Origin of the sequence: Lysinibacillus sp. NPDC059133, assembly GCF_042755925.1 — a bacterium.
GTDB lineage: Bacteria > Bacillota > Bacilli > Bacillales_A > Planococcaceae > Lysinibacillus.
The window spans coordinates 3,033-60,703 of record NZ_JBHZDH010000019.1; the positions used below are offsets into that span (position 1 = coordinate 3,033).

The 57,671-nt window shown below is 37.8% G+C and carries 45 protein-coding genes, 1 other RNA gene, 2 pseudogenes and 2 other annotated features (1 of these 50 only partly in view); of the genes and pseudogenes, 4 read left to right on the plus strand and 44 right to left on the minus strand.

Features of this window, described 5'->3' with window-relative positions; genetic code table 11:
- Window positions 1–848 precede the first annotated feature (848 nt).
- The 4 genes from ACFXN8_RS12215 to cymR all read right to left on the minus strand — a co-directional run bounded on the left by ACFXN8_RS12215 (window position 849) and on the right by cymR (window position 4,416).
- Window positions 849–1,508, minus strand: a complete 660-nt coding sequence (locus tag ACFXN8_RS12215; RefSeq protein ID WP_386845342.1) for a tetratricopeptide repeat protein — start codon at window positions 1,506–1,508, stop codon at window positions 849–851.
- A gap of 82 nt (window positions 1,509–1,590) precedes the next feature.
- Entirely contained in the window at window positions 1,591–2,715 is a 1,125-nt protein-coding gene (gene mnmA, locus ACFXN8_RS12220) for a tRNA 2-thiouridine(34) synthase MnmA (RefSeq protein ID WP_386845344.1), read from the minus strand.
- 56 nt (window positions 2,716–2,771) lie between these two features.
- Window positions 2,772–3,917, minus strand: coding sequence for a cysteine desulfurase family protein (locus ACFXN8_RS12225; protein ID WP_386845346.1), 1,146 nt, complete (start codon window positions 3,915–3,917; stop codon window positions 2,772–2,774).
- A 79-nt stretch (window positions 3,918–3,996) separates the two neighbouring features.
- The gene (gene cymR, locus ACFXN8_RS12230; RefSeq protein ID WP_053596201.1) at window positions 3,997–4,416 is read right to left on the minus strand and encodes a cysteine metabolism transcriptional regulator CymR; all 420 of its coding nucleotides are present in this window, start codon (window positions 4,414–4,416) and stop codon (window positions 3,997–3,999) included.
- Window positions 4,417–4,640: 224 nt separating this feature from the next.
- Here cymR and ACFXN8_RS12235 point away from each other — a divergent pair, with 224 nt between their 5' ends.
- Entirely contained in the window at window positions 4,641–5,930 is a 1,290-nt protein-coding gene (locus ACFXN8_RS12235) for a replication-associated recombination protein A (RefSeq protein ID WP_386845348.1), read from the plus strand.
- Window positions 5,931–6,069: 139 nt separating this feature from the next.
- On the opposite strand, the gene ACFXN8_RS12240 is transcribed toward ACFXN8_RS12235, so the two are convergent.
- From ACFXN8_RS12240 to ACFXN8_RS12260, 5 genes are all read right to left on the minus strand, one after another.
- Window positions 6,070–6,792 carry a hypothetical protein gene (locus tag ACFXN8_RS12240; RefSeq protein ID WP_386845350.1) on the minus strand — a complete coding sequence of 241 codons (723 nt, stop codon included), beginning with the start codon at window positions 6,790–6,792 and terminating at the stop codon, window positions 6,070–6,072.
- Window positions 6,793–7,267: 475 nt separating this feature from the next.
- Window positions 7,268–7,786: a hypothetical protein gene (locus ACFXN8_RS12245; protein ID WP_386845352.1), complete on the minus strand. Its 519-nt coding sequence runs from the start codon at window positions 7,784–7,786 to the stop codon at window positions 7,268–7,270.
- Window positions 7,787–8,002: 216 nt separating this feature from the next.
- Window positions 8,003–8,389 carry a hypothetical protein gene (locus ACFXN8_RS12250; protein WP_376073812.1) on the minus strand — a complete coding sequence of 129 codons (387 nt, stop codon included), beginning with the start codon at window positions 8,387–8,389 and terminating at the stop codon, window positions 8,003–8,005.
- Window positions 8,390–8,787: 398 nt separating this feature from the next.
- Window positions 8,788–9,549: a tRNA threonylcarbamoyladenosine dehydratase gene (locus ACFXN8_RS12255; RefSeq protein WP_376073814.1), complete on the minus strand. Its 762-nt coding sequence runs from the start codon at window positions 9,547–9,549 to the stop codon at window positions 8,788–8,790.
- Between the two features lie 179 nt (window positions 9,550–9,728).
- Window positions 9,729–10,607: a LysR family transcriptional regulator gene (locus ACFXN8_RS12260; RefSeq protein WP_386845355.1), complete on the minus strand. Its 879-nt coding sequence runs from the start codon at window positions 10,605–10,607 to the stop codon at window positions 9,729–9,731.
- A gap of 95 nt (window positions 10,608–10,702) precedes the next feature.
- Here ACFXN8_RS12260 and ACFXN8_RS12265 point away from each other — a divergent pair, with 95 nt between their 5' ends.
- Entirely contained in the window at window positions 10,703–11,863 is a 1,161-nt protein-coding gene (locus ACFXN8_RS12265; protein WP_386845357.1) for an MFS transporter, read from the plus strand.
- 81 nt (window positions 11,864–11,944) lie between these two features.
- Here ACFXN8_RS12265 and ACFXN8_RS12270 read toward each other — a convergent pair whose 3' ends face one another.
- The 14 genes from ACFXN8_RS12270 to hisS all read right to left on the minus strand — a co-directional run bounded on the left by ACFXN8_RS12270 (window position 11,945) and on the right by hisS (window position 26,475).
- Window positions 11,945–12,922, minus strand: coding sequence for an N-acetylglucosamine kinase (locus ACFXN8_RS12270; protein WP_386845359.1), 978 nt, complete (start codon window positions 12,920–12,922; stop codon window positions 11,945–11,947).
- Between the two features lie 152 nt (window positions 12,923–13,074).
- Window positions 13,075–14,157 (minus strand): DUF871 domain-containing protein, encoded by a 1,083-nt coding sequence (locus ACFXN8_RS12275; protein WP_386845361.1) that lies wholly within the window; start codon window positions 14,155–14,157, stop codon window positions 13,075–13,077.
- 26 nt (window positions 14,158–14,183) lie between these two features.
- Entirely contained in the window at window positions 14,184–15,512 is a 1,329-nt protein-coding gene (locus ACFXN8_RS12280; protein WP_376073819.1) for a PTS sugar transporter subunit IIC, read from the minus strand.
- Window positions 15,513–15,557: 45 nt separating this feature from the next.
- Entirely contained in the window at window positions 15,558–15,878 is a 321-nt protein-coding gene (locus ACFXN8_RS12285) for a PTS lactose/cellobiose transporter subunit IIA (protein WP_376073821.1), read from the minus strand.
- 13 nt (window positions 15,879–15,891) lie between these two features.
- Window positions 15,892–16,200, minus strand: a complete 309-nt coding sequence (locus ACFXN8_RS12290; RefSeq protein WP_323647521.1) for a PTS sugar transporter subunit IIB — start codon at window positions 16,198–16,200, stop codon at window positions 15,892–15,894.
- A gap of 289 nt (window positions 16,201–16,489) precedes the next feature.
- Complete coding sequence (locus tag ACFXN8_RS12295; protein ID WP_386845364.1) at window positions 16,490–17,665, minus strand: GNAT family N-acetyltransferase; 1,176 nt, start codon at window positions 17,663–17,665, stop codon at window positions 16,490–16,492.
- Window positions 17,666–17,735: 70 nt separating this feature from the next.
- Window positions 17,736–18,005, minus strand: a complete 270-nt coding sequence (locus ACFXN8_RS12300; protein ID WP_386845366.1) for an HPr family phosphocarrier protein — start codon at window positions 18,003–18,005, stop codon at window positions 17,736–17,738.
- A 17-nt stretch (window positions 18,006–18,022) separates the two neighbouring features.
- The gene (locus ACFXN8_RS12305) at window positions 18,023–18,742 is read right to left on the minus strand and encodes a sugar isomerase domain-containing protein (protein WP_483869457.1); all 720 of its coding nucleotides are present in this window, start codon (window positions 18,740–18,742) and stop codon (window positions 18,023–18,025) included.
- Between the two features lie 4 nt (window positions 18,743–18,746).
- Window positions 18,747–19,469: a GntR family transcriptional regulator gene (locus ACFXN8_RS12310; protein WP_376073854.1), complete on the minus strand. Its 723-nt coding sequence runs from the start codon at window positions 19,467–19,469 to the stop codon at window positions 18,747–18,749.
- 31 nt (window positions 19,470–19,500) lie between these two features.
- A complete protein-coding gene (nagA, locus tag ACFXN8_RS12315; RefSeq protein WP_386845370.1) occupies window positions 19,501–20,658 on the minus strand; it encodes an N-acetylglucosamine-6-phosphate deacetylase in 1,158 nt (385 codons plus the stop codon).
- Between the two features lie 340 nt (window positions 20,659–20,998).
- Complete coding sequence (locus tag ACFXN8_RS12320) at window positions 20,999–21,544, minus strand: GrpB family protein (RefSeq protein WP_386845372.1); 546 nt, start codon at window positions 21,542–21,544, stop codon at window positions 20,999–21,001.
- Window positions 21,545–22,777: 1,233 nt separating this feature from the next.
- Window positions 22,778–22,977: non-coding RNA, 6S RNA (gene ssrS, locus ACFXN8_RS12325), on the minus strand.
- Window positions 22,978–23,115: 138 nt separating this feature from the next.
- On the minus strand, window positions 23,116–24,885 hold the full coding sequence (gene aspS, locus ACFXN8_RS12330; protein WP_386845374.1) for an aspartate--tRNA ligase: 1,770 nt from the start codon (window positions 24,883–24,885) through the stop codon (window positions 23,116–23,118).
- A 324-nt stretch (window positions 24,886–25,209) separates the two neighbouring features.
- A complete protein-coding gene (gene hisS / locus ACFXN8_RS12335; protein ID WP_376073836.1) occupies window positions 25,210–26,475 on the minus strand; it encodes a histidine--tRNA ligase in 1,266 nt (421 codons plus the stop codon).
- 94 nt (window positions 26,476–26,569) lie between these two features.
- Window positions 26,570–26,811: a binding site (T-box leader), on the minus strand.
- Window positions 26,812–26,975: 164 nt separating this feature from the next.
- On the opposite strand from hisS, the gene ACFXN8_RS12340 reads away from it, so the two are divergent.
- Window positions 26,976–28,550 (plus strand): N-acetylmuramoyl-L-alanine amidase family protein, encoded by a 1,575-nt coding sequence (locus ACFXN8_RS12340; protein ID WP_386845376.1) that lies wholly within the window; start codon window positions 26,976–26,978, stop codon window positions 28,548–28,550.
- Between the two features lie 122 nt (window positions 28,551–28,672).
- On the opposite strand, the gene ACFXN8_RS12345 is transcribed toward ACFXN8_RS12340, so the two are convergent.
- The 19 genes and pseudogenes from ACFXN8_RS12345 to ACFXN8_RS12435 all read right to left on the minus strand — a co-directional run bounded on the left by ACFXN8_RS12345 (window position 28,673) and on the right by ACFXN8_RS12435 (window position 51,809).
- Window positions 28,673–28,891, minus strand: a complete 219-nt coding sequence (locus ACFXN8_RS12345; protein WP_386845378.1) for a DUF2642 domain-containing protein — start codon at window positions 28,889–28,891, stop codon at window positions 28,673–28,675.
- Window positions 28,892–28,961: 70 nt separating this feature from the next.
- Window positions 28,962–29,402: a D-aminoacyl-tRNA deacylase gene (gene dtd / locus ACFXN8_RS12350; RefSeq protein ID WP_386845380.1), complete on the minus strand. Its 441-nt coding sequence runs from the start codon at window positions 29,400–29,402 to the stop codon at window positions 28,962–28,964.
- 98 nt (window positions 29,403–29,500) lie between these two features.
- Complete coding sequence (locus tag ACFXN8_RS12355) at window positions 29,501–31,696, minus strand: RelA/SpoT family protein (RefSeq protein ID WP_376073842.1); 2,196 nt, start codon at window positions 31,694–31,696, stop codon at window positions 29,501–29,503.
- A gap of 214 nt (window positions 31,697–31,910) precedes the next feature.
- A complete protein-coding gene (locus tag ACFXN8_RS12360; protein ID WP_386845382.1) occupies window positions 31,911–32,819 on the minus strand; it encodes a pseudouridine-5'-phosphate glycosidase in 909 nt (302 codons plus the stop codon).
- A 4-nt stretch (window positions 32,820–32,823) separates the two neighbouring features.
- Complete coding sequence (locus ACFXN8_RS12365; protein ID WP_376073845.1) at window positions 32,824–33,915, minus strand: carbohydrate kinase; 1,092 nt, start codon at window positions 33,913–33,915, stop codon at window positions 32,824–32,826.
- Window positions 33,916–34,320: 405 nt separating this feature from the next.
- A pseudogene (locus ACFXN8_RS12370) lies at window positions 34,321–34,710 on the minus strand (LURP-one-related/scramblase family protein); the annotation flags it as partial.
- A 225-nt stretch (window positions 34,711–34,935) separates the two neighbouring features.
- The gene (locus ACFXN8_RS12375; RefSeq protein WP_386845385.1) at window positions 34,936–36,987 is read right to left on the minus strand and encodes a GAF domain-containing sensor histidine kinase; all 2,052 of its coding nucleotides are present in this window, start codon (window positions 36,985–36,987) and stop codon (window positions 34,936–34,938) included.
- A 1,511-nt stretch (window positions 36,988–38,498) separates the two neighbouring features.
- On the minus strand, window positions 38,499–39,191 hold the full coding sequence (locus ACFXN8_RS12380; RefSeq protein WP_386845387.1) for a zf-HC2 domain-containing protein: 693 nt from the start codon (window positions 39,189–39,191) through the stop codon (window positions 38,499–38,501).
- 2 nt (window positions 39,192–39,193) lie between these two features.
- Entirely contained in the window at window positions 39,194–39,673 is a 480-nt protein-coding gene (locus ACFXN8_RS12385) for an RNA polymerase sigma factor (protein WP_386845389.1), read from the minus strand.
- 325 nt (window positions 39,674–39,998) lie between these two features.
- Entirely contained in the window at window positions 39,999–40,511 is a 513-nt protein-coding gene (locus ACFXN8_RS12390; protein ID WP_386845391.1) for an adenine phosphoribosyltransferase, read from the minus strand.
- A 33-nt stretch (window positions 40,512–40,544) separates the two neighbouring features.
- Window positions 40,545–42,587, minus strand: a pseudogene (gene recJ / locus ACFXN8_RS12395) (single-stranded-DNA-specific exonuclease RecJ); the annotation flags it as partial.
- A 169-nt stretch (window positions 42,588–42,756) separates the two neighbouring features.
- Window positions 42,757–44,640 carry a group II intron reverse transcriptase/maturase gene (ltrA, locus tag ACFXN8_RS12400; protein ID WP_483869455.1) on the minus strand — a complete coding sequence of 628 codons (1,884 nt, stop codon included), beginning with the start codon at window positions 44,638–44,640 and terminating at the stop codon, window positions 42,757–42,759.
- Window positions 44,641–45,351: 711 nt separating this feature from the next.
- On the minus strand, window positions 45,352–45,642 hold the full coding sequence (locus ACFXN8_RS12405) for a single-stranded DNA-binding protein (protein ID WP_386845395.1): 291 nt from the start codon (window positions 45,640–45,642) through the stop codon (window positions 45,352–45,354).
- 364 nt (window positions 45,643–46,006) lie between these two features.
- Window positions 46,007–46,798 (minus strand): tryptophan synthase subunit alpha, encoded by a 792-nt coding sequence (gene trpA / locus ACFXN8_RS12410; RefSeq protein ID WP_386845397.1) that lies wholly within the window; start codon window positions 46,796–46,798, stop codon window positions 46,007–46,009.
- Window positions 46,798–48,006: a tryptophan synthase subunit beta gene (gene trpB / locus ACFXN8_RS12415; RefSeq protein ID WP_483869456.1), complete on the minus strand. Its 1,209-nt coding sequence runs from the start codon at window positions 48,004–48,006 to the stop codon at window positions 46,798–46,800. Before trpB ends, trpA begins: the two co-directional genes overlap by 1 nt.
- On the minus strand, window positions 48,006–48,620 hold the full coding sequence (locus tag ACFXN8_RS12420; RefSeq protein ID WP_386845399.1) for a phosphoribosylanthranilate isomerase: 615 nt from the start codon (window positions 48,618–48,620) through the stop codon (window positions 48,006–48,008). The genes trpB and ACFXN8_RS12420 overlap by 1 nt, the downstream gene beginning before the upstream one ends.
- Window positions 48,617–49,408, minus strand: a complete 792-nt coding sequence (gene trpC, locus ACFXN8_RS12425) for an indole-3-glycerol phosphate synthase TrpC (RefSeq protein WP_386845401.1) — start codon at window positions 49,406–49,408, stop codon at window positions 48,617–48,619. Before trpC ends, ACFXN8_RS12420 begins: the two co-directional genes overlap by 4 nt.
- Complete coding sequence (gene trpD / locus ACFXN8_RS12430) at window positions 49,405–50,436, minus strand: anthranilate phosphoribosyltransferase (RefSeq protein ID WP_386845403.1); 1,032 nt, start codon at window positions 50,434–50,436, stop codon at window positions 49,405–49,407. The genes trpC and trpD overlap by 4 nt, the downstream gene beginning before the upstream one ends.
- Complete coding sequence (locus ACFXN8_RS12435; protein WP_386845405.1) at window positions 50,436–51,809, minus strand: chorismate-binding protein; 1,374 nt, start codon at window positions 51,807–51,809, stop codon at window positions 50,436–50,438. Before ACFXN8_RS12435 ends, trpD begins: the two co-directional genes overlap by 1 nt.
- 618 nt (window positions 51,810–52,427) lie before the next feature.
- Window positions 52,428–52,688 (minus strand) — a binding site (T-box leader).
- 322 nt (window positions 52,689–53,010) lie between these two features.
- On the opposite strand from ACFXN8_RS12435, the gene ACFXN8_RS12440 reads away from it, so the two are divergent.
- Complete coding sequence (locus tag ACFXN8_RS12440) at window positions 53,011–54,699, plus strand: methyl-accepting chemotaxis protein (RefSeq protein WP_386845407.1); 1,689 nt, start codon at window positions 53,011–53,013, stop codon at window positions 54,697–54,699.
- 104 nt (window positions 54,700–54,803) lie between these two features.
- On the opposite strand, the gene secDF is transcribed toward ACFXN8_RS12440, so the two are convergent.
- Together secDF and ACFXN8_RS12450 are read right to left on the minus strand one after the other, a co-directional pair.
- Complete coding sequence (secDF, locus tag ACFXN8_RS12445) at window positions 54,804–57,071, minus strand: protein translocase subunit SecDF (RefSeq protein ID WP_386845409.1); 2,268 nt, start codon at window positions 57,069–57,071, stop codon at window positions 54,804–54,806.
- A 349-nt stretch (window positions 57,072–57,420) separates the two neighbouring features.
- Window positions 57,421–57,671, minus strand: the 3' portion of a protein-coding gene (locus tag ACFXN8_RS12450; RefSeq protein WP_376074743.1) for a post-transcriptional regulator. The gene runs 58 nt beyond the window's last position; the window shows 251 of its 309 coding nt (coding positions 59–309); its start codon lies beyond the right edge, outside the window; its stop codon occupies window positions 57,421–57,423.

Sequence of the window (57,671 nt, forward strand, 5' to 3'; positions counted from 1 at the left end):
ATGACGCTTCGCTTTCGCACAGTTAAAACATTTGTTGCTGACGCTTCGCTTTCGCACAGTTAAAACATTTGTTGCTGACGCTTCGCTTTCGCACAGTTAAAACATTTGTTGCTGACGCTTCGCTTTCGCACAGATAAAACATTTGTCGCTGACGCTTCGCTTTCGCCCAGAGCAAAGCTTCCTGGGGGCGTCCGATGAGCCGCTTGGGCCAACAGATGTTTTTTGCGCGAAAGCGTAGTGCTAACGAAGCGTCAGCAAAGTGTTTTTGTCTGTGCGAAAGCGTAGTGCAACGTAGCGACAGCAACAGCACCGATGTTGGTCACGAAGGCGTTATCACAGGATGTGATGGTTTTAGTCTTCGTTCCTCTATTGCTGATCCCCAAGGAGTCGCCCAGCCGGAACGAAAATCAACCAATTCACCTAGCATGTATTATTTAGCATAGGATGTTATTTATAATAATAATACTTTTGCTGAGGAGTTGTTGATTTTTCACGGAGAGTGGCGACTCCTGCGGGATGAGCTTGCGCTGAAAGCCCCGCAGGAACGTAGTGACGAGGAGAATCAATTATGCCTCGGCATAATTGCGTCCGGAATCGGCTTTGTGCATGCACAAAGAACTCCTTTCCGATTCCGTGACATCCGCCGGAGGCTGTAACTTCTTCCAGCAGGTTATCCAAACACCTGTTGAAAGAAGTTACAGCCAAGCCCGCGGAAAGCGCCAACTCGGAGTGAAAATCAACCTTTGCTTATTGATACACTTTAATATATGTTCCCTTGTAGACAATTTGAAAGGATGCCAATGTAATTTTGGCATCCTTTCAGTATTTTTGAGAGCTTTTAAATTATATTAGTTAAATCGCTGTGCAATCATATCGTAAAGATAACGTGCTTGGTCGTATTCTGGCTGTAATGTAAATGCTTGTTTTAGGTGGTACATAGCATCTTCTGTTTGCTCAGTAGATACCGCATATAATACACCTAAATTATAATGTGCATCTGCGTTATTCCAATCCTGTTCAATCAAATAATCTAATTCCTTTTTACCTTCTTCAAACATTTCTAGCGCACATAGCACGATCGCATATGCTAGACGAATTTGTGTATCTTCTGGCGCAAGCTCTGAAGCTCGTTGTAAGTATGGCAGTGCAAGCTTCGAATTTTCCATTCGTTCAAAGCATTTGCCCATCATATAATACACATCTGCGCCTTCAATTTTATGTTTTAGTGCTTGCTCATAAAGCTTTACTGCTTCCGCATATCGTTCCGCATTATAATATAAATTTGCTAAACCATAATAAGCAGTTGCTGCTGTTTCATCGACAGTGATTGCTTTTTGAAAAAAGCGTTCTGCTCGTTCAGTATCCTCTAAGACTGCTAAGAGATTTCCGAAATTCACATAACCTATTGGGTTTTCAGGCTCTTCTTCAATCGCTTGTGTAAAAAGTTGTGCAGCATCCTCGTAGCGCTTTTCTTGAAACGCTTGAATGCCTTGCTCGTTAAAATCCATTGTTTTTCTTCACCTCTATGTAGCGAAAGACTGCCTAAATTCTATACGCTTTAGGAAAGAGTATAAGCAGTCTTTGCGCAAATTAACCTACATATGTTAGTTTTTCGTTATTTTTAAAGACTTCGTCGATTGTACCGCCACCTACACATTCTTCACCGTCATATAGTACAACAGCTTGTCCAGGTGTAATCGCACGTACTGGCTCAGCAAACGTAATATGTGTACGTCCATCCTCTAAAATTTCCACTTCTACTGGTGTATCTGTTTGACGATAACGGAATTTTGCTGTGCATGAAAATTTCCCGGGCAATTTTTTTGTCGAAGTATAGCTCATTTTCACAGCAGTCAGTGAAGTTGAAAATAGCGAATCATTATTGAAGCCTTGTCCAACTAGTAACACATTGCGCTCCAAATCTTTCCCTAACACGAACCAAGGCTCCCCGTCACCACCAATTCCAAGACCATGACGTTGACCAAGCGTATAGTACATTAATCCGTCATGTTGGCCCATTACGACACCATCCATCGTCTCCATCTTACCAGGTTGGGCTGGTAAATATTGACTTAGGAATTCTTTGAAATTACGCTCTCCAATAAAGCAAATTCCTGTTGAATCTTTTTTCTTCGCTGTCGCTAACCCAGCTTCCTCCGCAATTTTACGGACTTCCTTTTTCTCAATATGTCCAATTGGGAACATTACATGCGACAATTGTTCCTGCGATAATTGGTTTAAGAAATACGTTTGATCTTTATTATTGTCAATGCCTCGAAGCATTTGAACTTCGCCATCGCCACTACGATCAACTCGAGCATAGTGACCTGTCGCTAAATAATCAGCTCCAAGATCCATCGCATGCTCTAAAAACGCTTTAAATTTAATTTCCTTATTACACATAACATCAGGATTTGGCGTGCGTCCTGCTTTATACTCTTCTAAAAAGTAGGTGAAAACCTTATCCCAATATTGCTTTTCAAAATTCACTGCATAGTACGGAATCCCGATTTGATTACATACTTTAATAACATCATCATAGTCTTCTGTAGCTGTACAAACGCCATTTTCGTCTGTATCATCCCAGTTTTTCATAAATATCCCGATTACTTCATATCCTTGTTGTTTTAGTAAATATGCAGCAACCGAAGAATCTACCCCACCCGACATGCCGACAACAACACGAATTTGTGAGGGGTCACGTGTTTCTTTCATTATGGTCACCTTTTCTTTTATCAAAATTCCATTACATGTACAATTTTTGCAAATTATTATTTTGCGAGTCTTTTCACAATCGCCGCAGTTTTTTCAGCAGCATGTTGTACGTCAGCTTCTATTAAACCTTGGCCGAAGCTAAAGCGGATCGAGTTACGTAATTCCTCTGTCCCTTGTCCAAACATCGCAACTAACACGTGTGATGGATCAATGGAGCCAGCAGTGCATGCAGAACCACTAGATACGCAAATACCTGCCATATCAAGATTTACAAGGAATGACTCTACTTCCATACCAGAAAAACTTACATTTAAAACGTGTGGGAGCGTATTTTCTAACTCTCCATTCACATGAAATGCTAGATTTTCCTTCGTGAAAACATCCAGCATAATTTGCTTAAAGCGATTGTATAGCACTCGCTTTTCTTCTCGCAACTCATTTGCAATTTGTACTGCAGTTGCAAAGCCAATCACTGCGGGCACATTTTCAGTACCTGCACGGCGTTTTTTCTCATGTGCTCCACCTAATGCATAGCTAGTAAATGGTGTCCCTGCTTTTTGGTATAGGAAACCAATACCTTTAGGCCCATTAATTTTATGTGCGGAAACACTTAGCAAATCAACATGTAAATCAGCAACATTAATTGACTCTAAACCATATGCCTGTACAGCATCTGTATGGAAAACAGCCTTATGTTCGCGTAGCAAGTTACCAATTTCGGCAATCGGTTGAATTGTACCGACTTCATTATTACCGTACATAATCGTTACTAAAATTGTATCCTCACGCAATGCATTTCGCACGTCTTCTACAGAAACACGTCCTTTTTCATCCACCGGCAAATATGTCACATCAAAGCCATCTCGCTCAAGCTTTTCACAAGTATGTAAAACCGCGTGATGTTCAATTTGTGTGGTAATGATATGCTTCCCTTCAGCAGCCCGTGCATAAACAGTGCCAAAAATAGCCGTATTATCCGCCTCTGTTCCGCCACTTGTTATAATAATTTCCCCTGGTTGAGCACCAATTGATTTGGCAAGTATTTCACGTGCATCATCTAAATATTTGCGCGCCTCTCGACCTATCCCATGAATACTTGATGCATTTCCATAAACTTGTTGCATTGCTGTAGTCATAGCGTTTATTACTTTGTCATTCATTGGTGAAGACGCAGCATGATCGAGATAAATATATGAATTCATGTTGAAAACTCCTTTGTACGAAAAGCGCTAAAGATTCGTCTCCATGCCACAGGGCAAGGAGCTGTGCTTTAGCCTAATTTTAAATATAGAACATATAGCCTTCCGCTACATTTTCCTCCGTATATTGTGCTAAATCCTCAATTGACGTTGTATCTAATACATTTTTCACAGCATCACGAATACGGAGCCATAATTCTCGCTGAGGCGCTTCTTCATTTTCAATACCTTCTACTGGTTGAATTGGACCCTCTAACACACTAATAACATTAGCCGCCGAAATTTCACTTGGTGGATTTGCAAGCATATACCCACCATATGCACCGCGTACACTTTTCACTAAGCCAGAATTACGTAATGGTGAAACCAACTGCTCTAAGTATGCCTCAGAAAGCTCCTTTTCAGCAGCGATTTTGCGTAGTGGAATAGGTCCTTCCCCATAATGCTTTGCTAATTCAATCATAATCGTTAGACCATAACGGCCCTTTGTAGAAATTTTCATTTTATCACCCTCAAATAGTCTAGTCAAAAATACTACCAACAGTATAACATAATCTCCTCTCGCAAAACTCGGAAATACTCTCGGGAGGTTATGATATACTATTACTTGCGCCTTAGTATAGTTAGGCAAAATACTATGTAATGCTTCATTATAAGCACAAAAAAACATTTAGCCCGCTAAAAAAAGTTGAAAATCAATGAAACAGTTGAAAGGGGGAATTTTCAATGCATAATGAACCACTCGCTTATCGCATGCGTCCTTTAACCCTTGATGAGATTGTAGGACACCAAGATTTTATCGGTCCTAATACCGCTCTTTATAAAATGATTCAAAATGAGCATGTTCCATCCATGCTGCTATTTGGTGAACCAGGTATCGGCAAAACGTCAATAGCGAATGCCATAGCAGGAAGCTCGAACCTTCCCTTTTTCGCGCTTAATGCTACTCGCGCAGGTAAAAAGGATGTTGAGGATATTGTACAGGAAGCTAGAATCTCAGGGAAAGTCCTCTTTTTTTTGGATGAAATTCATCGTTTTAACAAATTACAGCAGGATGCTTTGTTGCCACATGTAGAAAACGGCTCCATCGTGTTAATTGGAGCTACGACGGAAAATCCATACCATGATGTAAATCCCGCTATCCGCTCACGTTGCGGAGAAATATACCAACTTCAACGTTTAACGAAAGAAAATATAATCGAACTTATAAACAAAGCACTTTCTGATGATAAACGCGGACTAGGGAAACATCATTTTGTCTTAACAGATCATCAAATTGAACAAATTGCTGAAGCAGCTAATGGTGACGCTCGGAAGGCCTTAACTTTGCTTGAATCGATTTATTATGCAAGTGATGAAGTGGACGGTCGAACAGTTGCTGCTGATCATATCCTTAAGCATCTTATCGGTAGAATTGGTGTTTATGGTGATAAAAAAGGATCCCATTTTTATAATTTGCTATCCGCGTTGCAAAAATCTGTTCGTGGAAGTGATACGAATGCAGCTTTGTTTTATTTAGCTCATTTATTGGAAATAGGTGATTTAGTAGCTGTTAGTCGACGCTTACTTGTTATGGCTTATGAAGATATAGGCCTTGCCAATCCTGATGTAGGGCCGCGTATGCTCGCGGCTGTACAAGCAGCAGAACGTTTAGGGCTACCCGAGGCACGTATTCCGCTTGCAAGTGCTGTTATTGAAATGTGCCTTGCATCAAAATCTAATTCTGCAATTGCAGCCATTGATGCCGCCATTACCAGCATTCATGAAGGAAAAACTGGCGATATTCCGCATCACCTACGCGATGCTCATTATGAAGGAGCAAAAGATTTAGGTCATGTAGGCTATCAATATCCCCACAACAGCCCTATCGGCACATTTGGAGGCTGGGTCGACCAGCAATATTTACCTGATGAGCTAGTGGGCACAGAATTTTATAAACCTGTTATTGCAGGTGAAGAAAAACGAATGGCAGGAATCTACGAAAAGCTTAAATCTTTTCATAAGGATGAAAAGTAATAACGTTTCTAGATTAGCTTCACTGAAAATCATAATATACTATTTTTTCATGAAAGTAGGGCACTTCAATCTGAACTAGAAGCGCCTTATTTTTTTATCTTATTACTCCCCCTAATAAACAGGACAAAGTGCTAAGCAATCATCCTGTAAAGGTAGCCTTATTTGTTGTATAGCGCTTATTGTAAAATCGGTTCAATACGTCTTCCACATTTCTCATTGATGATAATTTAGTCGTTTCTTTCTGTTCTTTTTCTTTTTCTTTTTCAATATCATGTAAATAATGAAGAAAATCGTAGGTCTGATAGAGTAGACTAGCAAATTCCTGAGAGTTTTCCCGTACTTCAAAGCGAATTGCTTTTACAGCAATCGCTTGACCGATCGATTGCTCCCTTGACGGAAAGGTCTGATCATCCTCATTATCATCTGTAGTTCTATATAATAATTTTAATGCTTCATTAACTTCCTTGTTATCACTAAATCGTTCCTTTATCCACCGTAAGACAAATTGTACTAGAACAACGGCATAAATAAGTGACAGACATTCATCTTCAAAAGATTTTTTCGACAAACGTTTAAAGTACTCAGCTTGTGTTACCAGTTCGAATATGATTGAACGAATTGGGTACAGAAGCGCATGTCCACTGTTGATATATAATTTTTCTTGACCTTTATACAATGCCAACCAAAAATCTCTAACTAATGAGATGGATTTTCTTGTCGAGAGAGCTAGTTGACATTGAATAAGCTCATATTCAAGTGTTGGTTGTATAAGCTGTTGAAATAAAAACTCCTCATCCTCACTTACTAATAAGAGTGGTTTTTCTAATTTCTCCAAATCGATTTCGATACCGTTTATTAACATCGAACGTCCCCCTTCAATCAATTATGCCTCGGCATAATTGCGTCCGCCGGAGGCTTTAACTTCTTTCAGTATGTAATAAACCTTAATCACCACCATAACGTAGGGTTGATTTCCGTTGCAATCGGTACTCCAATCAACTTGTACATAGTATACGTTTTAACAATCGATGATGAGCCATAAATCTTACACATAGATTTTCAATTTTTTAACTATATTTCGACAAAAATTTATAAATACCTTTTAAGAAAAAAGTCCTTTTTTTATTTTCATACAACAAAATTTCAGCACTACTATACCATTCTTCTCTCAATAATCTATAAACATTAACAAAAAAATCTGCAAAACTTTAAGAGTCGGAAACCCAATCATCCCTCGCAAAGTAGATTGCTGTAAGGATTGGTGGATTAACCGCAAAAAGTAAGCAGATTAAAACTGTTATTCTATTTTCTGAAAGTGATGATAAATCACTCGTAAATTATACCGTAAACTCATGATCAACAAATACTTTAAATTGCTGTAAGCATTGTTTGACAGCACCTTTTTGTTCAAGTACTGCATTTCGTAGTGATACGATTTTCTCTTCATCTTTTACGACTTCACTGTAAAGTGCGAAAATCGCTGATAATAATTGTTCATTCTCTTCCTGGTCAATACTAGGTAAAGAATAGGCTGCAATCGTTAATAATTGCTCAACTTTTTCAGGTGTTTTTTGTAACTCATTGGATGAATAATAAGTTGATGCCGCTAAAAAGTAGCAAAGCTTTGCACAACAATCTATAAACAAATGCCAATATGTATTGGCACTTGGTAATTCACCCGCTCTATTGTCTAAATACTCTTTATAAAATGTTGTAACTTGTGTATATAAAGGATTTAGTGCTCTCATAGCCTTTGGATAATTATTAGATGTATCCAAATAGTCAAATACAATATCATTCATTTTCTGCTGAAGTTTTACAATATCTAAATGATCACGAATTACTTGAATTTCCATTTTACCACTCTCCGATGTGTTCTCATTTGTTTTCTAAACGTCATTCCTACTTCCTTAAGTAGTTCTGTACATTCCAAACAAACTGATCTATTATCTATTGGAATTTATTCAAATTATAGCAATAAACCAAATAGAGAAGTGGTCACATGAAAAAAATAAGGCAATTTCGTGAATTAATAGCATTTTGAACACCTTAGGCGAACTATTTTGGTAAAATTATGTTTTTTGAACATAATCATCAAATAAAGATCGCTCTTTCGTTCGATCAATAATTTCTATTATACTTCCTTGCGCATATTTTTTTATTCTTTTTTGCGGTATATAAAAATAGGCCGTGTTTGTAATTAACCACTCACTAAGTGTTAGTTCATTACCTGGCTGTTGATTTGTCAATATACGTTTATGTCGGAGTATATCCGCCATTTTGTAAAAACCATCTGATAGCTCGTAAGCCGACACATCAAAATTAAAAATAGGGCTAACAACCTGACCAACATCAAAAATGTGTATTGTTTGCCCTTCTTCATCAATAGCTAATTCTACTGTGCTAATTTCATCGAATAGATTTAAGCCTCTATATTCCATTTGATAGATTTGCTCCATTATAAAACGCCTCCTTTTAGGTTCTACAGCAAATATTGGAGGAGTCATAATGTGAAGCTGCCCTCACGTTCAGGCGTCTGTCTCTCCCTCATTAATTACCTGGCAAATATCTTAGATCCTTTTTTTTACAACGCTCCTATTGTAACATATAAAAAGCAGCTGTCTTAAATGAGACAGCTACTTCCATAAATTGGCCCACCTCCATAACTGATGGTGATTTTCTTCCCGTCTGGGCGCTTTAGTGGTGGCGGCCGCTGATTCTTCTGGGGATACCCTTTTTATTTTTACCGAGAAATTATTTGAGTTTATCGATAGATATTGTTAATTTATCGATGAAGATTTTGAATTTATAGTCCAACTTTTTAAATTTATCGACACACAGATTTTTCAAAGGTGTATTAGCCTTGTACACGTGTAATTTTTATATCCTTTACGATTGTATTCACTACCCAGCTTGCTGCTATTAAGCCAGCCACTGAAGGAACGAAGGCATTGGAAGATGGAGGCATTTTTGCTTTACGAATAGCTGCATCCGGTTTTCCGACATGCTCCACAACATCTGGACGAACTACAATAGGACTCTCATCCGAGAACACAACCGTTACGCCTTTATGAATACCATCCTTCCGTAATTTCGTACGGATTATTTTAGCCAATGGGTCCGTATGTGTTTTGGAAATATCCGCAATTTTGAAACGAGTAGGATCCATTTTATTGGCTGCACCCATACTAGAAATAATCGGTATGTTACGTTTTAGACATTCCTTCATAAGATGAATTTTATACATCACTGTGTCACTTGCATCAATAACATAATCTATGCCTTGTGCGAAAAATTGCTCATATGTTTCCTCCGTGTAAAACATGTGCATATCAATTACTTCACACGCTGGATTAATATCAGCAATACGCTCTTTCATGACACCTGACTTAGATTTTCCTACCGTTGAAAGATAGGCAACTAATTGACGATTAACATTCGTAATATCTACATTATCCTTATCCACCAAAATAATGCGGCCAATACCACTTCGTGCACATGCCTCAGCAGCAAATGAACCTACACCGCCTACACCAAGAATGGCTACTGTTGTATTTTTTAATTTTTCGAGTCCCTCTGCTCCTATTGCGAGCTCATTACGTGAAAATTGATGTAACATCCTTACACTCTCCGTCTATTGAATTTTTTTATTAGTAAACCTAGTCATATACTAAGAAAATCAAAACTATATTACATTTTATCACGATATTCATCAAGTGAAAATTATAATGTAATTCTAACAAAATACTTTAGTCTCTAAAAAGCCGATTTCGAAATCTGGGACTGTCAGGAAAACTATTATTTCTTACTTTTAAAAACCTTCCTCGCGATTGTAATAAATTCTTTAACTGCCGGTGGAGCATCATCAACAGAGGGACAAGCTAATGATACATTACGCCAATTCGTTATACTCAAGCTTCCAATTTGTAAATGTTGCTGAGTTTTTAAAAACAATTCAGGACCAATAGTAACACCGAGCCCCTCTTGTACCATATTAGCTATTGTATTACAATCATGTACTTCAAAACGGATAGTAGGTTTTATATTCCCTAATTCAAATAACCCCTTAATATGCCATTGATACATACCTGTAGGCATAATAAAAGGTTCATTTTGTAACTCCTGAATATTTACAATTTCATGATTGCTAAATCTATGATTAAAAGGAAATGCCACAACCATTTTATCCTTGATAAGTGGAATTATTTCAAATGTTGAGGTTGAGCCTGTTTCAACCACAAAGCCAATATCTACAATTCCAGTATGTAACCATTCGGTAATTTCTTCATAAGACCCCTCATAAAATTTGAATTCTATCTTTGAATATTTTTTCTGAAATTCAGAAAGTATTCTGGGTAATAAACATGAAGAAGCACTCGCAAAAGTACCTAAACGAATTGTACCTATTTCTAAATCTTTCGTTAAGGCAATTTCTTGATTAATATTCTCCAATCGTTTTAATATTTCCCTAATATGAACAAGTGTTTTTTGACCTATTTCAGTAAGCGTAATCCCCTTTCTTCGATCACGATTAATTAAAATAACTCCCCATTCTGTTTCTAGACTAGCAATGGCATGACTTACAGCAGATTGCGTCATATTTAATTGCTCAGAGGCTTTCGTAAAGCTCTCTAACTCAGCAATCTTACTAAATATTTCAAAACGAGTGATTGTCATGAGTATTTACTCATCTCCTTAATAAAAAACATCAATTTTACTCATAATAGCATGTTAGATAAAATGATAACAAGTTTTTAAAAGGAGTGAAAATATTGAAACACTATGTCATCTATTTATTAGCATTAGGTGCCTTTTTAACAGGTACTGCTGAATTTGTTGTATCAGGAACATTAGAAATAATTTCCTCAGATTTAAATGTATCTATTGCAATTGCTGGTCAACTAATAACCATGTATTCCTTATCCTATGCTATAGGGGCACTTATTTTAGTAATAGTCACATCAAATTTTGCTAGAAAAAAAGTACTAATCTATTCCTTGATTACTTTTTTAATTGGAAATATCCTTGCTTTTTTCAGCTTTAATTATGCTCTCTTAATGCTATCCCGTGTAGTGCTAGCAATGAGTGGAGGCTTATTTATTGTTGTAGCTACAAACTACGCTTCCTACCTTGCTAAGCCTGGAAAGCGAGGTAGTGCAATGGCAACGGTAATTACAGGGTTCACAATTTCGTTAGCACTTGGAGTACCAATTGGTACATTCATTGCAGCATATATAGATTGGCATAACATTTTCCTTATTATAGGAGGTGTAACGCTACTTACTATTATTTTACTTTCTAAATATTTACCTAAATTAGATGGGGAAACGCCAATGCCCATTAAAGAACAATTACTACTTTTAAAAGATAAGCGCTTACTTAGTGGGCTATTTATAACCGTATTTTGGATTCTCGGTTATACATTTGTTTTTGCTTATATTTCTCCTATTTTAAGCTCATATGCAGGATTTTCTATAGAAATAATAAGTATATCTCTTCTAATTCTAGGTATTTTTGCGTTTTTCGGCTCTCGATTTGGCGGGTATGCCGTCGACAAGTGGGGATCTTCTCGTACGATATATTTAAGCCTTGCCATACATTCCTTAGCTTTATTTGTTTTAACATTTACTATTTCCTCAACAATAGGAGCGTTCATGACAATTATCATTTGGGCAACTGCAGCATGGACAACTACCCCGGCTAAACAATATTATCTGACTTCTTTAAAGCCAAAATCCTCAGAAATTATTATAAGTTTCGACACAGCCATCATGAATATTGGTATGACTTTAGGGGCTGGATTAGGTGGATTGATAATAGAATATTCAAGTGTTTTCAATTTAATATGGCTTGGAGGCTTAATGGTATTAGCAGCATTAATAATGGCTGCCTATTCATTTAAACTTAATAAAGACAAACTAATACTAGATTAATTAAAATAACAACATAAATCCATTTTGATATTTTTCAAAATGGATTTATGTTCTAAGTTTCTATATTTCAAATAGAATTCGTTATTTCCACCGTTCATAATTTCTCTGGAAATCCTCTACAAACTCTGAAGCAATTTGAATATTTACTTGCTTGAAAGCCGCAATTACCGCTCCACCAATTGGTTGTAAAACTGGGGTCATAAATTGCAATGGTATCCCATCAGCTTGTGCAAATTGCTGTAATTTCGATAAAAAATATGCTTCATTAGTAAAAACGCCTCCCACTAGTACGACAGGTACGTCCCCTTCCTCCCAAGTCATATGAGCGTAACATGCTTTAATCGCCACATAATATTTCTTACAAGCATCCTCAATGATCTGAATAGCAACACGATCTCCTTTTTCTGCCCCATCAAAAACATATTTACTTAACGGTGCAATCACTGTCCGAGGATGCTCCGCTCCATATATACACTCAATTAATTGTGGTACATTTTCCACAGAAAAATAACGCAATACAACATCTGTCAAACCTGTTGGATCTCCTCGTCCATCATAGCTTTGAAAAATAGCCTTCAGCACTTGAACCCCTAAATCATAGCCACTGCCCTCATCATCAAAAAGATAACCCCAGCCCCCTACTCTATGAAAATGTTGCTCACAATCGTAACCCATTGTGATAGCGCCTGTCCCTGCAATTTGCACAATACCTGCCTGCCCAAGTGTGCCTGCATAAAGTGCAATTAAAGCATCATTATCAACAAAAACATGTGCTGTTTTAGGAACGTATTGGCGTACTATCGTTTCTACAACTTCTTCTGCTTGTAGCTCCTTAACTCCAGCCATGCCAGCAAAACAACTATCTATGGCTGCAAATACTTGCGGATTTTGTTGTTGTAAATTTTGTAGTATATCATGAATCGTTGACTTAAAATATTGAATACCCATAGCTGTTGGGTTACTCCGAGTCGTTACGACTTTGGCATAAATATTGCCCAGCTCATCACAAATCACTGCTGATGTTTTCGTTCCACCACCGTCAATCGCTAATACATACATAATCTTCGCTCCTTTCTTCTTGGCTTAATTGTAGCTGTCGTTTCACTTTCGCTACAGAAAACATTTGTTGCTGTCGCTACAAAAACAATAGCCGAATCAAGAAAAAAGGGATTAAGCACTATCAACTAATGGCTTAATCCCTTCTTCTGTAATCATTTTGTAAAACCAAATGATGCCCATGGCTGAATATTTGCTAATAAGAATTGCTCTTCTTCTACAACTCTTGCCACAACATTTGTTGATCCGGCATTCGGTATTTCCTTTAAAACAATTTGAAGCTCACCCTTATAACGTACATCTAAATTATTATCGATAGTCACATCCCCCAATTTTAATGGGTGGCTATCATGGGCAGGGAAGTCACCATTTTTATATTTAACACGAGATTGTGTACTACGGATTACGTAATCCGAAACATCGCCACGATTAAAATGTGGCTCCTTAAAAAGAATTGCTTCTTCTAAAACAGACGTTTCAACAGACTGCTCAACCTTCAGCTCTAGCTTATGGCGATTTAATTGGCCTAATGCACGTATTTCTTCCTCAGAAGCATACATATTGCCAATAATACAATCATCTATTAAACCAGTGTGCCATAAATCCTTTGCTTGCACAGTAATTGGCAGATGACGATGCTCTTCTAATGTTGGCAAGCCATGCTCGGTTTTTTCCCAAGGCCCAAACATAGCATGCTGAGATGAAATCATTGCTGCTGTTCGAATATGATTCGCTTTAAATTGTTGAGATGTTTGTAAAAAATGTTGACGTGATAAACCTGTAAAACGTCTTGGATAAAAATTATGACAGCCAATAATATTATCTTTATTCGGTTGATAGGATAATATATTTTCTACATATTTAGTACCGTTACTAATATTTAACTCTATTTTTAAATTGCTTGCATCGAGGGACATAAACGCTTCTTCCTGGCCAGAAAAACCCATATCTAAGCGCAATGCCGTTAAATGATAATGCTCTTTAAAGTACCCAATATCTTTATACGTTAAGCCTAAATCTTCAAAAACAGCTGGTGCAATATCAGCTGAAATTTCAAAGCCAAGCTGCTGCGCAAATTTATTGATTTGCTGTAATTTTTGTCGTTCCTGATCGTTATTTAACGACATTAGACATGTAAATATTCGATCAAAACCATTGTCATGAGCGAGTTGAACATACCGCTTCATATCTTCTAGTGTACTATGCTGAGGATATAGTGAAATCCCTAATCTTCTCAATTGCTAATACCTCCATTAGTTCACAATTACACTTCTACTTTTTGATTTTCTAATTCTGAAACACGCTGTTCGTTTTGAGATTCTGATTCAGCCTCTCGTTGTTCATTCTGCTTTGCGATACGGTTTGCCATCGAAATAAACGGTAAATAAATACACACTGCGACGATCAGTAAAACAAGACTAAGTACAGCTCCTTGCCAAGATTGAGTCGCTAAGAATCCATTAATAATCGGTGGCGTTGTCCACGGTGGTGAAACTGTAGCTGCCGGTACAAAGCCCCACTTTGTTGCAAAGAAAGCAATTGTTACGTTAATCATTGGTGTCAAAATAAACGGTACAAATAACACTGGGTTTAACACAATTGGAAGACCGAAAAGTAATGGTTCATTAATATTGAAAAGACCTGGTGCTGCCGACAATTTTCCAACGGTATTATATTGTTTATTCTTTCTAGCGATAATGAAAATAGCAATAATAAGTGCTATTGTCGTACCAGAACCACCCATATTGATGAAGGCATCAAAGAATGGTTTATTAACGATGTATGGCGCTACTTCACCAGATGAAATTGCTCTTACATTCGCTTCAATCGCTGGTAAATTTATTGTTTGCATAAATGGTTCGATTATATTAGCACCATGAACGCCTAATGTCCATAAAAACGTAGGAATGAATGCTAAAACTAAAGCCGCAACCCATGTATTCGTTAAGCCCATAAACGGCTCTTGAATCGCTGAGTAGAATGAACCGACAATATCAGGAATATCAAAGCCTGCCGAAATAATTGTACGAACTAGAGCAAATAAACCAATTGTAATAATAGCAGGTAATAATGCAGCGAATGATTTTGAAACAGCTGGCGGTACACCATTCGGCATTTTTATTAGTAGCTTAGGGTTGCCAGCCAATCTACAAAATACTTCAGTTGACAGCAAAGCAACAATAATGGCTATAAACAAACCACCTGTACCTGTTGTTAACCCTGTTAATCCACCTTCACCAAAGGTTCCAAACGTCATATAACTGGAAAGGCTGATGACACCGGCTGAAAGTCCATCCTTTTCATAGCTTTTAGCAAGATTATAAGCAATTGTAAAGGCTAGTAATAGCGAGAGAATTCCAAATGTCGAGTTCCAAATATTCCCGCCCCACTGTGTCCAAGTTTCATGCTTCCAGATAGCATCAAGTGCATTTTGATAAAATTTGATAGGCAAATTATTAACAAGTACCGCAAGTGATCCAACAATTGTCAATGGCATGATTGTAATAAAACCATCTCGAATGGCAACTAAATGACGCTGATTCCCAACCCTAGCTGCAACCGGCACAAATTTTTCTTCTAAAAAACGGAACATTTCACACACTCCCTTTACTTTTTATTGTGACATCAAGGCTTGATGCTACTCCCCTTTGATTCGTTCATACAACTCAATCATTTCAGATGCTAAATCACGAAACGTAATGGCATTCATTAAATGATCCTGTGCGTGAATTAACAGCATTGACACCTCTACTTTTTCTCCCCTTGCCTCTTGTGACAGTAAAGCCGTCTGAGAATGATGCGCTTCAATCAATGCATCATTGGCTAGCTGTATTTTTTCCTTTGCTTCCTGAATCTGCCCATTTTTTGCTAGCTGGATAGCCTCCATACACTCACTTTTCGTATTACCACTGTGCACAATCAGTCCCATAATGGATTCCATCAAAACTGTTTCTTCCATTGCCGTAGCCCCCTTAACCAATCAACTTTAATGCCTGCTTTAAAACATTTTCGCCATTCATCATGCCGTAATCCATCATGTTAATGACATCAATCGGGAAATTTTCCTTGTATTTTGTTTCAAATGTTCCTTTTAAGTAACGGACTTGCGGACCCAGTAGCAATACGTCCGCCATTTTAGTAGCTAATATTTTGTCGACCTCGCTTTCAGCAATCGCATAAATATCCGCCTCAATATTTTGTTCTTGTGCTGCTTTTTGCATTTTCGACACTAGCAAACTAGTACTCATTCCAGCTACACACACTAGCATAATGTTCTTCATCTAAACACTCCTTTTCGCGATTTAAGATTGTCTTTCTAGCGACTATAATTGTTAAATTTCGAATTATGAAATCGCTTTCTTATGTTGAGAATAGCACCTATTGGTATATACCACAATATCCTTTTTACACTATTTTCTTCCTTAAAAAACAGTTTTGAAAACTGGGCTATATCGTTGTTACAGACTACTGAAAGGATTCATTTAAGTGGTATAGTCCAGAAAAAAGTTTAAAAAAATTTAAATTTTTAGAACAAACCGATCGATAGTTATTCATTCATGAACGCTTTTCTTAAAAGTATTCATAAAATGCTGGTTTTTTAGAAGGTAATGCAAGCTGCCATCGACTAATCATATCTTCAGTCAAATGTTTATTTGCATACAAAAGTGCATCCTTTACAGAAAAATAGCCAACCATCATCGCTGAAAAAAGATTAATTGGTAATGTTAACATATGCATTTCTGGGATAGAATTAGTCTCAATTATTGAGACATCCCCACTTTTATTTATTTGATAAACGTGTTCATTCCAACTACAAAACGCATCTTCAATTTGAATATATAACGGTTCCTGAATATCGCCCCACGGATAATGTTGCATAAACCTCATAGCGTCAACTATCCTTACCATTACATCTTGAACGACTTCCTTTTTAAACTGTGGTTCTTTAAAATAGAAGCCAAATTGATGGTTGTTAGAAGTAACTCCTTTGATGCTATTTACACTCGCCGCATGCGACGTTATAAAACGCCAAATTGCTTGTTCTGCTTGTAAATCTTCAGCTATAAAATCATGAATCTCAAACGTTTCATCCCGAATGATATAACGAATATAACCTGCAATTTGATCAGCCTTAAAATAGGCCGCCAAATGACTATCAGGCATCCTTCTCTCTATTCTGTTCCACCAAGCATCATCTCGTAGCATACTTCCATTATGGAAAAGTGCCTGTGCATTATGAAAATCCTTAATCGCCTGAAAAAGATCACGATCTGGCCATTCAAAGCTCATACGTTTTACTACGTCCAACTGCTTTCCGAAAGAAGGAAACATCGATTGTGGAATCGTGTAATATAGCTTCTCAAAAAATAATTCCCATCCAAAATAACGATAAAAGGACACAGAAAATGGTGCTAACACAGAAATACTTTGCCCATTCTCTCGCATTTTCTTTAGTGCCTCTGTCATAAGCTTTTTGATAATCCCTTGCTGCCGATACTCAGGATAGGTTGCAACAAAGCCAATTCCGCCCATATCATAATTTTTACCATGGATTGTCATATTAAGTGGCAATATTAATAGCTGTCCAACTACTTTATGTTCATCGTAAGCACCCAATGTTGTGCTATGCTCAACCCAATAATGAAAATCATCTCGCCGCGCATCAGTATACTTATTAGGAAAACAATAATCTCTTAATTGATGTACCTGCTTATAATCTTCTGGTGGAATTATTTTTATTTCCATATGCAAAATCACCTCCTTCCAACACTGAATATTCCCGCAAGCCCCTGAGATACAGCAATGCCTTTTATTTTTAGCATTCCTCTCCAATTCCTTTAGAAACAAATACTTCTGTTACTGTTTGAAAAAGCTTCTCGGCATCGGGCCCATCTGCTGAAATTTCTACAATACTTCCGGGTGCTACTCCTTGTGCCATAACACCCATAATTGATTTTAAATTGACCGATTTCTCTTTATAGGTTAACTGAACGTCACACTCAAATGGTGTGACTGCAGTTACAAGTATAGCTGCGGGTCTAGCATGTAGTCCCTCCGGCGCTGTTATTTTATACATTTTCTTCATAGATATCCCTCCACTTGTCATTTAAAGTTAATTCGATGTTGATAATAGGCAATCATTGCCTCATTATGAGACGAATCCGAGTCAACATTATTGCTTTTAAATACTGGTAATACTTCGTCAGACATGGCCATGATCTCAATGACTTCACTGAATAATGTATTTAATATAATTGAACCAATAACTGTAGAGGATGGGGCATACTGTATGTCATTGTGATGCAGTAATCCATCTCCTATTGGTATATGCGTATTGATCACTCTATCTACTACATCCTCTAAGCGCTTGCCACTTTGATGACGGGTCCTTTGTTCGCAATAAGCAAGAGATTGCAGAGACAAGACAAGTACTCCTGCTTCTTTCGCTAAAGATGCTACATCTATAGGTGCTTGATTTCTCCCGGATGTCGAAATAACAATGCAAACATCATTTTCATGAAAATCAAAATGATCTTTATATTGTTCAATGATCGTCGGGTCCTTCTCATTTTCAGATGACGTCATCGCTCCTGCGTGTAATGTTAAAGGTTCTATAATGATAGGACGTACAGGTACAAGCCCTCCAGCACGATAAAAACCATCCTGTGCTAAAAGATGAGAATGACCACAACCAAATAATTGGACAATTCCCCCGCGTTGAAGCCTTTGTACAATTAATTGTGCGGCTTCTTTTATTTGGGCATATTCTTGCTCCTTGACGACCTGCATTAGCTTTTGAATTTCTAGAAAATATGCATCCATAGGATCACCTTTTAATTTCACTAATGAATTTGTATCGATCAGCTCGATAAGTACTTCGCACAAGTTCAAACGGAACTCCATCAGATAAATAACTTGTACGTTTAATAATTAACACCGGTGCAGTATGATTGATTTGCAAAAATTTACTATCTTCTTTTAGAACAATGGCAGCCTCCATTTGCTGAATAGCGTTTCCAATTTTCTGATGGAACTTCGCTTCAATTAACGCATATAATGACCCCATTATTTTCTTTTCATCTAATTCAGGATATATTTTTACTGGAATATATGTTCTTTCGATGGCCATTGGCTTGGAATCTGCACTACGAATTCGTACAACGAAGAATACCTCTTCGCCCGGCTCTAACATTAAATCTCTAGCAATATCAACTGGTGGTACGATTTTCTCAAAGCGTAAAACTTTACTGCTTGGTTCCATTCCTCTAGCCCGCATATCCTCTGTGAAACTTGTTAATCCTTTTAGCGGTTGTTCTAATTTTGGATTAGCGACGTACGTACCTCTCCCTTTTTCACGATACAGCAAACCGCTATTGACTAAATTTGTGATGGATTGACGCACAGTCATTCTACTAACATCAAACTGCGTAGAAAGCTCCCGCTCAGAAGGTATATTTTCACCGATTTTGTATTCTTCTAAATAAATACGTTGCTTAATAATCTCTTCTATTTGTATATAGATAGGTATATGAGAATTTTTATCTAACAAGTGTTGCACCATCCTTATCGCCTCTTTACTTTCATTTCTCAAATACAACTTTACCCCGACAAATAGTTTTTTGTACATTTAAATTTTCATCCAGTAATACAAAATCTGCATCATAGCCTTCTTCTATACGACCTTTAGTTGCTAGCTGTAATTGCTTAGCAGCATTCGTAGAGGACATTGCGACAATTTCCTGCAATGAGCAATTGGTGATTGCTTTCATATTTTTTACTGCTTGCTCCATCGTTAGCACACTACCAGCTAAAGCCCCATTAGATAAATGAGCGCCATCCTTAGAAACATGAACAGTTTGACCACCTAAATCATAATCACCGTGATGTAAGCCTTTTGCCCGCATCGCATCGGTAATTAAAATAATGCCCTTCGCTCCTTTTATACGATACGCTAACTTAACAGCTTGAGGATGACTATGCACGAAATCTGCGATAATTTCGGTCTTTACTAGATCATCTAAAAGCACTGCTCCAACGACACCTGGATTGCGATGATGGAAAGGGCGCATTTGGTTATATAAATGTGTAGCCTGCCTTACTCCCAATGCTACTGCCCTAGACACCTCCTCAATTGATGCGTCAGTATGGCCGATGGAAGCAATAACATTTAAATCCTTTAACGATGCAATAAACGGAAAGCCTCCCTCTACCTCAGGTGCGATTGTGACTTGTTGAATACGTTGCTTACTTATCTTCTGCCAGGATGCAAATTGCTCCGTAGACGGTAAAATAATGTATTCTATTGGCTGTGCGCCTGCCCGTTTTTTTGATATATACGGCCCCTCTACATGTATACCTAATAAGCTTGCCTCATCCTCATTATTTTCAAATCGACCAACATTCGCTAAAGCGCTTTCAATTGCTTCTATAGATTGCGTCATTGTAGTAGCAAGGAAGCCTGTCACGCCTTCCTGTACTAAAGAGCGTGCCATTTGATGTAATGCTAATTGCGTAGCATCCATCACATCATGCCCAGCAGAGCCATGTATGTGCATATCAATATAGCCAGGTAACAGGAACCAATTTTTATCTTTGCCATCTATATAGTGCTCAGTCTTATCAGATAAGTTATGACTTATTTTAATAATCTTACCATCATCAATGTGTAGGTCGCCTTTATACGGCGCTTCATCATGATTGACGATCGTAACATTGGAAATTAAAAGTGTATTTTTCAATAGATCACCCCCCTAAGCGTTTTTTGAGAAGCTTGACTGAGGCTAACAGGCAAACTTTTTATTCGGTATAGTTGTCTATACCAATTATATGATGCTTTCACATAAATAAAAAGTGATTTTTTTATATTTTCTAAATTTTTCACTACATTATCATCACGCGAGGTTGATTTCCGTTCCGACTAGGCGTTCCTGGGGGCGTCCGATGAACCGCTTTACTCGCGAGGTTCGCCCCAATCAACTTATATACATGGCATATGTTTTTAAATATCATTCCAGTTTTTCTTTCAATATTGTGACGAGAAGGCTTAATTATCATTTTTCCGCAATCTATATCCAAGTCTTATTCATCTCCTGCTAAAGCAATTCTTTTATCAAAAACCGATTGTACAAATTGCTCTTTATACGATGTATATTCCTCAACCCCTTGTAAATTGCTGTTAAGGAATTTTAATTTTAACTTTTCATACTGCCTTTTGGCCTCTTCATTTGCATTTAAATAATCTCTAAAAAACAATAAATCACACCATTTTTCTCCTTGATAATTTACTAAATGAACAAAATGTGTTTTGATTTCGAATGTATCGTCTGTAAACTTGGCAAATACAATTTCTGCTGGTCTTTCTACACGCAGTCTATAAAAATCAGCTTTTTTCATTGCTTTTAAAAATGAATCTGAAATATGATCAATATCCTCAAAACCCATTAAGATATCAATAATTGGCTTTGCCTGAATTCCGTCAATCGATGTACTACCAATATGTTGAATACGATCAAGTTGGATATTCGTATGTTCTTTAATCTCGGAACAAGCTCGCATAAATTCATTTTTCCATTCACTATCATATGGCACAATTTTCACTTCATTCTTTTTTAAGCCAAGGATCATCGCCTGTCCTCCTCTATGATTTTTTTAGTCCCGCTTGTAGCAGTTGCCTTTTTGAATAACCCATTACTTGCATTAAAAAAAGGAGCTATTTACATAACGGGTTCTGTTTTCGAGTACAAAACTTTAAAAAACACTAAAAAAAGGGTATCAAATCGAAATGATTTAGATGCCCCTTTTTTATTGATATAAAGCGGTTTTTTAACAATTTTCATATGAATTGGTATATCAAATCGCATTAATAAAGCTACATTATAGAAAGTTCTATAACGATGCGAATACATAATCTTTTTTCGCTCGAATTAGTTAGCGTGAGGATTTAAATGGCAAGGAACTATATTAAACTCCCATGAAAGAACTTAATCATCTTTCATTTTCTGTGGTGAAGAGCTGATTTTTGCGCTTCATGGATGGCTAACGGGGCAGTTTAGTTGAATAAGAATTTATAGTAAAATATTACATAATAGAAGTTTGGAGGTATTTTATGGAATCACTCATTTATGCTTTGTTTGGATTTTTAGTTTGTATGTGTTTTGGTTCGATACTTAATATACTGTTTAAGACGACTCAAAAACGAGATTGGCTTATCACATACTTGTAAAATAATGAACAAACCAAATAAATTTTAAATAGAAATATTTAAAAATTGATGAAGAAACATCCGAGTGAAACAGCAATAAAAATTATGGCAAATACTAAACTATTCCACAGGCCTAGCATAATAAAAGGAGAAGTACTTTTATCTCCGTCTTTCTTGAGACCTGTGAATGTTCGCCAGGTTATTATTAGCTGCCAAATACCTATTAATAAAAAAATGAATCCAAATAAATACCTCATATAATCACCTCCTTTATATAAAAATACCACGCTAGGAAAGCGTTATCAATAAAATTGGAATATAATGAAAAAATGTTTTATATTGTAAATTTTGAAGTAAGTTTAGGTTTAGCAATAATAGTAGTACCACTATTAAATTTATCCACTGCAACTTTTTTTTGATGAAGACTAACAGATGTTTATTAAGCTAACGGGTAGCTTTAGTTAAATTTTGATTCACGAAATATCAAACCAAGTTGTACAAAAAAGGTACTGCAATTGTTACCCTAAGATAACAATTGCAGTACCTTTTAATATGCTAATTAATTGACTTTTTAACCTGTGATTTTGCTTTTTGTACTTCAAAACAGAACCCATTACTATTTACATGCTCCTTTTTTTGCTTAATAACTATGTATGACGAATCCCGATTGTGCCGTTATGCCAAGAAACATTCGTTTTGAACCCGCATTTCGCAGGGGGGTGCCCGCTTTGCAGCTTTAAACGTCCCGCTCCGCATGGGGCTTGTTTGCGACTACAAAATGAAGGCTCCCGTTTCTAAAGTGTTCGGTCAAAACTGTTAAGTAGAGCTAGCAATTTGACAAACACATCAGGATTCGTATTACAGTTATAATAACACTATATTTCTGATAATTCAAACTATTTTCTTTAAAAAATTTAAATACTTGCGAAAACGCAAAAAATACCTAGATTCTCAACAGATTTCGCTAGAGAATCCAGGTATTTCGTAGTATTAATTATTTTCTGAACGGTTTGATTGCTAAACTTAACTCGCTTAATTGATCTGGAGACACTTCACTAGGTGCGTTTGTCATTAAGCAACTAGCACTTGCCGTTTTCGGGAATGCAATTGTGTCACGTAAGTTAGTGCGGCCAGCAAGTAACATAACGAAGCGGTCAAGACCAAATGCAAGACCTCCATGTGGTGGTACACCGTATTCAAATGCTTCTAATAAGTAGCCAAATTGAGCTCTTGCTTCTTCTTCTGTGAAACCAAGTAAATTAAACATTTTTTCTTGTAATTCACGCTCATAAATACGTAATGAACCTCCACCAAGCTCATAACCGTTTAATACGATATCGTATGCTTGTGCACGGACAGCAGAAGGATCTGTTTCCATTAACTGAATATCTTCGTCAAATGGACGTGTGAATGGATGGTGTGCTGCTTTATAGCGACCATCTTCTTCAGAGTACTCTAATAATGGCCAATCTGTAATCCATAGGAACGCAAATTGTGATTCGTCTATTAAGCTTAAGTCTTGACCTAATTTCGTACGAAGTGCACCTAATGAAGCTGCTACAACAGACGCTTGATCAGCTACAAATACTAAAATATCGCCCACTTCAGCTTTCATACGTTCGATTAATGCAGCTGCTAATGCTTCGTCAAAGAATTTTGCAATCGGTCCGTTTAAGCCCTCTTCCGTTACTTTTAACCAAGCAAGACCTTTTGCTCCGTAAATACCAACAAATTTCGTTAGCTCGTCCATGTCTTTACGAGAGTATTTATCTGCTGCACCTTTAATGTTAATACTCTTTACTTGTTTGCCTTGTGCCACTATATCAGCAAATACCTTGAAATCACAGCCATCAAAAATGTCATTTAAATCAACAAGCTCTAAACCAAAACGCACATCCGGTTTATCAGAACCGTAACGATCCATTGCTACTTGATATTTCATACGTTGGAACGGTGCAGGGATATCAATGTCTTTTACTTCTTTCATAACCGCTTGGATTAAGCGTTCGTTCATTTCTATAATTTCTTCTTGCGTTAAAAAGCTTGTTTCAATGTCCACTTGTGTAAACTCTGGTTGACGGTCAGCACGTAAGTCTTCATCGCGGAAGCAACGTGCGATTTGGAAGTATTTTTCAAAACCAGATACCATTAATAATTGCTTAAATAACTGTGGTGATTGTGGTAATGCATAAAATTCACCTTCATGAACACGTGATGGTACTAAATAGTCACGAGCCCCTTCTGGAGATGATTTTGTTAAAATTGGTGTCTCTACTTCTAAGAAGCCTTCGTTTTGTAAGAAGTTTCGAATTGTACGAGTAACGTCAGAACGCATTTTGAATGTATCAAACATAACCGGACGACGCAGGTCAAGATAACGATATTTCAAACGTAAATCTTCGGATACATCTGTGCGATCTTCAATTTGGAATGGTGTTGTTTTAGCTGTATTAATGACGATTAATTTTGTTGCTTCTACCTCAATTTTACCGTTCGGTACATTTGGGTTGATTTGGTCTTCTGAGCGAAGGATAACTGTTCCTTCTACTTCAATTACATATTCACTGCGTACTTTATCAGCTAAAGCATGTGCTTCTGCTACATCAGGGCTAAACACTACCTGTGTGATTCCAGTACGGTCACGTAAATCAATGAAAATTAAACCACCTAGGTCACGGCGACGTTGTACCCAACCTTTTAATACGACTTTTTCGCCTTGTAATACTTCTGAAAGTTCGTTACTAGCATGTGTTCTTGTTGCCATTTAATTAATTCCTCCAAAATTTATTTGGCTCATCACCATAACTTAAGGTTGATTTCCGTTCCAGTCGTAACGAAGATCAACTTTTCCACATGACATACGTTTTTACAAAATGTCATCCCTAACTTTTGATGATGGACCGTTTATTTTATTTATGTAGCATACACTTCCTACTAAGTAGCGAATTGATGCCATGGAAAATTAGATATCAGTTTATTGTTTAGATGATTTATCTGTCCAAAATGAAGCTTAAACTATTTTAATCATTTGGACAGACAATCTTGTATTGAAATATAAACGATCTATGTTTTAACAGCTTGTGTTCGTTTATTGTTTTAATAGGTAGTTCACTAATTCTGAGAACGCTACTTTTTGTTGTTCTCCTGATTCCATATGTTTAACAGTAGCGACTTGCTCTTCAAGCTCTGTTTCACCTAAAACAATCGTATATTTTGCACCTAAACGGTCTGCGGATTTCATTTGAGCTTTCATTTTGCGATCTAGATAATCCATCTCCGTAGAAATGCCCTTTGCACGGAAGGTACTTGTTAACTCTACTGCTTTTAACTTCGCTTCATCACCCATAGCAATCATATAGACATCGAGTCCTGATGCTGTGTCTAATTCAACACCCTCAGCTTCAAGCGCAAGCAATAAACGTTCAATACTTAGTGCAAAACCGATACCCGGTACTTCTGGTCCACCAATTTCTTGCACAAGGCCATTGTAGCGCCCACCACCACAAAGTGTAGTAATTGCTCCAAAGCCAGAAGCTGTTGACATAATTTCAAAAGTCGTATGATTGTAATAATCAAGACCTCTTACAAGATTTGGATCGATCTCATACGAAATTCCTAGTGTATCTAAATACGTTTTAACTTGAGCGAAATATGCTGCTGACTCCTCTGTTAAGAAATCAGTTAATGCAGGTGCAGATGTCATTAACGGGTGCTCACGGTCCGCCTTACAGTCCAAAATACGCAGTGGATTTTTTTGCAAACGATTTTGGCAATCTGAACAAAACTCATGAATATGTGGTTCGAAGTGTTGTAGCAGTGCTGTACGGTGTGTATCACGTGTTTCTTTGTCACCAAGAGAATTAATGACTAATTTTAAATCCTTTAAACCAGCTGATTCATAGACATCCATTGCTAGCGCGATTACTTCCGCATCAATAGCTGGGTCCGCTGAACCAATGGCTTCTACTCCAAATTGTACAAATTGACGGTAGCGCCCTGCTTGTTGACGTTCATAACGGAACATTGGTCCTAAATATGAAAGCTTTACTGGTTGATCAGGTGCACCAAACATTTTATGCTCAACAAAAGCACGAACTACACCGGCTGTATTCTCCGGACGTAATGTTAACGAACGGCCACCGCGATCTTCAAATGTATACATTTCCTTTTGAACAACATCTGTTGTTTCACCGACACCACGAGCAAATAAATCTGTTTGCTCAAAAATCGGTGTGCGAATTTCGTTGTAACGATAGACACGACAGATATCACGGATAACCGCTTCTATCTTTTGCCATTTCTCTGATTGACCAGGCAAAATATCTTGCGTCCCTCGTGGCACTTTAAAACTCATATAAATACCTCCTTTATAAATTGCTTATGAGCAAGCTCTTCTGGACTTCTCTCATTTTTTTGTCCATAAAAAAAGCCCTCGCCCCCTGCATAATGCAAGGGACGAGAGCTGTATAAGCTTCCGCGGTTCCACCCTAGTTGACGCATCAAATACATGCGTCCTCCTCCTGATCGGATAACGGCCGATTCCGTTTTTTCCTACTAAGCACTACTTTTCAGAAAAAAGCCTCTCAAGTGTTATTCACGTTATACATTTTTGTAGGAAAGATTTCAGCCTAGGTCTTTCCCTCTCTTCTCCAATAGAGGTATACGCTACTTGCTTGGTCATAAGCGGTTAATCATTTTTTGATTACCCTTTATGTTAGTCACAACAAAAGGCAATGTCAACTGTTTTCGTTTTTTTTACATTACAATCGTTAAAATAACAAATTCCATTACCTTTTTCCCACGAATTCTATTACAAAAGCATGGTAAAATAGAACAAGGAATAGGAGGAATCTGATGAGGACAAAATTTTTACATACTATAATCATCTTCGTACTAGTGCTAACATTTGCATTTCCAAGTAACACTGTTCAAACAGCACTAGCCGACTCCAGTGATTTAAAAGTAACTGGAACGATTCTTCATTTACGTGAGGGACCTGGACTGTCTTATCCAATCATTACGACATTAGATGAGGGTGACCCGTTAACCTCTATTAGTCGCGAGGGCGATTGGATACGAGTAAAAGCAGGCAATTACGAAGGTTGGGTAGCATCCTGGCTAACAGCTTCGACAAACGATAAGCAAACGGCTGACCAAACGTTAATTTCTCAAGTCAACCGTCTAAATATCCGTACTGAGCCTGACATATCTTCAGCAGTTCTTGGACAATTATCTACAGGTGACCAAGCTAAACTTATTGAAAAAAATGGCGAATGGGCGAAAATAGATTGGAACGGACTAGTTGGTTGGGTATCCACTGACTATGTTACTATCAATGATCTACCCGAACAAAAGGCTAAGGCTGATGAACCTAAAGTTGAAGTATCCACAAAAAAAGTCAACAAAGATACAACATTTACAGTTTTAGTGGATGCACTTAATGTGCGCCAACAGCCAGACTTAAATGCTAACAAGGTTGGCACTGTTTCAAATGGACAAGCCTTTAAAGTGCTAGCTCAAGAGCATAACTGGGTACAAATTCAATATAACGATAAAAAAGCAGGTTGGGTTTATAGCTTTTATGGTACTTTTTCAAATATAGAAAAAAAGGCATCAAAATCTTCTTCTGCTTCCTCAGATCTTGAATCTGTCACAATCATTTATAATGGGACAAACTTACGGACAGATGCAACAACAACTGCCGAAGTTGTTGAACGTGTAGATGCTGGTGAAATCTACCCTATTGTAGGCGCTAAAAATGACTTTTATGAAATACAAGTAGATGACAAAACTGCTTTTGTGGCGAACTGGGTCGTTACTACTTCTTCGCCAAGTAAAGCTGTTACTGCTACAAAAAAGGAAAAATCAAAACCACGCAAGAAAGGCACTTTAAATGGATTAACTATTATCGTAGATGCTGGACATGGTGGGAATGATCACGGTACTACCGGACAACGTGGAACAGATGAAAAGGAAATTACATTAAAAACGGCATCTCTTCTTGCTTCAAAGTTGAGTGCTGCTGGAGCAAATGTTGTCATGACAAGAGAATCAGATGAATATGTTGCCCTCCGTAAACGCGTATCAATTGCACACCAATATGAGGCAGATGCTTTTATCAGTATTCATTATGATGCTACAGACGATAGCTCCGTTAATGGTTTCACCTCATATTATATGAACAGTAATCAACAAGATCTTGCAGAGGCAATAAATAATGGACTCTCAAATAAAATCGATTTAAAAAATCGTGGTACCCAACAAGGAAATTATTTAGTTTTACGAGAAAATCGTCAAAAGGCTACCCTTATTGAGCTAGGCTACTTAAGTAATGGTAGTGAGGAACGTGTTATTACATCCGCTAAATTCCGGGAACAAGCTACTCTCGGCATCTACCAAGGCATTTTAAATTACTTTAACGAGAATTAATAATGTGAAACTTGAAACATTGGGGACTTTCTTCATCCCCAATGTTTCTTACTATTCATCAATACGAAAATGAAAAAAGGTCTCTATACTCATATCCCATGAGTATAGAGACCTTTATGCGCTTATTTTTTCCTTGTTGCCAACGTAACCCATACAATTTCCTTCATACGAATGAACAACGGCGTACGACTAATCTCTACAATGATATTGTCAGGTAATACAGAGATTAATTTTCCTTGTTGAATATTTTTCTCTGTTTGCACGACTATTGCCTGACCAATCATCATGTTTAGAGTTTCGTATAAATATGGATTTGATATGCTTCCTCCCTGAGTCACCATTCACACACTTCCTTCCTACAAAACAAACCATACTGTTAAATGTATGAAGGTATTATAGGAAATGTACCATTTATTTAGACTCAAGAAGTATCGTAATTGGGCCATCATTTGTAAGTGCAACGTCCATCATTGCACCAAATATTCCTGTTTCCACATGTAAACCGTGTCCGCGTAAGGCATTATTAAAGGCCTCCCATAACGGTTCCGCAACTTCTGGTCTTGCTGCATTTGTAAAACTTGGACGATTCCCCTTTTTTGCATCCCCATACAATGTAAATTGTGAGACGGATAGAATAGCCCCTCCATGCTCTAAAATGGAATGATTCATTTTCCCATTAACATCTTCCCAAAGGCGGAGATTAGCTACTTTTTTTGCTAAATATTCAACATCCTCTTGCGTGTCCTCATGTGTAATGCCCACCAGAAGAACATAGCCGCTCTCAATAGCTCCCGTTACTTTTCCGTCAACCGTAACAGAGGCAGCTTTACTACGCTGTAAAACTACTTTCATTCTTTAAAACCTCAATTCTTCTTGTAAGCACCAGAAGTATCAACTTCGGTCATAACAAAGTCGCTACTGCCCAACCATTCATTTAGTAAAGAAATTGATTAGTTAATAACACGTTGTACTGAATATATATCCGGTGTTTGCTTAATACGTTCCACTACTTTATGCAAATGTGAAATATTTGAAATCGATATCGTTAAATGAATCGTCGCCATTTTATCGCGATCTGCACGACCACTCACTGCTAAAATATTCGTTTTCGTTTCGCTAACAATTTGCATGATTTCATTTAAAATGCCTGGTCGATCGAAAGCTGAAACTTCAATATCGACAGGGTATTCTTTTCTCTCAGGAGTAAGTCCGTGTTCCCACTCTACTTCTATTAAACGCTCCTGCTCATCATCTACTTGAATATTTGGGCAGTCTGCACGGTGTACTGAAACACCTCTACCTTTCGTAATGAAGCCTACAATCTCATCTCCAGGAACTGGCGTACAACAACGAGAAAGTCGAATAAGCATATTGTCGATATCTTTTACGATAACACCCGATTCCGTACGTTTCTGTGGAATAGGGTTTTTCATTTTTTGTTCTATTTTCTCAAGCGCTTCTTCCTGTTCACGCTCTTTGCGACGTTTTTCCGCTAGACGATTAACAACTTGCTGAGCTGTAATTCCATTCACGCCGACAGCTGCATATATATCTTCTTCATTTGTATAGTTAAATTTTTCATATACACGCTTCAAGTTTTCCGCTGACATTGTTTCTTTTACATCAAAATCTTGTGCTCGGATTTCCTTCTCTATCATCTCTTTACCTTTGATGATATTTTCTTCACGAAGATGACGTTTGAAAAACTGCTTTATTTTATTTTTCGCCTGTGAGGATTGAGCTATTTTCAGCCAATCACGGCTCGGACCAAATGATTGCTTTGATGTTAAAATTTCAATAATATCTCCCGTTTTTAACGGTGTATCAAGCGGTACCATTTTACCATTGATTTTCGCGCCAATTGTACGATTTCCAACTTCTGAATGCACACGGTATGCGAAGTCGATAGGTACAGAGCCTGCCGGTAATTCAATGACATCGCCTTCAGGTGTGAATACATAGACCATATCAGAGAATAAATCAAATTTTAAAGATTCCATAAATTCTTCAGCATTAGAAGATTCGTTTTGGAATTCTAAAATTTCTCGGAACCACGTTAATTTTTGGTCGACATTTTGTTTTTCATTATCAACTTTTTTACCTTCCTTATACGCCCAATGCGCTGCAATCCCGTACTCGGCAATTTTATGCATTTCCTTCGTACGAATTTGGACTTCTAATGGGTCACCATAAGGACCAATTACTGTTGTATGCAGTGATTGATATAGGTTTTGTTTTGGCATCGCAATATAATCTTTAAAACGCCCAGGCATCGGCTTCCATAATGTATGCACAATCCCAAGTACGGCATAGCAATCTTTAATACTATCGACAAGTACACGAATGGCTAATAAATCATAAATCTCGTTGAATTGTTTCTTTTGTAACACCATCTTACGGTAAATACTGTAAATATGTTTTGGGCGACCATAAATATCCGCTTCAATTTCAACCTCTGTAAGCTGTGACTTCATCTCAGTCATGACATTGTCTAAATATGCTTCACGCTCATCACGTTTTTTCTTCATAAGACTGACAATGCGATAATATTGCTGTGGATTTAAATAACGAAGTGCTGTATCCTCAAGCTCCCATTTAACAGTCGAAATCCCAAGACGATGCGCGAGTGGTGCAAAAATTTCAAGCGTTTCTTTAGAAATACGGCGTTGTTTTTCTGCAGGTAAATGCTTTAACGTGCGCATATTATGTAGACGGTCTGCCAGTTTAATCAAAATGACACGAATGTCCTGCGCCATAGCTACAAACATTTTTCGATGATTTTCTGCTTGTTGCGCTTCTTTAGATAAATATTTAATTTTCCCCAGCTTTGTTACACCATCTACAAGCATCGCAACCTCTTCGCCGAATTCACGAACCAAATCGTCGCGCGTAAAATCCGTATCCTCGACAACATCATGTAAAAAACCAGCTGCAACTGTTTCAGGATCCATTTGTAATTCAGCTAAAATTCCAGCTACTTGCACAGGGTGAATAATATACGGTTCACCTGAGCTTCGGAATTGCTCAATATGGGCATCCCTTGCTAATTCATATGCTTTTTTCACGAATGCGACATTTTCATCATTCATGTAGGATTTGACTAACTCAAAAACGTCCTCGGGAGTCAAAATTTGCTCTTTCGCCATAACATGTCCACCTTGCTCGTCAAATTTTTCAGATTAGATATAAACTTAATTGTATAAAATTTTATGGGCTATTGTAAAGTAACTGTGTCATTTTGTTTAGTTATTCTCGTGAACAATGTGAAAAATGGAAAAATATTCTCCTAAATGAATAAAAAGACCCTTTGCGAATTCAATATTTCGCAAAGAGTCTCTCTTATCGTATCATAGTTGTTACTTATTTATTATACGCTACAGCAATTTTTGACCCAACTACTGCATTATTTTTTACTAATGCAATATTGGCATCCAGGCTTTTACCTTCTGTTAATTCTTTCACTTTTCCAAGTAAGAATGGTGTCACGTTTTTACCTTGAATACCGTTTTCTTCTGCTTCTACTAAAGCTTTTTCAATGATTCCTGTAATGAAAGAATGCTCAAGTGCTTCAGACTCTGGAATTGGGTTAGCAATGACAGCTCCACCTTTTAAGCCTAATTGCCATTTTGCACGTAGCATTTCTGCCACTTCCTCTGGCGTATCAATCTTGAAGTTGACATCAAAACCGCTTTGACTTGTGTAGAATGCTGGTAGCTCATCTGTACCATATCCAACAACTGGTACACCTTTTGTTTCAAGATATTCTAAAGTTAAACCAATATCTAAAATTGACTTAGCACCCGCACAAATTACAGCAACATTTGTTTGTGCTAATTCTTCTAAATCTGCTGAAATATCCATTGTTATTTCAGCACCACGGTGTACGCCACCAATACCGCCAGTTACAAAAATTTCAATACCAGCTAGCTCCGCACAAATCATTGTTGCTGCTACAGTTGTCGCTCCTAATTTTTTTGTTGCTAAAAGATAGCCTAAGTCACGACGAGATGCTTTTGCTACGCCTTGAGCATTACCGAACATTTCAAGTTCTTCATCTGATAAACCAATTTTAATTTTACCATCGATTAATGCAATAGTTGCTGGTACTGCACCATTATCACGAACAATTTGTTCCACTTCACGTGCTGTTTGAACATTTTGTGGATATGGCATTCCGTGTGAAATAATTGTTGATTCTAATGCTACGATTGGTAAGCCTTTTGCTTGTCCTGCTTTTACTTCTTCTGATAATACGATGAATTCTTTCATGTTGTTATTCCTCCATTTCACTGTTTAACAAATCAACTGATAGCTCAGGTCTTACGGTATATGGAGATGCAAGTGTATTTTTGGCATTTGTTAAACCTGCATCAATACATGTTGCAAATGATTGCCCAGTAAGCCAGCTATGGATTACAGCACTGACAAAGGCATCTCCTGCACCTGTTACATCTTCAATTTTATCTATCGCTTTAGCCGCGTAATGACTTGGCTTCGTTGTAACGGAAGCTGCATACACACCCTTGCTACCAGCTGTAATAATTACCTGGTCAGCACCTAATGTAAGAAGTTGCTGTAAAGCCTTTTCATAATGCACAGAGTTTTCGATTTTATGACCAACAATCGTCTCTGCTTCATCTGTGTTACAAATAAACCATGTTACTCCTTGCAACGTATCAGGTAATCGATTCATTTTTGGCGAAGATACCGGTACGATGACAAACGGAATGTCACGGGCAATTGCAACCTGCTGTATGTAAGCCACTGTTTCCTTTGGACAGTTTAAGTCCATAATAAAGCAGCCCGCATTCATCAGCATTGCCTCATGTTTTTTTAGCAAACTTGGCAATAAAAGATCATATACTTCCATATTTGCTACCGCTAATGCTAGCTCGCCCTGCTCATCCATAACCGCAGTATAGGAACCCGTCGAAGCGTCAGGTAGCTGCTCCACATAACGTAGATTCATAAATGGCTCTGACGCTTCTTGGATCACTTGCCAATCAGCATCTTTGCCGGCAGTAGTCAGCAATGTTACTTGATGATTTAATCTACCTAAGTTTTCAGCAATGTTTCGTCCAACACCACCTACACTAAATGAAGAGCTAGCAGGATTGGACGTACCGAATTGGACATTCCCTTTTACATGAAATTTTCGGTCAAGATTGGCTCCACCGATACAAATAATTTCATTTTCCTCAGGCAAAATATATGCACGACCTACAATTTTCCCCTGCTTCGTTAAGCTCGACACTAAATTAGCAAGGACTGGTCGAGATAGCTTCATCTTATCTGCCATCTCTTGCTGAGACATAAACGGATTCTGGCGAATTAATGCAAGGACCGCCTGTTCTCTTTCATTCATAGCATCACCTTTTATTATATTTGTTTACATTATAAACTTTTGTTTGATTGATGTCAAAAATTTTTTAACAAAAAAGTTGAAGCCGTATTGGCTTCAACTTCATGTTGTTATATCTATTGCTTCAATGAAATTAAGGTGTCGTATTAAATAAGTATGGCATTTCGGCAAAGAAGGGGCTGATTTCCGTTCCGACTGAGCGCTTTCCTGGGGGCGTCCGATGAGCCACTTGGGGCAACAGGATGTTGGTCCGAAGGCGTTATCATAGGACGTGATGGTTTTAGCCTTCGTTCCCCTGTCTGCTCGCTCCAGGGTCTCGGGCCAACAGATGTTTTTTGCGCGAAAGCGTAGTGTTAACGCAGCGACAGCAGCACGATGTTGGTCACGAAGGCGTCATCACAGGATGTGCTTATAGCTATCTCCCCAAGTGAACCACTCCTTGTTCACTTTACCGATGACTACACCATGCTGTAAGATCTGAAAATCCATATCCCACCAGTTACCATGTATCTCAATGTCTGCTGCATCAATCGTATAGCGTGCTTTAAAGAAAGAAAACTCCTTCTTAATCGTTAACACCTCTCGACCATTTACCTCAACAAAAAACTTCGGTAAAAAGCTGAACACCTTTTTCGTAATAAGCGCGACTTCATCTCTTGTTGTATTCATAATGGAGAAAGTCTTTGGAATTTGCATAAAACTACCCTCTACGTAATAAACATCCTTCTCCTGCTGATCCTTTACCGTAAATTTGCCACTTAGACTGAATACCTTTTGCTTTATATAAAGTTGCTTCATTCTACACCTCCTTCGAAATAGCATATCAATATAGCGCAGATTTCATCATAGCTATTAATAATTATAGAAATAATTTTTTAGATTTGGACTTATAAATTTATTCAGCGCATTATATGTAAATACCTTCATAACAGAAAAGATATGCAAGTAAAGAAGTTTGCATATCTTGCTAATCTATTCAACACTACGGTTCTTCGTAACAACACTAAAGAGAGTTTCACTTTTTCATATATAAGTAAATTTTATAAAAAAAGTAGTTCCTTCAGATCCTGTTTGAAATTCAATTTTTGCGTTATGACGGGCAGCAATTGCATAGCATATGCCTAGTCCTAAGCCAGTGCCATTATCTTTGGTCGTGTAAAATGGAGTACCCAATTTCTCTACTATTGCAGGACTGATACCTTCTCCTTGATCCCGTACTGCAAGAATTACACAATTTTCATCTCCTTTGCATGTACTGATGGATAGAACCTTACCTGTGCTCATTGATTCTAAGCCATTACGGTATAGATTTATTATCAATTGTCGTATTTCGTTACGATTTAAAAGTAAATCTGGAATGTCTTTCAGATTAAATTGAATAATTTTATTTTGATTAAATGCATCTATCTTTATTAAAGGAGTAATATCTCGAATAATAGAATTTAAATCTAACATCTGTAAATCAGATGTCTTTGTATTACCTATAGAAAGGAATTCAGTAATAATAGAATTGGCACGGTCAAGCTCTTCGATCATTACATTAAAGTAATCATTATGTTTTTCGAACTCGCTCTCTTTTTTTAATAGCTGCAAAAATCCTCGTACTGTTGTCATAGGATTTCTAATCTCATGGCTAATACCTGCTGCCATCTGACCTATTAAGTCTAGGTTTGATAATCTTTTCAATTCCTTCTCATATTTCTTTTTTTCGGTTATGTTTTTTAAAAGGCAGCAGATTCCCTCATCATATGGGTAAGCAACTGCTTCGTACCAATAATCACCATATGCTGAGGTCATTTCAAAATGTACTGCTATTCGCTTTGACATCGCACGATGAAATTCCTTATACATGACCGTATCTACACATTTCGGGAAAATCCCCCATATATTCTGGCCTAATACATCTTTTGCCGTTTTCCTTTGCGGCAAATATTGATGTTTATTCATGTAAAGAAATTCCCACTCTTTGTTCAATGCAAAGAATCCATCCGTTATACTTTCAATAACACTCGTAACCTTTTCATTAGCAGCAGCTAGTTCCCTTGTTCGCTCTTCTACCATATTTTCAAGTTGGTCCATATATAACAAGTTTGAAATTGTAGGGGCTGTGGCATCGACTATCGATTTTGCTAATTGAATTTGAGATTCATGGAAATTACATGTTTCCCCTCCTAAATTGACAACTGTTATAACCCCTAATACTTCCCCCATTGAAACCAGTGGCATCATAAGTAGACTCATACTATCTATATTTGGAGTGAGAATTATACTTTTTGTTTCAATAATCTGTTGAATCATAGCTTCGTAGCTTTGGTTCATTCTTATGCTTTTAAGATTCTCCATCCAATTGGCTTCTGTCCAATCACAGTCTTTATTAAACTTCATGAATGTGATTGTGTTTTTTCCCAACGGATCCAGGATGTGGGCTGTACTTTTTTTGCTACCTAAAACCTTTCCTAAGTAGTAAAAACATTTATCAAGACTTTTCTGCACGGAGGAACACATCGACAAATCACGTGTAACATTGAGTAACAACTGCTTTTCTGCAATAAGGTTTTCCTTTTGCTTTAAATTATTTGCGTTTTGAATTGCAACTGCAGCCATATTCACATATGCTTCAACACTCTGAATTTCTGATTCTGTTAAATTCATCGGCGTTCCATAATCAAATAAAAAAACTAAACCAAATATCTCTTGCTCATATGAGATAGGCAGTGCTAATAAGGATTTAATTTTGAAGGCTTCTACCGATCTCGGGTCCGGCCGATTATCCTTTGAGGTATCAGAGATATAGATGGTTTTTTTAGTTTCAATAACCTCTTTGGCCAGTAAGTCTGTTTCAATATCAATTACCTGTGTATCGAGCGTTATGCCATTCATATCTTCTGGTTTTCCCACAAATCCTCTAAATGTGCCATCTTTTTCTGGTAAATAAATACCAACCGAGTTACATTGCACGATTTCCTCGGATATTGCCTGCGTTACACGCTGTAAAACTTCATGTAGTTCTAACTTTGTATTAATTACTTTGGTTATACTCGCGAGCCTAGAATATCTCGTCTGTTCTCTTAACATGCACAATGTCTCCAATCAAAGCCTACTAAAATTAAAAGTATAATTTCTAGCTAACAGTCTAGTTCTAGATCAGTTTACTATTTTTAATTTTATATCTGTATCCTATTATACATGGAAAACCTCTATTACTTATGATACGGTTTACCGTGATAGCGCTAGCCTGTTTCGACCCGATGATAGGAACGACCATAAGGACTTCTAATAACTTCAATTCACTTTTGTTAGGTCCTTATATTCTTCCATTGCCAGTCACCTTCAATGGCTCTATCCACTTAACAGACCATTCATATGATACCAATGAATAAGAACTGATTGTTGATTCTGTTTGCAGGAGCTACATTTTCCGCACGATTTTTGTTGTCATATGTTCTCTTTCAGTGGTAATATTTAACACTTGCACCAATACGCGTTCACTCTGCAAAAATCTCATCTGTCGATAATGATTTCATATATAAATACACATTTAAAAATGAAAGTAACATTTGATTTATAAATCCACTCTATTCCCATTTTATGCTTATATTCAGTTTGGAGAAAAAGGACTATCCAACAAATTCTTAAATGGAAACAGGTATAGAAAAAGTTCTCTTTTTCTATACCTGTTTTTTGTATACTTTTTAGTAAATCACTATTTTTAGTTGGTGATGGATTGTAGTGGAAGGCGGCGACTCCAGCGGGAATAGCATGAGCTGAAGGCACCACAGGAGCGAAGCGACGAGGGACTGAAGCCATGCCCGCGTAACGCATCCGTCACTAAATGACTTAGGAGAAATCCCCTTCTAAAACCGCACTTACTTATAATACGGTTCACCGATACTAATATTAAATTCGTTATAAAAATAGATTTCCTTATTGGACTAACCTGCCCATATCCTAACTTAATACAATTAAATTCAATTTTAACTTAGTTTTTTCTTCAACTAAACTGCCCCGTTAGCCATCCATGTAGCGCAAAAATCAGCTCTTCACCACAGAAAATGAAAGATGATTAAGTTCTTTCATGGGAGTACAATAAGAAAAAAGAGCTGTCTAAAACAGCTCAATGTTTTTCAAGTAAAGCCCTCCTGTAGTTGAATAAGAAAAGACACCCGTTATTGAGTGCCTTTATTTGTTGTAGTTTTTTCTTTCACTATTATTTACTGTCCAATTTAATAATTTCCGATTTCCCGTTCCACTCTAATTTTGCTTCAATTCTATCTTTTTTAAGTTGTGTAAGCTTCACAGCCAGTGCATTCAACAGTACCTATGTGTACATTGTTTTTTTGTTAAAAGTGTCTTCAACAATACCCACATCCAACGATACACCTTTTATTTTATATACAAATACTTCAGGTGCAGGTTCTTTTCCAATATATTTAAATGTATATTCTCCAAATTCTCTTTCTTTAGTAACTTCAGTTTCGTACTTAACAATCCAATTCAAGGATAAAAAAATAAATACAATGCCTAAAAATCCTATATAATTTCATAGTTGCACTTCTAAATAAAATTATTCACATTCTACATTAACATTATTTACCATCATAATACATATTTTCTATTTCTTCACTTACTTTTGGTAAATCCATTCCCTTTTCCCAAATCAAAATTTTATCTTTTGGAGTTCCATAATAAATCATTTTTATCTCCTTACCACGTTCTTTTTCCTGGTACTTAATGTCAATAAAATAATATCTCTTTTCAAAACCGTTATGTGGTTGTGCTTCTTGCTTAATCATTGGTCGTAAAGGAGTAATATAAAAGTTACCTTCCTTATCCATATCGTATTTTAACCTATCCAAACTATAACCATCATTTGTCTCAGCATAATAGAAAATTTTGCTGTCTGCCAATTGGCTTACATTCTTTATCTCTACCTTATCAGTTGAAACGCTTATGATTTGCCAATTAAACAAACCAAAATACCCCAAAATGATAAGCGAAAACAATAATGCACTAATAATTATCCCTTTCATAAAGGATTTAATTCTTGACTGATTCCAAAAAGAAGAAATATTTTTTATAACATTACTATCATTTCTAATTGTTTCGATTTCTTCTTTCGGTAATTTGAAATCAGCTTTTAATCTATCTAATTCATTTTTACAATTATGACACCCAACAAGGTGTTCTTCTACCATTCTTTTGCTCTCATCACTGCATACATCGTCATAATACAACGGAAGCATATCTTTAATTATTTCACATGACACTTTATTACTCATATCTATTCCTCCCTCAGTAAATCTTGAATTTTACCTTCAGCTCGGTGAAATGTTACTCTTGCCCAACTCTCCGTTTTTTCAAAAAGTTGACTTATTTGTTTAAAGGACAGTTCTCCAAACACTCTTAATGTAAAAACTTCTTTATAAGGCTCTTCTAAGCGATGTAAGACCTTATGTAAATGGAAGGTTTCTTCTTTATTCACTATTATTGATTCAATGCTATTCTCGCTTATTTCTTCTGGTATATCGTCTGTAGCATATCGCTTTTGTTTATCGAGATAGGTAAAGTATGTATTTTTTGCTATTTGACAAAGCCATACATTGATTTTGCAATTGCCTTTGAAATTATCGATGCTTTTTAAAGCCTTAAAAAAAGTTTCTTGTGTTATTTCTTCTGCTATCTTTTCATTGCGACTTAATGATAATACAAACGAGTGAACATCTCGGAAATATTGATTGTATATACTCTCAAACTCAGTCACATTTCTACCTCCTTTCATAATTAAGACTAAGTAAAGTAAGTTTCGTTACAAAAATTAAAAAAAAATCGGCAGACATATAGTTAGTCTGCCTTTAGGTCGTATCGTCCTTATTGAAGTAAACTGCTCCGTTAGTAGACTAGCAACAATCTTTTCGAAAACAGCCTTATAAATAAAAAAACGCCACAAAAATGTGACGCTTTTCATATTATTGTATGACTCTTCTGCAAAACGAGAGGTTGATTTCCGTTCCGGCTGGGCTCTTTCCTGGGGGCGACCAGTCTCCACTACAATCAGCCAATTCATTTAGCAAGTAACCAATCATTTATTAATATTGAATAAGTGTTTTTATGTTTATGTCGCCAAGTTTTGCACGACCGTTTAGCTCTTTTAACTCGATAAGGAATGCACAGCCAACAACTTGACCACCTAATTGTTCAATTAAACGTACAGTCGCTTCAACTGTACCACCTGTCGCAAGTAAATCATCACAGATTAATACTTTTTGACCTGGTTTAATTGCATCTTTGTGCATTGTAAGCGTATCTTTACCGTACTCAAGCCCATAGTCAGCACTTATCACTTCACGTGGTAATTTTCCTGGCTTACGAACAGGCGCAAAACCAATTTCAAGCGCATATGCAACTGGACATCCGATAATGAAGCCTCGAGCCTCAGGACCTACTATAATTTCAGCACCTAATTCTTTTGCGTAACTTACGATTTGATCTGTTGCATATTTGTATGCAGGACCGTTATCCATAATTGTTGTAATATCTTTGAAGCTGATGCCCTCTTTCGGCCAGTTTTCAACCGTTGTTACGTATTGCTTTAAATCCATGTTATTGTTCCTCCTACGAAACTTTTTCGTATATTAATGTAATCGTTCATCAAACCATTGTTTTAATTCTATATAAGGGGCATATACAAGCTTTTGCTCCATTTCAATCTGTTCTGAACGCTGTTTGTAAGACGGTGCCTCTGCAAGTGCCTTTTTTGGTGCATTCACGTTGACAGTCGTCAGTCCACTCTCCATTTTAACAAAATCAAGTTCAAAAAACACCTGTGTCATAAATTTTAATGCATCTAATGGCCAACCTGTATGCTTCGCTAATTCAGCCAAATGCATATTCAGTGGAAAAGCAGGACGATTTTTCAAAAACTTATAATACCAGGAGAATTGCTCACGTGTAGGCAAACCACTGAAATACTGAGAATCAGGCATGTAAAAATGTGCATAAATTCGGGAAGAGGCTGTTTTTCGCAAGACATCTTCTAACATTTGAACATTTTGTGGCAAATCTAGTAGCACGATATAATTGGTTTGTTCTACATTTGAAAGCGTAGGATCCACTGCTAGGATTGGAACACCAATTAGAGATTGGTAATAGGTCACCGTCTCTGGACGGAAGGCGATGAATGTTGCCTCCTCCTTTGGGACCGTATTTAACCAGCGTGATGTTTGACGAATACCACGAATATCAAATAATTGCCACTCAGTCGTTTGGACATCCTCTATCATAAATTGTGCTTTTTTACGTCCCTGCCATTCGTTAATTTGTAAATCCCCAGTAAATGACACTTTTATTCCGTACGTTAACTCGTCGTGTAAATGTCCCTTATTGAAACCAACACTATCCAGTTTTTCGTAGCCATCGGTCAATTCCATTTTTATATGATTTTCTGCTGCTCCAATTTTTCGCATAGAAGATATCTCCACATCTTCAAGCACATAAACAGGCTTCGGAAAATCCGTACCATATGGACCAAGCGTAGAAATCTCTTCAATAGCATCAGCTGAAATTTCATCCATTTTTAGTGGTATATCTATATTGAGTACAGGTGTCAATTGCTCTTCTGATAAACATGCTCTTGCTTGAGTATCTAGTCGTGATCTTAATTCATCTACATGCTCAATGGATAATGTCATCCCCGCTGCCATAGGATGCCCACCGAAATGAGGTAATATATCTCGATTCTTTGCTAGTTCATTAAATAAATGGAATCCTTCAATACTACGAGCTGAACCTTTAGCTGTTCCTTTTTCATAGTCTAGTGACAGTACAATGGTTGGACGATAGTAAAGCTCTACAAGACGAGATGCGACAATCCCTACTACTCCAGCATTCCAGCCTTCTCCAGCAATTATTAAAACGAGTGAATCCCCGATTTTTTTATCTGATTCAATAAGGGCAATGGCCTCATCTGTAATACTCTTTACAATATCTTTGCGCTCACTATTACATGTATTAAGCTGTTTCGCCAATGCTGTTGCCTTAGCATTATCTTCAGCCATTAATAGCTCTACACCTGGTGCTGCTTCTCCAAGTCGTCCAACTGCATTTAAACGCGGTCCAAAGTAAAAACCGATTGTTTCTTCACTAATTTTGGCTTGCTCTGCACTTGCTACTTCACACATCGCTTGTACCCAAGGGCTGAGTGAATGACGCATTTCTTCTATTCCTCGCTTTACTAGGTAGCGGTTTTCATCAACTAATGGTACTAAATCCGCTACTGTTCCAACGGCAACATATTCAATTAAATGTGTTGGCAGTTCCCCATATAGAGCATGAGCTAACTTAAACGCTACACCCACACCTGCTAGCTCACCAAATGGATAATGCCCTTCTGGTATACGAGGATGTAAAATAATATCTGCAGGTGGTAACTCATCACCTGGTTCATGATGATCTGTGACGATAACATCCATCCCCAGTTCCTTCGCGATACGAATCGGTTCAATGCCTGAAATACCATTATCAACTGTAATAATTAGCTGAACACCCTCGTCATGTGCTTCACGAAATAGTGCTTCATGCGGTCCATAGCCGTGAATAAAACGATTCGGTATTTTAAACGACACATCGGCACCGAGATCAAGTAACACATTGAGCATGACCGTCGTGCTAGTGACACCATATAGTGATAGGTAAACCTTTGAAATTATCTCCAGCTTTTCCCCCACTTCACACCGTGCGTGAGACTTTCACCTCACACGGCGTTCCATCGAAAACATTCAAAACTTTTGTAATCTACATAACTCAACATAATTCACGTATTTCTTGATTATGCTCTAATTGTCCAAATTAGATTGTTATTGTTTCTAGCTCTAGTTTCTTTCTTAGCGTATTTAACTTATTTAACATCTTTGTATTTGTTATTAAAATTTTGTACTTCGAAATTACTTCTTCATCATTTGCATGTATCAGAATGTGGATATCTTTATCAACTAAGCAGAGGTTCTTATATTCGTCAGTACCACCTTGCAATCGTGGTACTTTATGATGACAGTGTACCATCATCGGATTTAATTCATTACCAGTAACATGGCATTTCCCTCTTTGTGCACAATATAATGCAATACGATTATCATTGTATTCTACACTTCTTTGCGGAATCGGATGTTCCATTAAGAAACGAAGAGAGCCTATATCAATCGTAGATAGATTTTTATGAATTTCTTCTCTACCTTGTTTCGTATAGGCATTTACCACATTCCGTTTCATCATCGGGCTTTTGTGTTTAATGTACCCAATTGGTAGAAACGGTGCTTTAGAGATAAATCGAATCTGTTTGCTTTTTCCATATTCCTTTTTAATGAAATCCGATGTAATAACACCTGTTTTCTTGATTCGCCGTTTCATTCGATGGTCTTTTAAACATGCATTTACTTCATATGCAATGTTACCCATATCCTCGGCTATCATGGTGGCAATACGGAAATATTGATGAAGTCCTATTACAGTTGAGTTGTAAAACGCAATTTTTCTTGCTTGGTCGTTTGAACCGCTATCATAACGGATACCATTAATAATTTCTTTAAGGTTATCTTTAGTGCGTTTTACAGCTTTGTCGCACATATGACTTTTAACGATCCATCTGTTACCTTTTGGAACTAACTTCATTTTGATTCCCAGAAATTCCGAATAGTTCTTTTTAAGATTCACAATTTTTGATTTTTCTTCGCTAATTTCTAAGCCAAGTCTATCTTGCAACCATTTTTGGACTGCAATAAATAACCTTTTCGCATGATTTGGATTACTACAGAATATTTTAAAATCATCTGCGTATCGGACAATGTAACATTCCTTTAATCGGGTTTTCTTTAGATGGTAATACTGATTTCCTTTATCTATTGAATTCCCTCTATCTTTTCGGATAGTTATTTTATCCTCACAAATCGGAATAGTTTCCCATTGACTTTCAATCCATCTATCCAATTCATTGAGAACAATGTTAGAAAGTAAGGGAGAGAGAATCCCTCCTTGTGGTGTACCTTTTTCGTTTTCAATGATTTGTCCATTTGGCATTTTGATTTTGGCTTTTAGCATTTTTGAAATAATCGTGAGTAAATTTTTGTCCTTGATTCCCATTGTCCACATTTGTTTTAATAACTTTGCATGTGAAACGTTATCGAAAAAGCCTTTAATGTCAATGTCAATTACATAAGACATTTTTGATTTTTGTATGAGTCGATAACTTTGAGCAATTGCATTTTCTACGGAACGGTTTGGTCTAAATCCGTGACTCCTACCTGAGAATTTTGCCTCTACTATTGGTTCAAGAACTTGTAAAATACATTGCTGGACTATTCTGTCCCATATTGCTGGGATTCCTAGTGGTCTTGTTTTTCCATTAGGTTTTGGTATATCAACTCGTCTTACTGCTTTAGGTTTATAATCTCTTAATTTATTTCTGACAAAGAAGATAAATTGCTCCTCCGGAAGCTTCGATACATGTTCGATTGTTCGTCCATCTACACCCGCTGTTTTACTGCCAGTATTTTTCTTAATATTACGATACGCTAATTTAATGTTTTCAGGCGAACTAATAATGCCCATTAAGTTTTTAAAACTACAACCTTTTGAACTTTGGTCATACAGCATATCAAATGTTGCTTGCATACTGTAATATTCCGCATTTCTTAATTTGGACTTTTTAACATGTTTTGCGATTCGTGAATTTGCCACAGACATCAACCCCTTTCTCAAGTGGTGATTCTATTAGTCATACTCGAATCTGTGATTTGTTATGCATTTATAAGTCTTTGAAAGTTCCGACTAGAGCCTATCCCTCCACCATTTATTATCATGGTTTCAAAGGTACTATGACTCCACTCTCACGGAAAGTTAATCGATTTTAATAGGTTATACCCTTTATATCGAACTGTTTCATAGGTAGGCTAATACCTCCACATCTTCCGCTTTCCACGTTCCAATTTCTCTATCCTTCCATATATCCTTAGGTTTCTCCTATAGTCCTGTATGCTTGAGCTTGCCTGTAACAAGCTATGGGTTTTCATAACGCCAGATTTTTACTCACCCACACATACGATGGCACTGCCACCCATTGCATTTCTACAATGTCTACGTCTAGACCTGTACATTCAGAGATTCGTCAGTGCTAATATAGCACATTCTAACCATAGATACTTTATGGACTCCCGGCATATAGGACACACCATCCACCGCTGGACAGCTTTCGTGTAAGTTACTAATCCAACTTACTTACGGTATCTCTCTGCCGACTTCACCGAGCTTCATACTTCACTAGTTAACCTTAGCTAAAGCATGTCGGAGTATCAGAGTAGGCGTTTCAAGGCGTTACCCTCTCATTCCACCTATCAAGAAATCAGTTCTCCTAGGGAAATTATGCGACTCCCTAGTGTCTAAGCTTTTCACTTAGAAACGTGTCGCACCCGCGTCGTAATCGCCAAATACAAGGATTTTCTCTCCGTTTTCCAGCGCTTGCTCAATACGTGCTACAGCTTCTGCCATACCATGCATTAAAAACGGGTCATGAATACTTGCTTCTGTCATATTTAATAAGCTCTCTGCGTCAGCAGCTGTTTCACAGCCTCGTGCTGCTAAAATTTTCGCTGCAATCGCAGAAAGTTGTAGGTCATTTTGTAATGTTTGGACAAGCGTAGCGTCTGGGCGCTCTACCTGCCATCTCTTTTTCGATAGAATCATCTTTTCACTTCCTCACGAAAGCTATTATACCGAAAATCTAGCCTATCCGCACTATTTGTCAGAATGATAGTTTTATCCATCAGATCGTCAATTCAATCCGTCGGTTTTACTAAACTACCCGAGAATAGAACCGGCCAAGTGATGGAAAGAGGTCAGAGTGACGGATAGAAGAGTCAAAGTCGTGGATAGAACCTTCAGAGTCATGGATAGAACAGCCGAAATCGTGGATAGAACCTTCAGAGTCATGGATAGAACAGCCGAAATCGTGGATAGAACCTTCAGAGTCATGGATAGAACAGCCGAAGCCGTGGATAGAACCGTCAAAGCCTTGGATACCAGTCTCAAAAGAAAAAAGCCTACTCCATTAAAGAGTAGACTTCTCAAGCACACCTTTTGAAGCAGAAACTAATGCTTCAACCTTCTCCAAATTACCTTCATGCAATGCTGTCACGATCGCACTACCAACGATTACGCCATCACTAAGTGCCCCCATGCTAACCACTTGCTCGGGTGTTGAAATTCCAAAGCCAGCTAGTACTGGTATTTGACTTGCTTCACGTAAGCGAGCAAAATGATCATTTAAATCATTAGCAAAGCTTGTGCGAGCCCCTGTGATTCCATTGACTGTCACAGCATAGACAAAACCTTGACTAGCCGCCGCGATACGTGCAATTCGCTCTGGTGGACTAGTTAACGAGACAAGCTGGACGATGTCGATACCATGAGGATTTAATGTGTCACGTAAAACGGCACTTTCTTCAAGTGGTACATCAGGAACGATTAACCCTTTAACGCCCCCTGCCACACAATCGTTAGCAAAAGCCTCTAACCCATAAGCTAAAACAGGATTAAAATAAGTCATAACAACTAACGGAACTTGAATGTCTTCTTTAAATGATGCTAATGCTTCTAGCACTTTACGTAATGTCACACCTTCTGCTAAAGCCCGTTCACCTGCTTGCTCGATCGTCGGCCCATCAGCTACAGGATCCGTGAATGGTATACCCACTTCAATGGCCGTTACACCCATTTGCTGTAGCTTTAGGATCGTTGGCTTCAAAGTTTTCAGACCCCCATCGCCGGCCATAATATATGGTATAAATGCTTTATTACCAGCGATCTTCGATTGTTCAATTGCCTGCTGTAGTGTCGTCATTACACATCTCCTCCTAATGCTTTACGGACAGTATGAACATCCTTATCTCCTCGGCCGGATAAGCACACAACAATGATGTCATCTGTAGACATTGTCTTCGCAAGTTTTGCTGTATAAGCAATGGCATGCGAGCTTTCTAGTGCAGGTAGTATACCTTCTGTTTTACTCAGTAATTGCAAACCCTCAAGTGCTTCACTATCTGTAATCGAATCAAATTGGACACGCCCAATTTCATGTAAATAACAATGCTCTGGACCTTTCCCTGGATAATCTAGACCAGCTGAAATAGAATGTGCTTCCTGCACAAAACCATTTTCATCTTGTAATAAATACATGTATGCACCGTGTAAAACTCCTAGCTGTCCACCGGCAATTGCTGCTGCATGCTTTCCTGTCTCAATGCCACTGCCCGCTGCCTCTACTCCGTATAGCGCTGCAGTTTCATCATCGACAAAAGGATGGAACATACCGATTGCATTACTACCACCACCTATACAAGCAACTACTGCATCTGGTAAACGGCCTTCCTTAGCTAAGATCTGCTCTCTAGTTTCAACACCAATTACACGCTGAAAATCCCTTACGATTTTCGGGAATGGATGTGGTCCTAAAGCTGAGCCTAAAATATAATGAGTATCCTCAACATTCGTCACCCAGTAGCGCAGTGCTGCATTGACGGCATCCTTCAATGTTTTTGAACCTGTTTCTACAGATTCCACTTTTGTACCGAGTAACTCCATGCGAAACACATTCAACTGTTGGCGTTTTATATCCTCGGCACCCATAAATACAACACATTCAAGATTCAATAATGCGCATGCAGTTGCCGTGGCCACTCCATGCTGCCCTGCACCTGTTTCTGCCACTATTTTTCTTTTACCCATTCGTTTTGCAAGAAGCGCTTGACCAATCGCATTATTAATCTTATGGGCTCCAGTGTGATTTAAATCTTCACGCTTTAAATAAACCTTCGCGCCTCCTAGCTCTTTTGTTAAATTTTCTGCGTAATACAATGGCGTCTCACGACCAACGTATTGTTGTAAATAATAGGCTAGTTCCTCAGTAAACACTTGATCATTCATTGCCTCATCATATGCCGCCTCTAATTCCAACAAAGCTGTCATTAATGTTTCTGGAACAAATTGTCCACCAAATTTTCCGTATCGCCCTTCCTTTGTCGGTACACTATTTGCAATTGAATTCTCCACTATGCTCTCCCCTTCTTTACTGCCTGTATAAATGCGGTTATTTTTGCTATGTCTTTCACACCGTCTGTCTCCACACCACTCGATACATCTACCATAAACGGCGACACCAGCGACACCGCTTCTTCAATATTTTCAGCTTGCAAACCACCTGCTAAAATTAACTTTTCTCGCGGAATCCCTACCATCTCTAGGAGGGTCCAATCAAACGTGTGACCACTGCCTCCTTTAAAATCTGTCCCTGGTGCATCAAATAAGTAGTAGTCCACATCATAATTAGCAGCAGCCTGAACATCTTCAGCACCTCTCACGGACAAAGCTTTGATTGCTGAATAGCCTTGCTGCCGAATAAACTCCGGAGATTCTTCCCCGTGGTATTGCACATAATCTAATGGCACACTTTCGATCGCTGTTCGTAATTCCTCCGCACCTGGATTGACAAAAACACCGATTTTCAAAACGCCCTCTGGCACATGTTTGGCTAGTTGCTGTGCCTGTTCAACCGTCACTCGTCGTTTACTTGGTGCAAAGACAAAACCAATGGCATCCGCTCCTGCCTCTACTGCTCCCTGCACATGTTGTTGTTCCATTAGTCCACAAATTTTCACCTTCGTCATACAGATGCCCCCACCTTATTGACCTGTAAATTCTTTAGCGCAGTACCTGCATCACCACTGCGCATTAATGACTCACCTACAAGAACGCCACTAGCTCCCATGGCCGCCACCGCTTTAGCGTCTTCTTGCGTCCAAATCCCACTTTCACTTATTAATACTTTCTCTTCTTCGAACGGAAAAGCTTCAGCAATTTCACGTGTACGTTCTAAGCTCACTTCAAAGGTACGTAAATCGCGGTTATTGACGCCAATTAGTTTGGCACCAACTGCAACAGCACGTTCAAGCTCCTCAAGATCATGCACCTCAACTAATACTTCTAAATTTAAGCTTGTTGCATAGCTATACAAGTCACGTAATGCCTCATCTGTTAACGCGGCTACAATTAGCAAAATGATAGATGCACCTGAAGCCTTTGCAAATCGAATTTGTACACGATCGATCATAAAATCCTTACAAAGAAGTGGCGTTTGTACAGCATTTGCAACTGCCGCTAAATCATCAAAAGAGCCCTTAAAAAACCTTTTATCTGTTAAAACAGAAATGGCCGCTGCCCCTGCTTCTGCATAAATTTTTGCTTGTGCCACTGGATCTGCCCCTTCTGCGATTAGCCCCTTCGAGGGGGAAGCACGCTTCATTTCAGAAATAACTTGTAATGTTTCAGCTTTTCGCAATCGCTCAAATAATGATGGACGCAGCTTTTCTGTAAAATTAGCTAACGGGTCGGGTTGTTCAAGTAAAGCACTAACTTCTATCTTTTTTTGTTCGAGAATTTTATTTAAGATATTCATGGTCGGACCTCCACTTCTTTAATACGCTCACTATAAGCAACGACTGCCTCTAATTTTTGAAGGGCACGCCCGCTAAAAATACTATCCTTCGCCATTTCTACACCTTCTTTAACGGTTTCAGCAATTCCATAGCTGAACAACCCAATACCAGCATTCAATAAAACTGTGTCAAAATAAGCACTTTGTTCACCAGCTAATAATTGACGCATAATAGCAGCATTTTCATCTGCATTACCTCCACGAATGGCCTCTATCGGTGCAAAGCTGAGACCCGCTTCTTCTGCAGTTAATGAAAATGGAATTAAGTCTCCCTTATCTACTAGGATAAAAGTATTTTGACCAGCTAAAGAAGCCTCATCCAAACCTAGTGGCCCAGAAACGACCATTGCTCGTTCACGCCCGAGCATTTGTAATACGGAAGCATATTCCATAACAAAATTAGGACGATTAATGCCTGTAAATTGCGTCGATAAAGGCACTGGATTCGTAAGTGGACCGACAAGATTAAAAATAGTTGGCTTGCCTAGTGCCCGACGTACCTCGCCAATCCGCTTTAATTTCGGATGGACATTTGGAGCATACAAAAAGGCTATTCCTTCTTTCTCTAACAGCTCAACTGTTTGCTCAATGGAAATATTCGTATGAATACCGAGTGCTTCTAAAACATCCGAGCTTCCTGATGCCGAAGAAATTTTACGATTGCCGTGCTTCGCCATTTTGACACCTGCCCCTGCTAATACAAAGGCGCAAGTTGTACTTATATTAAATGTATTAAGACCATCCCCTCCAGTACCGCAATTATCCATATAGATTTCTGCTTTTGCTGGTACGTCTAGTGCAAACGAACGCATAATGGTAGCTAGTGCCGCTACTTCATGTGCTGTTTCACCTTTAACAGATAATGCCGTTAAAAAGCTTGCGATTTGTTCCTTTGGTGTGTCATCTTGGAACATCCATTTTGCTGCCTGTAGCATTTCCTCATACATTAAATGCTCTCGTTGTTGTACTTTTTGACGAATACCTTCCATTAATGTGAACCTCCTTCTTTTTCAAGTAGCTGCAAAAATTCCTGTTCGTCCTTTTCTATTTGTTTTAAACTTTCATCGATATTTGTGTATTTGGTCACCGTTACAGTTGTTTGCATATGCATTGTTTCATTTTCTATGACAACGGATTTTCCCGTTAAAGCAAAATCAAGATGACCGTTAAAACCGATAAATCCAAGAGCTCCTCTAAATATCCCAGTAGCTTGATCAGATTTTCCTAAATAATTTCTTGCTTGATCCTTTGGAATACTTGTTGATGCAAAGGGTGGTAACGTTGCAGCTAATACATCCAGTGCATGAAGCATCGGTAATATTTGCCCCTCGACTCTCGATGTCATGTGTAATGCATGCTTTGAACGCTCAATTCTCATTGCCTCAATGACTTGAATGGAATCTCGGAAACATACAGACTGTAGCTCTTGTTGCACGACAGAAACAAGTACAGCATGTGACTCCCTAATATTTGTGTTTTCATATAACTTTCGTTCATGTTCTAAATCTTCACCTTTTGTGGAACCTCTAGGATATGTCCCCTCTGTTGGTGTCGCAATCACACGCTCACCTTTTACACGAATTAGGCTTTCAGGAGATGTTCCTAAAACAACATGATCCTCAAATTCTACATAATACATATAAGGAGCAGGATGTTTTTTACGCAATTGACGATATAAAGCGAATGCATCTCCTTGTAAATTTGCTAAAAAATGCTTTGATAGGACGACTCTTGTAATATCTTCATCTAAAGTAGCTTTAATAGATGTAAGCGAATCTGCAAATTGTTCATTCGTAGTAGCTTCAAAAGGTTCATAGCTACAAGTTGTATCCTTACCCTCTCTACCTTTTAAAAGCTGCTCCGCTAACTCTTCTAAATTTGGTTCTTTTTTTTCTGCATCAATATTTGTATGAATCAAAGTTACCTCATCTGTTACATGATCAAACACAATGACCGTCTCATACACATGGAAATGCACATCTGGGAGCTGCACTTTATCCTGAGCAGCCGATAATATCGTTGTAGCATCATGACCAACATAGCCAACAGCTCCTCCTGAAAATGGGAATTGTATCGTATTGGATATACGTGGCATTAATCTTTTCAATAAAACAAACATGTCGCCCTTATGTGTATAGGTGTTTCCGGTCTTATATGAATATTCCTGAATCTCATCTCCAAAGCCTTTATACGTTTTTCTCGGATTAGCACCGATAAAAGAAAAACGTCCTGCTCCTTCATGCTGTGCTGAACTCTCAAGCAGAAATTTATGATTCCCTTGTAGGCGTCTAAAAATTAAAATCGGTGTTAAAGAATCTGCATTAATAGTTTTCATTTTTGTTCTTGAACTCGTCGATTGCATAATTACCAAGCTCCTTTTCTTATAAATTCACTAACGTTTAACTAAAAAATGTATAGCAACTGAAGCGACTTTTATTGAATAAAGTTGAATAAAAAGGATCATCATCATAGCGTAGGGTCGATTTCCGTTCCGGCTGGGCGCTTTGTTGCTGACGCTTCGCTTTCGCACAGAGCAAAGCTTCCTGGGGGCGTCCGATGAGCCGCTTTTATTGCTGCCGCTACGTTAGCACTACGCTTTCGCACAGAAAACATCCGCTTCGCTGCAGGGTCTCGGGCCAACACGATGTTGGTCACGAAGGCGTTATCACAGGATGTGATGGTTTTAGCCTTCGTTCCTCTATCGCTGATCCCCGAGGAGTCGCCCAGCCTCCACTCCAATCAACTTATTTACATAGGGTACGTTTTAACAAATGTTTTCCTAACTTTTGACGGGTAAGCTAGGCAATACTTTAAAAGTTCATGTTATGCCCCCTAAACCGTTCCAGTGAATGTCCCTCTTTTTTGACATAAATATTAGCGGGTCTTATCTATCGATTTTTAGCAATAGTATTGGAGTATTCATCCCCATGCAAATAGAAGCAATAAAAAAAGTCCTCTGCAAATAGGATTTTTCCTAATTGCAGAGGACGATCATGACCGCGTTGCCACCTCATATTAGAGCATATTTGCTCTCCCTTATGTGCTTGGCCTTAGTTCGCCTGTTAAATTGACGTATCTTTTATCTAAGTTGAAGCACCCCCCTATAACGTGGGGAATCCGTTCGCTATTAATAATTAGCGACTCTCATAAGTCCATTCACATAAGCTACAAATCAGTTCGCACCATCCACTGACTCTCTAAATTGCACACTTATGCTACTACTCTTATTCAACAATTTCTCAGCTATTCTCATCTAAACTCAGCTCATCTGTTCTAAGGCTGACCTCGCTCCCGAGACCAACTACCTTGGATCGAACAAAAAAGTTAGCCTTATTCTATGCCAAACTCCGATAATTGTCAATCAATTCAGAGAAAAAGAAAAATGTTGAAAGGTGTTTCGAAATTATATAAAAGGGAAAACCACCTCTTTATATACTAATAAAAGGAAAAGAAACTACCCGTTTTTAAGTATTTATAATGTATTGACCTTGTAAAAATATCAAGTTATAGTAATTCCAGAACATTCATTCTCTAATACATAAAAAAAGAAGGTAGGAACGAATATGTCCGTTCGAAAAAAACTAAATATAGGTTTTATTTCACTCACTTGTATACTCTTAATATCAAGTATTATTGCATTTTTTCAGTTTAAGTCAGTTGAAGGAGATATAGTTGAGGTACTTGATCATAGAATCGTACAAATTCAATTAACAGAGAAAATACAACAAGAGCTTGCCTCACAAGGACTCTTTTTACGCTCCTATGTTCTAAATAGTAAGGATGAGACTACAAAAACAAATTTAGAGCGTTATGAAAAACTATTACCAGAGACGGTTCAAGAGCTTTCAGGCATTGTTCGTTCCGATTACACAAAAAATATTATGAAGCAAGTAAGCGAATTACAACAAGATTTACTAACAAGTTCTAATCAAGCAGTGCAAGCATTTAATAGTGGAAAAACAGATTTAGCTTTATCATACATAAATGGAGAAGTTACAAAAAACAACAAGGAAATTTATACACTGACAAATGATTTATTAAATTATCATGATGAACAGCTGCAAAAGGTTAAAAGCAGTGTTGTCCAAACAGTTGCTAGAGCTATTTTTATATCCATTGCCTTACTTGTTTTAAGTGCAATCGTTGGCTTCTATTTTATGTATTTTGTAAAACGCTATATCACTCAACCGCTTCGTAAAGTGATTGATGCAGCAGATACATTAGCACACGGTGACTTAACGATTGCTCAGCTTGAACATAACTCAAAAGATGAGATTGGTACACTTGCCACAGCAGTGAATGCGTTAAAAGAGAAGTTATCTGTACTGCTTAAAAATGTTCAGGACAATGCTACACAACTATCTGCTGCTTCTGAAGAACTTTCCGCAAGCACTGTAGAAGTGACAACAACATCAAGCGACATTTCACATCGAGTACAAGACACGTCGAACCATTTATCTTCATCTGCTAGTGCTTCTCAACAAAGTGCTCTAGCTATGGACGAAACAGCTGCTGGTGTACAACGAATTGCTGAGGCTACTCAAAATTTGCATCACAATGCTATAAGTATGACACAGCTTGCCAATACCGGGGGAAGAACTATTTCAACTGCCAAAGAGCAGATGGATACAATTTCTGAATCAACTACACGAATTGCCAATTTAACACAAAAGCTAAGTAAGCAATCTGAGGAAATCGAGCAAATTACAAAAGTAATTACGGCTATTACTGAACAAACAAATTTACTGGCACTCAATGCTGCCATCGAAGCAGCGCGAGCTGGTGAGCATGGCAAAGGCTTCGCGGTTGTAGCAGATGAAGTACGAAAGCTTGCTGAAGAATCTAATCAATCTGCTGGCCAAATTGTTGCCATCACAAATGAAATTCAAACGGATACAAGAAATGTAGCAGCTGCTGTGCATGAAGGATTAGCATCTGTCCAGGATGGTGTAACAAAAATTCATGAGGCCGGTGACGCATTTGAATCCATTACAGCGTCTGTGCAAGCATTTACTGACCAAATTGAAGATATCTCAGCCACTTCTGAACAAATTTCAGCAAGTACGGAAGAAGTCGCTGCCTCTGTAACAGAAATTGCAAATGGTGCGAGTATTTCAGCGAGCAACTCACAAATCATTGCTGAAGCAGTAGAAGAGCAAGCTGCAACAATGCAACAGGTTAATGAGGTGGCTGAGGAATTAAACAACAACGCTCAGCAACTGCAGTCATTACTACTACAATTTAAACTGTAAAAACAAAAAGAATCTTCAGCTTTCCTATGAAAGCCTGAAGATTCTTTTTTTCATCAAAAAAGCAGGGAAAGAAATGTTTCCTTTCCCTGTTTTAAAGACTTATGTTAAACAGTAGGCTCGTCAGTACCCCATTGTTTTTTCTCTTTTTTGCGTATTTGACCATCTGATTTTTTCATTTCACGAATCTTAAGTGAATACCAGATTTGTGCAGCAATACAAATTGAAGAATACATACCTGTTATTAAACCAACTAATAACGCGATTGAGAAGTTTTGAATCGATGGTGCACCTAAAATAAGAAGTGCCACTGTCACGATAATAACCGTTAACACTGTGTTGACAGATCGACCCATTGTTTGACGCAGTGATTTGTTAACGATATCTGCTAACACTTCACGGTCATTAATCGTATCATATCGATCTAAGTTTTCACGCATACGGTCAAACGTAACGATCGTATCATTAATAGAATAACCGACAATTGTCAGTACAGCTGCAATGAACGTAATATCAACTTCTAAGCGCATAAAACTAAATACAGCAACAATTAAGAATACGTCATGTAGTAACGATACAATTGCCCCAACACCCATGCGCCATTCGAAACGAACGGCAACATAAATAATGATACCGATCGCCGCAAAAGATAGAGCTTTGATTGCGTTTTTCACAAGCTCTTTACCAACAGTGTCAGATACTGTACTTACTGTTGGCTTATGCCCATACTTTTCAGTAGCATCTTTTTGTATTTTTAAAATATCCGCTTGAGATAAATCGTCTTTATAGCGAATTACAGCATTGTTACTTTTCTCCCCAGAAAGAACGATATCTTCCGATGAGAGGTCGATACTATCTAAATATTTGGATACTTCTTCTTTATTCAACGTTTGATCTGCTTCAATTTGAACACGGGTACCACTTGAGAAATCAACACCAAGGTTTAGTCGGAATATACCAAGAACCACTAAACCAGCTACTAAAATAGCTAATGAGAATGTATAGAATTTCTTACGATTGTGTACAAAGTCAAAACGATCGAATTTCGTTGATAAATCTAATGTTCCGATATTTTCATCTAAGTTATGCTGTTTAGATTTTGCAATACCAAACCACGCTGGATTATTGAAATAGCCACTATTTACAAGTAATCCTTGTAATACACGAGATCCCCAAACAGCTGTTACGAAGCTTAGTAAAATACTAATAATTAATGTTGTGGCAAACCCTTTAACAGAGCTTGTACCCCATTGGAATAATACAGCAGCTGCTAATAATGTAGTTAGCTGTGCATCGACAATGGCTGATAAAGACTCCTTCGAGCCAATCTGGAATGCTTGTTTAACCGAATAACCGACACGTAACTCTTCACGAATACGTTCTGCGGCAAGAATATTCGCATCTACCGCCATCCCTATACCAAGCACGATAGCTGCTATACCTGGAAGTGTTAACACCGCATTAATCCAGCCAAATACAACTAGTACTAAGAAAGTGAAAATGGCTAGTGTAATAATGGAAATGAAGCCAGGTAAACGATAGTAGAATAGCATAAATAAGAAAATTATTACTACACCCACAACGCCTGCGAATACCGTGCTTTTCAATGCATCATCACCGAACTGTGCACCTACTGAAGTAGAATAAGTTTCAATCAGCTTTACAGGAAGTGCCCCAGCATTTAAAATACCTGATAAATTTTTCGTTTCTTCAACTGAGAAATTACCACTAATCATTACATCTGTTGTATTTAATGTTTGGTTAACTGTTGCTGCAGATGCATAGCGAGGCTTCGCTTTTTTTGATTCAGCTTTATATGAATCAACACCTTCTTCAAAGTCTAACCATACAACGAGTAAGTTTTGACCTGCTGGTTTGGCGGCAATTTTACTTGTTATATCAGCAAATTTTTGCGCATCCTTTAATGTTAGTGAAACAATTGGACGATTTTGTTGGTCAAAGGAATCTTTAGCGCCACCTGGCTTTAAGTCGTCACCATCTAATAGTAAATTGTCATCAACATCACGGAATGTTAAATTCGCAGACGTAGACAATAATTTACGTGCTGATTCTTGATCTTCAACACCTGCTAATTGCACACGAATACGATTTTCACCTTCAATTTCAATGCTTGGCTCACTTACACCAATTTCATTAATACGTTTATCGAGTGCCTTTGCAGTTGCGGAAACAACTTCCGGTGTAATTTCCTGTCCTTTTTTTAATTCTTTCACCTCATAAAGAACCTCAAACCCGCCCTGTAAGTCAAGGCCTAGCTTAATGTCCTTTAAGACGCCGCCTACAGTCGTACCGATGGTTGCTGCAAAAATAACCATTAGTAGTACGAATGCAACTATACGACTTTTTAGTTTCATTTATAAATCCTCCTCGAATTGGTGTAAGGCAATTCCTTACACTACAAACAAGTATAAATAGCAAGTCCTTTTGAAACGTTTATTCCTCCTTTTCCTTTAGAATAATGTTGCCTGTGCTTCAAAAAGATTGCTCTACTTATTTCAATCGTTCATAACGCGCAAATTTATCCCTGTATTTGAATAGGTGTTTTGCCTCCAAATTTGGAAAAGATCTATTAGGAGGTTTTTGGTGAATATACTTAGACAAATAAAAAAAGCGCAACACACTCATTATGAAACACGTTGCGCTTGGTGTCAATTCAACACTTTTAGTATTCTTTTATTATTTGACAAATTTCACACATTCTTTTTAACTTTTAACCGGACCAAGCAGCATTTTTAACTCTTCCGTATTCACTTCTGTAAACCAATCATTAATTTGTAAGAATTCTACTTGATTAAATGATACGATATCGGACGGTGATACTGCAAAAATAGTAGCGATAATTTCATGTATGCGTAGTTGGTCAATATTTTTTCTGCGCCATTTTTTCTCTATACAATAGCGCCATAGTTCTTCTGCTGTAATGGCATTGTATTGATAATGTTTAAACTCTTCCA

Coding starts and splice junctions, on each gene's coding strand:
- ACFXN8_RS12215 (WP_386845342.1), bottom strand. CDS start 1,508: ATGGATTTTAACGAGCAAGGCATTCAAGCGTTTCAAGAAAAGCGCTAC.
- mnmA (WP_386845344.1), bottom strand. CDS start 2,715: ATGAAAGAAACACGTGACCCCTCACAAATTCGTGTTGTTGTCGGCATG.
- ACFXN8_RS12225 (WP_386845346.1), bottom strand. CDS start 3,917: ATGAATTCATATATTTATCTCGATCATGCTGCGTCTTCACCAATGAAT.
- cymR (WP_053596201.1), bottom strand. CDS start 4,416: ATGAAAATTTCTACAAAGGGCCGTTATGGTCTAACGATTATGATTGAA.
- ACFXN8_RS12235 (WP_386845348.1), top strand. CDS start 4,641: ATGCATAATGAACCACTCGCTTATCGCATGCGTCCTTTAACCCTTGAT.
- ACFXN8_RS12240 (WP_386845350.1), bottom strand. CDS start 6,792: ATGTTAATAAACGGTATCGAAATCGATTTGGAGAAATTAGAAAAACCA.
- ACFXN8_RS12245 (WP_386845352.1), bottom strand. CDS start 7,786: ATGGAAATTCAAGTAATTCGTGATCATTTAGATATTGTAAAACTTCAG.
- ACFXN8_RS12250 (WP_376073812.1), bottom strand. CDS start 8,389: ATGGAGCAAATCTATCAAATGGAATATAGAGGCTTAAATCTATTCGAT.
- ACFXN8_RS12255 (WP_376073814.1), bottom strand. CDS start 9,549: ATGTTACATCAATTTTCACGTAATGAGCTCGCAATAGGAGCAGAGGGA.
- ACFXN8_RS12260 (WP_386845355.1), bottom strand. CDS start 10,607: ATGACAATCACTCGTTTTGAAATATTTAGTAAGATTGCTGAGTTAGAG.
- ACFXN8_RS12270 (WP_386845359.1), bottom strand. CDS start 12,922: ATGTATGTATTAGCGATTGACGGTGGTGGAACGAAAACATCAGCAGTG.
- ACFXN8_RS12280 (WP_376073819.1), bottom strand. CDS start 15,512: ATGTTCCGTTTTTTAGAAGAAAAATTTGTGCCGGTTGCAGCTAGGGTT.
- ACFXN8_RS12285 (WP_376073821.1), bottom strand. CDS start 15,878: ATGGAAGAAACAGTTTTGATGGAATCCATTATGGGACTGATTGTGCAC.
- ACFXN8_RS12290 (WP_323647521.1), bottom strand. CDS start 16,200: ATGAAGAACATTATGCTAGTGTGTGTAGCTGGAATGAGTACTAGTTTG.
- ACFXN8_RS12295 (WP_386845364.1), bottom strand. CDS start 17,665: ATGGAAATAAAAATAATTCCACCAGAAGATTATAAGCAGGTACATCAA.
- ACFXN8_RS12300 (WP_386845366.1), bottom strand. CDS start 18,005: ATGAAGAAAATGTATAAAATAACAGCGCCGGAGGGACTACATGCTAGA.
- ACFXN8_RS12305 (WP_483869457.1), bottom strand. CDS start 18,742: ATGGATGCATATTTTCTAGAAATTCAAAAGCTAATGCAGGTCGTCAAG.
- ACFXN8_RS12320 (WP_386845372.1), bottom strand. CDS start 21,544: ATGATCCTTGGCTTAAAAAAGAATGAAGTGAAAATTGTGCCATATGAT.
- aspS (WP_386845374.1), bottom strand. CDS start 24,885: ATGGCAACAAGAACACATGCTAGTAACGAACTTTCAGAAGTATTACAA.
- hisS (WP_376073836.1), bottom strand. CDS start 26,475: ATGAGTTTTAAAGTGCCACGAGGGACGCAAGATATTTTGCCTGGTCAA.
- ACFXN8_RS12340 (WP_386845376.1), top strand. CDS start 26,976: ATGAGGACAAAATTTTTACATACTATAATCATCTTCGTACTAGTGCTA.
- ACFXN8_RS12345 (WP_386845378.1), bottom strand. CDS start 28,891: ATGGTGACTCAGGGAGGAAGCATATCAAATCCATATTTATACGAAACT.
- dtd (WP_386845380.1), bottom strand. CDS start 29,402: ATGAAAGTAGTTTTACAGCGTAGTAAAGCTGCCTCTGTTACGGTTGAC.
- ACFXN8_RS12355 (WP_376073842.1), bottom strand. CDS start 31,696: ATGGCGAAAGAGCAAATTTTGACTCCCGAGGACGTTTTTGAGTTAGTC.
- ACFXN8_RS12360 (WP_386845382.1), bottom strand. CDS start 32,819: ATGAAAGAATTCATCGTATTATCAGAAGAAGTAAAAGCAGGACAAGCA.
- ACFXN8_RS12365 (WP_376073845.1), bottom strand. CDS start 33,915: ATGAATGAAAGAGAACAGGCGGTCCTTGCATTAATTCGCCAGAATCCG.
- ACFXN8_RS12375 (WP_386845385.1), bottom strand. CDS start 36,987: ATGTTAAGAGAACAGACGAGATATTCTAGGCTCGCGAGTATAACCAAA.
- ACFXN8_RS12380 (WP_386845387.1), bottom strand. CDS start 39,191: ATGAGTAATAAAGTGTCATGTGAAATAATTAAAGATATGCTTCCGTTG.
- ACFXN8_RS12390 (WP_386845391.1), bottom strand. CDS start 40,511: ATGGATTTAAAGCAATACGTAACAACGGTTGAAAACTGGCCGAAAGAG.
- ACFXN8_RS12405 (WP_386845395.1), bottom strand. CDS start 45,642: ATGATTCTATCGAAAAAGAGATGGCAGGTAGAGCGCCCAGACGCTACG.
- trpA (WP_386845397.1), bottom strand. CDS start 46,798: ATGACGACACTACAGCAGGCAATTGAACAATCGAAGATCGCTGGTAAT.
- ACFXN8_RS12420 (WP_386845399.1), bottom strand. CDS start 48,620: ATGACGAAGGTGAAAATTTGTGGACTAATGGAACAACAACATGTGCAG.
- trpC (WP_386845401.1), bottom strand. CDS start 49,408: ATGAATATCTTAAATAAAATTCTCGAACAAAAAAAGATAGAAGTTAGT.
- trpD (WP_386845403.1), bottom strand. CDS start 50,436: ATGGAAGGTATTCGTCAAAAAGTACAACAACGAGAGCATTTAATGTAT.
- ACFXN8_RS12435 (WP_386845405.1), bottom strand. CDS start 51,809: ATGCAATCGACGAGTTCAAGAACAAAAATGAAAACTATTAATGCAGAT.
- ACFXN8_RS12440 (WP_386845407.1), top strand. CDS start 53,011: ATGTCCGTTCGAAAAAAACTAAATATAGGTTTTATTTCACTCACTTGT.
- secDF (WP_386845409.1), bottom strand. CDS start 57,071: ATGAAACTAAAAAGTCGTATAGTTGCATTCGTACTACTAATGGTTATT.